The sequence below is a fragment of the Sulfurimonas sp. genome, from assembly GCF_041563035.1.
In the GTDB taxonomy this organism is placed as follows: Bacteria; Campylobacterota; Campylobacteria; order Campylobacterales; family Sulfurimonadaceae; genus Sulfurimonas.
The window spans coordinates 1-57,671 of sequence record NZ_JBFFNS010000014.1 but is presented as its reverse complement, the minus strand read 5'-3'; the positions used below and the strand labels follow the sequence as shown (position 1 = coordinate 57,671).

Genomic DNA, 57,671 nt, shown 5'->3' with positions numbered 1-57,671 from the left:
TGTTTGTTTCTGGTTACGCTGATAGTTTAGATGGCAGGTCAGATCTTCACAACTTCGTATATTATGAAAAATATAATGATGTTAATAATATGCTAAATAATGGTGTAGATACAGAAGTACAAAATGCAGCTGGATTGACTCCATTACATATTGCTATTAAAAAAAGAGATCTTAAAATGGCTGAGATTCTATTAAAAGGTGGAGCCAATATAAACGCTCAAGATAATCGTGGTAATACACCACTTCTTTTAGCAGTTAAAAAAAGAAGATTGTTTCTGGTTAGATTTTTAATAATGAATGGAGCAGATGTAGATTTTGAAAATTGTGAAGGTATCACACCTCTGCATCAAGCTGCATTTAGTGGAAATCCTATAATAGTTGAGTATTTACTTGACACGGGTGCAGACCATAAGTTAAAATCCAATTCTGGATACACAGCATACGAATTTGCAAGAGTAAAAAATAATTTATCTGTATTAGATGTATTAAAATTATATGAAAAAGAGAAAAAATGAATATTGTAATAAATGGTGAAACTAGAGAATTTGATAACGAGATTACATTAGATAAAGTGCTTAAAGAGTTGTCATTAGAAGGCAAAGTTATGGCAGCAGCCGTAAATATGGAAATTGTAAAACAAAATGATTGGAAATCTTACAGATTAAAAGATTCAGATAAGCTAGAACTACTTGATTTTGTAGGTGGTGGTTAATTCGTCTGGATTGCTACTACCGCTATAGCGTACTCACCATCATGAGTAATTGAAACTGATGAATCTACTATGTTAAAGTTTTCAATTAATTTCTTAGATAGCTCCAGCTTTGGAGCACCTTTGTCTGTCTTAGATATCTTTATATCTTCAAAGGCACACTCTTTACCTATTCCTACTCCAAGAGCTTTTGAAACAGCTTCTTTAGTCGCCCAAAAGCCGGAAGCAGTTTTATAATTTTTAACAAGTTTAATTTCGTCCGGAGATAAAAATCTAAAAAGTGCTTTTTCGCCAAATCGCTCTATTAAGCGATTCATGCGAGAAGTTTTTATAAGGTCTACACCAATCATTTACTGAACAACAAATTCCGTAAAGTATATACCTTTGATACGACCATCTGAAATCATAGCATTTAGAGTGTCCATGATTTGTTCACTGATTTTTTGCTTACCTTTTTTAGAAGAGATCTCTTCAAGTGATTTAGATGTTAAAATCCTAATAACTCTATCTCTTAGTACAGGGGACTTATTATCCAGCTCTAAACTCAGTTCATCACCTTCTAGCTCTAGAGACATAGTTACTTTTAAGTAACGACGACCTGAATCACTTTTTAAGTTTACAGTAAAAGTATCTAGCGGATACAAGATGCCTATATCATTTAGTTTTCTAGAATTATTGTAGTTACCAGAACTTTTTTTAGGTTGTGAATCACTTCTCTCATTAGCTTGAGGAGCAGACTGATTCATAGTAGCTTCTTCATCACCACCCATTAAAAGTAGAGCTACAACTGCACCACCAATAATTATAAGTATAAGAACAACTATGATGATGATCATCAACATATTGCTAGATTTTTTCTCTGCGGGTGCACCTTCTTCTGTGCTTTCTTCTTCTGCCATCTATTTTCCCTTAAATTATAATTGTGTTAGTATATCGGAATTTATAAAAAATTTATAAATTATCACTTGATTGTGCCAAATCTTTTAGTGGTAAAAACTCACAAGCATCAGCATTATAATAATCAATGTTACCAGTTTCTATATCGTAGTACCATCCATGAATAGATAGAGTACCAGCTTCAAAGCGTGTCTTGATAATCGGATATGTTAAAATATTATCTATCTGTTTCATGATAGATAATTTCTCTGTTAAACGCAAAAGTTCTTCTCTTGGAGCATTAGCACCAAGACTAAGAATAGCACTTGTTTTTGCACTTTTTCCAAGTTCAAGCCACTTTTTTGTGTGAATAAGTGAAGGATCATCTATCTCTTCATAGAGACTGCTACATGCTCCACAATGAGTATGACCACATATAATAACTTCTTGAACTTTTAAAACGCTGACTGCGTATTCTATTCCCGAAGCTGTTGCATGAAAGTCTTCATCAGGTTTATACGGTGGAACAAAATTCCCTACATTCCTAATAACAAATAGGTCACCAGGGTCAGATTGAACCATTAAGTCTGGTATTACTCTGGAGTCGGAACAGCCAATAAAAAGAGCTTTTGGACTTTGCCCACTTCTTACTAGTTTGAGAAGTGATTCTTTGTTCTTTTTAAAATAAGATTTAAAAAGTTTATTACCCTCTGCATATTCCTCTAGGTTCATTATGCTAGATACACTCTTTAATCTCTAAAGCTTTCATTATCGCTTCAAAGATTTCGCCTGCTTCGCGGCCATTGTCATCATGATATTCTACAACCAGAACTTCTCTTCCGTTAGATATACTTGTAGTGTGCATCTCAGGTTTCATATTGTGTTTGGCTATGATTTTTTCAACGCAAGAATGCACCTGCAATTTTTCACTTTCATCTTTATATGCTAATGATAATCTTGAAAATCTCTCTTCACTTCTGAACTCAGCATCTATCATTGATATCCTTTAATCGTATTTATTTTAAAATTATAGTCTATTATATAGTAAAATAGCTTCATAAACTGATTAATTTAATACCATTCTAGTAGTTTTGTTACTTCATCTACTATAAAAGTTTTGATTGTTGTTTTTTCAAGTGGTTTTTTTGCTAAAAGTGCTTTTGATATGTTTTGCATCTTAGCTTCTTTGAGTCTAACGTCCATACCATAGACTTCTCTTACATCACCTACGAGAGACACTTCACCAATAAATACGGTCTCTTTTGATATAACCCGATTTCTGAAACTGCTAATAATTGCAGCAAGAATTGCTAAGTCTGCACTTGTCTCAGTGATTTTTATTCCACCGGTAATATTTATGAATACGTCATATCCCGATAGTGGTATTTCTAGCTTTCTCTCAAGAAGTGCTAAAAGCATATTTAGTCTGTTATTATCAAAACCTGTCGCTTGTCTTTTTGAGTTTGGAGTGTGAGACTCAGATACTAATGCCTGAACTTCCAATATGATAGGACGAGAACCCTCCATAATAACTGTAAGAGCTGACCCTGCCTGTTCAGAGTTTCGGTTGAAAAATCTAGATGCTACATCTGTGGCAGATACTAATCCGTCACTTCGCATCTCAAAAACACCAATCTCACTTGTCGGACCAAAACGGTTTTTAAACCCTCTTAGTATTCTAAGCTCCTGAGAAGAATCACCCTCAAAATATAAAACTGTATCAACCATGTGTTCTAAAACTCTGGGTCCTGCAATAGAACCTTCTTTAGTAATATGACCTATGATAAATATTGCTATATCTTTCTCTTTTGCTATTCTCATAAGCTCGAATGTTATCTGTCTGACTTGCGTAACCGAACCGGGTGCTGATGTGATGTTATCAGTGTAAATAGTCTGAATAGAGTCAATGATTAGAAACTCATACTCTCTGTGCTCAAGCTCTATTAAAATCTGCTCCAATCTGATTTCACTAAGAAGGTATAGAGTGTCATTATTTGAGCTTAGACGATTAGCACGAAGTTTAATCTGCCCACTTGATTCTTCACCTGTCACATAGAGTACATTTTTATTTGTAGATGCAATGTTTGAAGCTACTTTTAAAAGCAAGGTAGATTTACCAACACCAGGACTTCCACCGATTAGTGTCAATGAACCTGGAACAATTCCACCACCTAAAACACCGTCAAGTTCTTTGTCCAGTGAACTATATCTATAAACTTCGCTCTCTTGTATATCATTTATACTCACGGCTTTAGATGTTGTACCAGATGAAGATTTAGTCTGTTTTACTACTTCTTGTTGATGTTCGGTTAGTTCTACAAAAGAGTCCCATGCTCCACAGTTTGTGCATTTCCCCATCCATTTAGGAGTAGTTAATCCACAGTGTTGACATTCAAATAAAATCTTTTTTTTAGCCATAATAGAAGCCCTTTGTTAAATTATTAGTGATTATACATATTTTTCTCAATTGAAGTTTATTATATGACAAAATGTCATATTAAGCATCAAATTTTTGTAATAACCTCGTAACTATTTATTTATAGACTTTCATTTTAAAACAAACATAAGGTGATAAATGAATAAGCTATCTATAAAATTTCAAGTGATTTTACTGACTACGGTATCTTTGATACTGTTAGCATCTATTACAACGTTTCTATCAAGTTCTAAGAGTAAAGAAGTGTTGATGCAGAACAGTTATAAGAACCTGACTACTCTAAGAGATATTAAAAAAAATCAAATAGAAGAGTTTTTTGCTAAATCTGTACGAGATATAGATGTGCTGGCTATGAGTAAAAATCTTCAAGATATATCATGGGATCTTTTAACAGTTTTAAATGATCTAGAAGTTGCAGATGATGCTCCATTTCCTGTAAATAATCCATCTGCAAAAGAAGAACGTCTTCCACATGAACCATTTTTTCAAAAGTACTTAAAAGAGTATGAATATTACGATATCTTTATAGTTGCTGCGAAAACTGGACAAGTGATGTATAGTGCAGCAAAAGAGTCTGATTATGGAGCTAATCTTTTAAGCGGTTCGTTAAAAAATAGCGGGTTAGCTGAAGCATATAGAAAAGCCTTGTTAAATAATCGTCCTACATTTGTTGATATGAAACCATACGCTCCGAGCAATGATGTCCCAGCAATGTTTTTAGCAACTCCAATAGTAGTAAATGCTAAGGTTCAGGCTGTTCTTGTATTTCAAATAAGTGATGCGGCTATCAATAAAATTATGAAATATAGACATGGTTACGGAGAGAGTCAAGAAGACTATATGGTTGGAGAAGACAAGTTAATGAGAAGCGATAGTTTTTTAGAACCAAAAGGGCATTCTTTAAAAGCTTCTTTTGCTAATCCATTAAGTGGTTCTGTTGATACGATGGCATCTCGTGAAGCCTTAGACGGAAAGACAGATACTAAAATAGTAATTGATTACAATAATAATCTCGTGCTTTCTTCTTTTTCTACTGTAAAAGTAGGTGAGGACTTTAAATGGGCGATACTCTCAGAGATTGATAAGGCTGAAGTTCTCCTTGTCCCAAATAGTATAAGAGATAGTATTATTATATGGTCCTTAATTGTTTTGTTAATAATAATTACAATATCTGTAATGTTAGTAAATGGAAGTATTGTTAAACCGCTAAATAGTTTCAAAGAGACACTGTTAGAAATTGGTGACAATAAAAACCTGACTTTAGCGGTAAATGAAAATGCACCGCTAGAGATTTCACAAATGGCCAGAAGTTTTAATAATCTTATTGTAGAGTTAAAAAACTTGATAGAGACTTCAAAGCAGAGTTCTTCTGAGAATGCTTCTATCTCCCATGAACTATCTACTACATCACTAGGGGTTGGTAATAATGTTGAAAAGTCTGTAAGTGTAGTGGACGAGGCTACTAAAAAAGCAAACTTCATTAAAAGTGAAATCGTATCTGCTATCTCAGATGCACAAGAGAGTAAGAAAGATATCATAAGAGCAAATGAAAATTTAGATGAAGCTCGTAATGAAGTCGTAATATTGAGTTCTAAAATTCAACATAGTGCTGAACTTGAAGTAGAACTAGCACATAGAATGAACACATTATCTTCAGATGCTAATGAAGTTAAACATGTTTTAGAAATTATTGCAGATATTGCAGACCAGACAAATCTTCTTGCACTAAACGCTGCCATTGAAGCCGCTCGTGCAGGTGAGCATGGTCGCGGTTTTGCAGTTGTAGCTGATGAAGTTAGAAAGTTAGCCGAGAGAACACAAAAATCACTTACAGATATAAATGCCACAATCAATGTAATAGTGCAGTCTATAGGAGATGTAAGTGGACAGATGAGTAGTAACTCAGAAGAGATGCAAGAGCTTACAAACAGAGCGACAAATGTTGAAAAGACTATCAATATGACTGTATCCATTGTTAATGAAGCAGTAGTCGCCAGCGATAAAACTGTTACAGATTTTGAAAAAACAGGAAGGGATGTTGAATCTATTGTTTCGCAGATCTCTGAGATAAATGAGATATCTTCAAAAAATGCACGTAATGTAGAGGAGATTGTTTCAGCTGCTGATCACCTAAACTCTTTAACAGATGCTCTTCATTCTAAACTAGAAGTCTTCCGTACTTAAGAGAAGAAGAGAATTATTTAGTCTCTTCTTCAACAAAGATAGCATCTAGCAGGCCATCTACAAACTCATATTTGTCAAAAGGTGTTAGATTTTCCGGTTGTTCACCAGTCCCTACAAAAAGAATAGGAAGTTCTAGAGCGTAAGCAATAGAAAAGATAGAACCACCTTTTGCAGTCCCGTCTAGTTTTGTTATGATGATACCGTCTATGCCTATCATCTCATTAAAAGCTTTTGCTTGAGCAATTGCTGAATTTCCTTGCGTTCCATCAACGATTAAAATTGTTCTATGAGGAGAACCAGGATGGGCTTTATCGCAGATGCGATTAATCTTCTTAAGTTCATTTGCAAGATTTGTCTGTGTGTGAAGACGACCTGCAGTGTCAATGATTACATTGTCAAAACCTTTTGCTTTTGCCGAGTCGATAGTATCAAACGCTACTGCTGAAGAGTCATGTCCTTGTTTAGATGAAACAATAGGAATGTCCAGTTTTTCTGACCAAAGTGTAAGTTGTTCTATTGCAGCTGCACGAAATGTATCTCCGGCACCTAGAATAACTTTCTTTCCTTCATTTTTGTATCTCTGAGCAAGTTTTGAGATAGTAGTAGTTTTTCCTGCACCGTTGACTCCAACTATTAGTTCCACAAAAGGAGACGTGAACTCAGGCTCTTTGTAAGAAGTGTAGGCTAGGGTAGCTAAAAGTTTTGATCGTAAAATATCTCTTGTAACTTTGTCTTGATAGATCTCATTTATTATGATCTCTACTAAATCATATTCTACATCTGCTTCTAGTAGAATATCTTCAAGCTCATCTTTTGTAAAGGTGATCTTTTTTTTAGGGGCAACAGTTCTTATCGCTTCTGCTGTTTTAGATAGAGATTTTTTTATAAAACCAAACATTTATTAATTACTTCCCAAGTGCTAGTTTGATTTCACTTTCAACAAGTTCTTCTTCAATAGAACCGATAAAGTGATTTATATATTTTCCGTCTTTATATAGTGCCATTACAGGAATTGGGTATCTCTCACCAAGTTTTAATTCACCGACAATAGTATCAGCTAAACGACGGTTTTGATCAGAGTTAACAAGTGTATAGTTTGCATTATATGTTTTTCTAAAATCTAAAAGTTTTGAATTTTCAATACTTTCTTCTATAGTAATACCGATAATTATTAAGTCGTCTTTGTATTTTTCCTGAAGTGAAGTAAGATGAGTTGCTGCTCCACGACATGGAGGACACCAAGTTGCAAAGATATCAAATACTACTACTTTACCTTTAGCGCCTTTAAGTACAAATCCTGAACCCTCTTTTTTTACTATGTATTGTTTGTTGTCAAGACCTGTTAATACATACTCGTTTGTTGAAATAATCTCGTTTACATCTTGAGGCTCTTCATTGGAGCATCCAACAAAGAATAGAACTGAACTTAACAAAAGTGTTGTAGTGATTTTTTTAAACATTAAAATACCTTTTTTTATTGTAAAATATGTGAAATTATAACTTAAAGAATTTATATGCCTCTTACAAAATCTATATTTCGAGAAAATTGTATCAAAAAAATAAAAAATGCTTCTCCTCATAGCAGATATTACAGAAATGCTATGATAAATAAGCACCTTTTACGTGAGTTAAAAAACATCAAAGGTGCTAAAGTGTTATTTTATTACCCGTTACCTTTTGAAGCAGATATAAGAAAAACACTCAATAAAATTCGTCAAAATTGTGATATTTTTGTGCCATTTATGCAAGATTCAAGTTTTAAGATAGTACCATTTAGGCTACCGCTAAAGAAGAAGAAATTTAATATTTACGAAGCGGGAAATACATTAAGAAATATAAATAAAATTGATATAGCCATAGTTCCTACGATTGGGGTCGATGGTAAATTACAGAGAATAGGTTTTGGAAAAGGGATGTATGATCGTTTCTTTGCAAAGTTAAAAAAGAAACCATACACAATTTTTATACAGCCAGAGATTTGTTTTACAAAAGAGTTCATTTGCGATGATTACGATGTTGCATGTGATTTACTATTGACACCAAGGTCTACAAAAAGACCACGAAAGTATTACGGCTAAAGAATAGGAAATAATAATGTTAAATGAGATACTACTAGGTGGCTCTATAGCCACAGTAAGTGGTCTTTTTGGATTTTTCATCTCTAAAAAAATTACTCATGCTAATTTTGATGTTCTTGTTGATAAAGCAAAAGCAAAAGCAAGTGCCATTGAGAATGAAGCTCAATTACTTCTGCATAAATCAAATGTAAAAGCGCAAGATATTGAGCGTGAAGCTATTAAATATTACGAGAGTTCAAAAGAGAGAGCAAAAGCAGACCTGCATCAGCGAGAAGATGATGTTATACGAAAAGAGCAAAGTTTTATTCGTTATAAACAACTCGAAGATAAAAGACTTCGTGATGATAGCAGAGTTTTAGAAGTTAAAAAAGTTGATTTAGAAAGAAATGAAAAATCCTTAGAGTCTTTAAAAAAGAAGTATGAAACCAAGATAGACGAAGCACTTCATACTATAGAACACAGTGCCGGAATGACTCAAGATGAAGCTAAAAAGGTTCTACTTGATAACATAGAAGAGAAGTCCAGAGCAGATGTTGCACATATAGTAAGACGTTATGAGAATGAAGCAAGAGAAGAAGGGAAGAAAAAAGCAAATTACATTTTAGCTCAAGCTACAAGTAGATTTGCAGGAAACTTTGCATCTGAGAGGCTTACAAATTTAGTTCATCTCGAAGATGATGAATTAAAAGGTCGAATTATTGGTAAAGAGGGCAGAAATATAAAAGCCCTAGAGACTCTAATGGGTGTAGATATTATCATAGATGATACACCCAACGCTATTCTTGTGAGTAGTTTCAACCTTTATCGTCGTGCTATAGCAACTAAAACTTTACAACTTTTAATTGCAGATGGCAGAATCCAGCCTGCAAGAATAGAAGAGATATTTAACAAGGTAAGTGAAGAGTTTGACGATGCCATATTAACTGAGGGCGAAGAACTTATCGCAGATATGGATATCGGAGTTATGCATCCGGAGCTTGTGAAGCTTATCGGTAAACTTAGATATCGTGCTAGTTACGGACAAAATGCTTTAGCACATACACTTGAAGTTGCTCACTTGGCGGGTATAATGGCAGCTGAAATGGGTGGAGATCCAAGGCTTGCAAAAAGAGCGGGACTACTTCACGATATTGGTAAAGCTTTAACTCACGATCATGATGGAAACCATGTAGATTTGGGCGCTGAAATTTGTAATCGCTACAACGAACACAGTATAGTTATAAATGCCATATATGCTCACCATGGACAAGAAGAGATAAACTCTATCGAATGTGGAGCTGTTTGTGCAGCAGATGCGCTATCAGCTGCTAGACCAGGGGCAAGAAGAGAAGTACTAGAGAGTTTCTTAAAAAGAGTTACCCAGATAGAAGAGATAGCATCTGAACACTCAGGTGTAAAGCAGGCTTATGCTATCAATGCTGGTCGTGAAGTTAGAGTTATAGTTAACGCTACTCTGATTAACGATGATGAGTCTATTTTGATGTCAAGAGAGATAGCAAAAGAGATTGAAGAAAAAGTTCAATACCCTGGTGAGATAAAAGTAAATGTTATCAGAGAGAGCAGAGCTATAGAATACGCTAAGTAGTCAATAGCTTGTAAGGTATATTTTTACCTTTAAGCTCTTTTATAAACTTATTAAAATGTCTTGTTACATCTTCATCATCATAACTACTAACCGACAGTTCCACTAAAGCTTTTCCATCTTTAAAAATTGGTAAAGATGATAGTTCAATATGTGAAGGCAAAAGTTTCATCTGATTGATTAGAGTCTCTTCACTTGTTTGAGCTAGAAGTGTATATCTAAACTTCTCTAATTTAGTAGAACATAGTTTGGAGATGACATCTCTTATCATTGGATGGGCCATCTCAGGAAAACCTGGAACAAAGAAAAATCTGTTTTCTAAAGAGAAGCCTGACATATTGTTTACCGGATTGAAAAGTAGTTGTGAGCCTTGGGGAATATCTGCCATATGAACTCTATGCGGATAGGCTTTTTCGGCAAATCTATCTATGATATCTTTTTCAAATACTTTGTGTCTTGCTACAGGCTTATTGGTAAATATCTCTGCTGATATCTCTCTGGTTAAATCATCCGGAGTCGAACCTATTCCTCCAAATGAAAAAAGAATAGCATCTTTGTCCTTTTTTATAAGTTCATAACAGCTCTTCATAAGATCGATATCATCTTTAACTATAAATGTTGCAAAAAGCTCGTAGCCATACTTCTGTAGTTCATCACGAACAAATTTAAAGTGCTTGTCTTCTCTTCTGGCATTTAAAATTTCTGTCCCGATGATTAAAGCATAAAAGTTCATATCTGTTTTTAGTACTCATCTTCCATTACATTTATATCTGAATCATCATATGGATCCATATGTACAAGTATATGGACATTTTTATCATCAAACAAGGCTTTGATTTTGGCTTCTATCTTATCAGCTATAAGATGAGCGTCGTACAGTGATATACTTACATTAAATACAGCATGGACAGATATAAATATATGTGAACCTGATTCTCTGGTTTGAAGATAGTGATAGTCACTAATGCCTGTATCACTTTCTAAAATATTTTTAATATTTTGTATGTCTTCATCAGGCAGTGCCGCATCTAAAAGCATTAAAACGCCCTCTTTGATGATAGGAAAAGCGGAGTAAATCATAAATATAGCGATTCCTACACCAAGTATAGGGTCTATTAATTGCTCTCCAGTCATAGAGATAAGTGCTAAAGCCATAAGAACCGCACCATTTGAGAATAGGTCAGTTTTATAGTGAAGCGCATCTGCTTTAATTACCATGTTTTTTGTCTTTTTGGCAACATAGTTCAAGAACATAACAAGGAGTAAAGTGATTATAAGCGATGCGGACATTACCCAGATGCTACTCGCCATAAACTCCATCTCCCTTGGGTGAGCTATCTTTACAAGCGCTTCATAGAGTATAAATATGGCAGAGAGTGAGATAACTGTTCCCTCAACAACAGCGGCAAGAGGTTCTATTTTGCTACGTCCATAGTTAAACTGTTCATCCGGATTCTTTTCAGCCGTATTAAGTGCAAAGTAGTTAAATAGTGATACTGTCAAATCGAGAAAGCTATCAATTGCAGATGCAAGAACAGCAATAGAACCGCTTAAAACCCCGACAGTCATCTTCATCAGCACAAGCAGACCTGCAACTGATGTAGATACAACGGTAGCTTTTTTCTCTAAACGCATAAAATATCCTATCAATTATATTTAGATACAATTATAATCAAATTTACTTAGATAAAGAATAAAATGAATTTAGAAGAAATAAGAAAAGATAGACAGAAGTGGATGACTTGGAAAAATATCAAGCCTCTTCGCGATGCATTAGAGACTTTAGAAGATGGTAGTTTCGAAGTTGAACTTGGTGATGTTGTTAAGATTATCGGTGAAACTACTCAAAATATAGAAGATGTTGCAAGAATTATGATGCCTTGGAGAAAGGGACCGTTTGAGATTTCTGAGTGCTATATAGATACAGAGTGGAAGAGTAACATAAAATACAATCTTCTGAGAAAGCATTTTAATTTAAAAGATAAGAGAGTTGCCGATATAGGGTGTAACAATGGTTACTATCTATTTCGTATGCAAGAAGATGAACCAAAATCTTTAGTAGGTTTTGATCCATCGCCTCTATATAAGACACAGTTTGATTTTGTAAATCATTTTGTAAAAAGTGATATAGTCTATGAGCTTTTAGGCGTTGAGCATCTGGAGTTTTATGAAGAGAAGTTTGATACTATCTTTTGTTTAGGTGTTTTGTACCACAGAAGTGATCCTGTTTCTATGTTAAAGTCTTTGTTTCGAGGACTTGAAAAGCAGGGTGAAGTTATACTTGATACTTTTTATATAGATGGTGATGATGAAATGGCACTTTGCCCTGAATCATCTTACTCAAAGATACCAAATATATACTTTGTACCGACAATACCTGCTCTTAAGAACTGGTGTTTAAGAGCAGGATTTAGTAGCTTTGAGGTTTTAGAGACTTCAACTACCGATTCAGACGAGCAGAGAAAGACTTCATGGATTGAGGGACAGTCATTAGAAGACTTTTTAGACCCAGAGGATAGTACAAAAACAGTTGAGGGTTATCCAGCCCCAAAAAGAGTCTATGTTAAACTTATAAAGGATAAATCTTGAACACAGATAAAGAAATACATGATGAAGAGTTAGAACTTGACGATTATAGAGAGGATGAAGAAAATGCAGTGATCTTATCAACTCATGAGAATATTAATCGTGATTTAAATGGTGAGATTTTAAAGTTAGAAAAAGGTTATGTTGAGTTAAGACTTACAACGATATCTGAAATGGTTGTTGATGATCAGGGGCTTATTCATGGTGGATTTATTTTTAGTGCTGCTGATTTTGCTGCTATGGCCGCTGTAAATGAAAGAAATGTAGTCCTGGTTGGAAGTGATTGCCAGTTTCTATCTCCAGTAAAGTTTGGTGATGAAGTTAACTTTGTTGCTAGAGTAAGACATAAAGAGGGTAGAAAAAGAAACGTTTACGTAGAAGGACATGTTTTAGATATTAAAGTTTTTCAAGGTGAGTTTAAAACAGTTATAACAGATAGACATGTATTAAAGCTAAAACTTCTAGAAGATGAAGATGAAGTAATAAAAAGAGTGGACTAAGTCCTCTCTTTTATTTCTTAGCAGTTAGCAAAAACACACCAAAATCTCTATGTGGTTTTTTTATAGTATTTATATTCTGAAAATCAACTTCACTAAATCCAGCTTCTGAAGCAACCTTACATAACGCATCTTTTTCAAATCCAAAGTGAAAAACACCTGTATTGTCTGAATGAAATGTTCCATCTTCACTCTCAAGATCTGCAACAGCGATAAAACCGCCTTCACTGATATCTCTGTATATAGTCTCAAAAAAAGCTTTTAAATCTTCAACATGATGAAGTGTCATAGAGCTAACTAAACCGTCAAAAGATCTATCAAGTGGCTTATCTATGATATCTTGACAGTAAGTCTCAATACTAAGCTCAGGAGTGTTTTTAGCTTTTAGTTTTTCTAACATACTAAGAGATGTATCAACTCCATAGACTTTCTTAACTCTATGGGCTATATCAAAACCAAGAAGACCAGTACCTACACCAAAGTCTAAGAGTTCCATTTCACTTGTTAGTTCTATTTTTTCATTTATTGCATCTGCAATTATCTTAGCACCTTGGACTTGAACATCGCCTTTGTCCCAATCTTTAGACTTTTCTTTAAAATGGTCTTGCATTATAGAGTTCCTATCCAGTAGTTTGCATGTTGTTGTTCTTGTCTTATAGTCGTAGTCCCACCATGCCCAGGGTAGAGTGTTTTATCAAAATCAAGTTTTTTAAATCTCTCCAGTGAGTCTCTCATATCTTGTGGAGATGAATATGGAAAATCTGTTCTACCTATTGAGCGTTCAAAGATAAAATCACCGCTGAACATTGCATTTCCGATCTCTATCATTGAACAGCCTGGACAATGACCTGGAAAATGGTGAAACTTTACTTTTACTCCGTCAAAATTAAACTCTTCATTTGGTTGGACCTCTACATCTGGTGTCGATGGTGGAAGCTCCGGCATCCAGCTACTCTGAGCAAGCAACATGACATCACCTTTTGGCGTATATAGTGGAATATTTAGTTTCTTTTGAAGCTCCGCATTTGACCAAACATGATCAAAGTGTCCGTGAGTATTTAAAATTGCTACAGGATTTGTAACATTTTGTTCTACCCAAGAAGTTGCATCTACACCTGGATCTATAATGAAGTCTTTACCATCTACAGTTGCGATGTAACAGTTTGTCTGGTAAACACCCATAGGTTGAACTTTTATCTGCATCATGTACTCTTTTTTATTGGATTGTAACAAAACTATATAAATATTAGAACTAAATTATTCTAAAAGTCATTTGTTACAAAACTTTGATATAATATTTTTTGTTAAAGATTTTTAAAGGTTCGCTAAAAAATATGAGTAAATACGCACAAATATCAGACTATCTACAACGGTTTTTGGACGATGAAGTTCGAAAAACTGGAATAAAAAAGGTTGTTGTTGGTTTGAGTGGCGGATTAGATTCTGCAGTTGTTGCTGTTTTAGCTCATAAAACCTTTAAAGATGATCTATTATGTGTGAAAATGCCTTCACAATACTCTTCACAGAGTTCACTCGATGATGCAGATGCACTTTGTAGAGATTTTTCAATGAGATCAATAACTGCATCTATCGAGCCAATGTTACGTGCATATGAAGAGTTGAACCCAGATATGGGCAACTTAAGAAAAGGCAACTTCTCTTCTCGCATGAGAATGTCAACTTTGTTTGATATTTCAGCAAGAGAAAATGCTTTAGTTTTAGGAACTAGTAATAAGAGTGAGCTTATGTTGGGTTATGGAACTCTTTATGGAGATCTCTCTAGTGCAGTAAACCCGATAGGCGACTTATATAAAAGTGAAGTATACGAGTTGGCAGATTATTTAGGTGTGACAAGAAGTATTATAGATAAAGCCCCGTCCGCTGATTTATGGGACGGACAGAGTGATGAAGATGATTTAGGTTATACATATGCGCAGCTTGACGAAGCTTTGAAACTGTATGTAGAAGATAGATTGAGTAAAAAAGAGATAGTTGAAAAAGGGATAGACTCTCAGATGCTGGATATGATAGTAGGAAGAATTTTTCGCAACCATTTTAAGCGAAAGATGCCGATTATTGCAAAGCTTACATCTAGAACTATAAACCATGATTTCAACTATCCTAGAGATATAACCTTATAAATCACACTAGTGAAATAATATTACCGACGAGGTAAACCAAGCGTTAGCGTAGGTATCGGAAACATCGTATCCCTTGTGGGTATATTTCTGATACCGTAATAAAGACAGATGAGGGTTTTCCTTCATTTTATGAAGTAAAATTAAGGACTAAATATGAAAATACCGTTTTGTAAATATGAAAGTGGACGAGAAGAACACAGTAATGTAGCAGATGTTTTAGATGCAGAAGATTTAAATCAAGTAGCTCAGTTAGAAGAGGAATTTGCTTCATATGTTGGAGCAGAATATGCCCTAGCAACTTCTCACGGTACTTCAGCGCTTCATCTTGCGATGCTAGCCCTTGACCTTAAACGTGGTGATAAAGTAGTATGTTCAGTGAATGCTTATCCTAACGTACCTGAAGTTGTTCGTCACTTTGATGCAGAACCTGTTTTTATAGATATTGAACCAAATACTTATAATATCAATCTAGACCTTTTAGAGGCTTACTTAGAAGATAATCAGTCAAAAAAATTAAAGGCTGTTATCGTTACTCACTTGGCTGGAATTACAGTTGACTTAGAAAGATTATACTCAATCGCTAAAATTTATGATGTTAAGATTGTTGAAGATGCTTGTGAAGCATTGGGTGCAACATATAAAGATCAAAAGATAGGTTCTACAGGTGGGGATATCACTTGTTTTAACTTCTCACCTCATTTAAAGAAAAATGTATGTAGCGGTGGTATGCTTGTTACAGATAATGCCGAGATTATTGAACGGGCAAGACTTTTAAGTAATCATGCTATAGAGCGTGATGAAGACTCATTAGAATATATTTATGATGTAGTAGATATTGGTAATGACTACTCTTTAGGTGAGTTAAATGCCGCTTATATTAGAGCACAAATTGTAAAGCAAGATGAAAATATCAAAAGACATCAAGAGATAGCAAAAATGTACAGCGACGCTTTAAATGGAACTGACCATATAACTATTCCGGATATGAGTAATGATGAGCATCCATTTTCTTTGTACATTGTTAAAGTAGATAAAAACCGTGACTCTTTTGCACTTGAACTTAAAAAAGTTGGAGTTGAGTGTGGATTACATTATATTCCACTACATCTTTTAACTTATTATAAATCAAAATATTCATTGAAAATCAATAACTATCCTAAAGCACTACAATGCTATCAGCAGGTTCTATCTCTTCCGATATATCCTGCTATGGATGATAAAGAAGTGAAATTTGTTTGTGAGAAAGTTAAACAAATAGCTAAAACAAGAGTTTAATAACATTGAAAAAGAGTTTAGTATTTTGGGTAGAGGAGTATTTCTATAACCCAAATTTTCTTCAAAAACTTCTCTCTTTTTTACTCCTTCCTGTTAGCTGGATATATTGCTCAGGCATGTTTGTCCGCTTTAAAAGTAAAACCCCAATTGATTTTGATATAGACATAGTATGTGTTGGAAACCTAAGTGTTGGTGGAAGCGGTAAGACACCATTGGTCACCGCTCTTGCATCCAGATATGAAGATGCTGCTGTAGTTCTACGCGGTTATGGGCGCAGTAGCAGCGGGCTTTATGTTGTAAAAGATAAAGAAAATATTTTATGTGATGTAACTATTAGTGGTGATGAAGCTATGATATACGCTCATAAACTCTCAAATGCCATAGTCATAGTTAGCGAAGATAGACCGACAGGAATTAAAAAAGCTAAAGAGATGGGCGCTAAAATTATCTTTTTAGATGATGCCTACTCCAAACATGATATCAAAAAACTAGACCTGCTTATAGATGTAAAAACTAAGAACAATAGATGTCTTCCTTCTGGAGCTTTTAGAGAGCGACTTTGGGCTCACAAAGAAGCAATAGTGCTTGAAGAAGAAAAAGATTTCAGCAGAGTGGTGGAACTTAAAAATAAAAGTGATAAAATGTCACTAGTAACAGCCATTGCAAGACCATCAAGATTGGAAGAGTTCTTGCCAGAAGTTGTAAGCAAAAATTATTTTGAAGATCATCACGCATTTACTAAAATAGAGTTAGAAGAGATTTTAAAAAAAGATAATTCAGATTCACTTTTACTTACTTACAAAGATTTTGTAAAAGTAGAATCTTTTAACCTACCAATATCGTTACTTGATTTGGATGTGCAGGTTGATGAAAAAGTATTTAGCAGAATTGATAATTATAGGGGCAAAGATTGAAAAAGAAGATTGAAACAGTAAAAACGCTGCTTGACGCATTACCGTTTATTAAAGAGTTTAGAAATGAGATTGTTGTTATTAAGTATGGCGGTTCGGCTCAGACTTCTGCTCAGTTAAAAGAGAAGTTTGCAGAAGACATCTTACTTATGTATCTTGTTGGTATTAAGCCTGTTATTGTTCATGGTGGAGGCTCAAAGATAACAGAGATGCTGGATGCTCTAAATATTGAGACAAAGTTCATAGATGGACAGAGAGTTACTACTAAAGAAGTTATGCGTATTGCAGAGATGATCCTTAGTGGTGAGATAAACAAAGAGATAGTTTCACTTCTTAATTCTCATGGTGCAAAAGCTATAGGTGTCAGCGGTAAAGATGCACACTTCATAACAGCAAAAGCAAAAGATTTTGCAAAGTGGGGATTAACTGGGAATATTGATTCAGTAAAACCTGATGTAGTGGCCAAGCTTATTGCTGATAAATTTGTACCGGTTATTGCTCCGATAGCAGCCGGTGAAGAGATGGGTCATCCAGGCTTTAATATTAATGCAGATCTTTGTGCATCATATGTTGCAAAGGCTATAGGTGCAAATAAAATTATTTTCTTAACGGATACTCCAGGTGTTCTAAACAATGAAAAAGAACTTTTAGCTACTCTTACAAGAGATGAAGTTGACGCACTAAAAGCTGATGGAACCATTCATGGTGGTATGGTACCGAAGGTAGACGCATGTTTAGAAGCTATTGATGGCGGAGTAAATAAGGCTCATATTATTGACGGTAGATTGGAACACTCCATGTTGCTTGAACTTTTCACATCAGAAGGTGTAGGTACTCAGATAATCAAGTGATTATCTAGACTACCTCTCCCAGAGAGTGAATCTGTGTAGGTCTATTTTTCTCATCTTTTACTATACTATTGACCCATTTGATAGTCTTTGTGGAACCATCTTTACACCTGATATCATTTGTAAACTCCCAATGAGAACTTTGACCATGGAAGAGGTCGCTAAACACTTCTAAAACTTCTACTAAATTACTATCCGGAATAAATATTTCAAACCAATTTTTGCCTAGAACTTCTTTTTTTGTATATCCGCTTACATCTGAAGCTGTATGATTAAAATCTAATATAATCGCTCCTGCATCTAATGATACTGCGAAGACATTTTTATTTGACATTATTTGCCTGTCCTTTTGGGATTTTATAATTAAAATTATAGCTAAAATCTGTATATTCCTTAAAACAAGATAGCCTCTTGAACTATCTCAAGTAATAATTAATAAATGAAGTGTATAATCACGAAATATATAAATAAAACTAAGGAATAATTAAATGTCAAAATATAGTGCACTATTTGAAGATGAAGATGATGTGTTTTTAGGTTCACCAACTAGTAAATTGATGGATATAATTTTTAATGCCAACAATGATGTTGTTAGATTTGATTTAGAAAATTTCATGAAAAGAAGAGCCGCTTTAGAACTGGTTTTAGAAGAAAAACTTGGTGAAGACTATGGTAGAGAGATCGATATCTTTATGATAGAGAATCGTGAAATAGTTGAGAGTAAGACTAAGAGTTTAAGCATCGAACTGATGGGTGAAATAGTTTCAAAAAGTGAATAAATAAATGAAGCTGTTTTTACAAGTTTTTGTCATTTTAGCACTTAGTTACGGTGTAGTTTTAGGAGATGAATACAGAGATGTAACAACAATCTCTCTAAAAAAGGATGAACAAAAGAAAATTCTTGTAAAATACGGCGACATCACAAAACTCTTTAAATTTAGCTGGACACTCTATCAAAACGGTGGATTGGTTATCCATCGTTCATACGATAGAATAGTTGCGCAAAATATACTTTATTTAAGAGAAAAAAACCGTACTTTCAGGCTAGAACTTAGACCTAGAGGTGCTGGTCATTTTAATCCGGCTTATATGCTAGTTAAATTTAAAGAGTTTAAATATGAAACAGGAGAAGCAGTCTTTGAGCTGTTCTTGTTTGATAAAGATACAGAAGTCAGTGTAAAACATTTGAAGAATAGTTAGAGAGGTCTGGATGCAAAGAGTTGAGCGTGAAATAGCAAGATTGATAGAAGAAGTTGATTATGACGAGGTAACTCGTCTCTTTAATATGCTCTCTGGTGGTAAAAGACTTAGAGCAAAACTGATTTTAAAGATTGCTCCCCAACATGAAAAAGCTCCACTATTAGCGGCTATAGTTGAGCTGATACATGGAGCAAGTCTACTTCATGATGATGTAATCGATGAGGCAGTGACAAGAAGAGGTGTAGCTTCTGTTAATGCAACAGATGGCAGTAAAACAGCTGTAATGTTAGGAGACATTCTTTATTCAAAAGCTTTTACAGAGCTTGTTGAGTTTGACAAAGATATTGCAAAAGTGATAGCAGCCTCTGTAACAGCACTCTCTAAGGGTGAGATGCAAGATGTGAAGATGGCAGACGAGTTTAACGAAGATGAAGATAAATATCTTGATATGCTTTATTTAAAAACTGCTACTCTTATCGAAGCAGCGGCCTACGCATCTGCACTACTAGCCGGTAAAGACGCAAACATGTATGGTGTTTATGGAAGAAATCTAGGTCTATCGTTTCAAATTATTGATGATATACTAGACATTACTGCTGACTCAGATACACTTGGTAAACCTGCTATGAATGACTTTGTAGAAGGTAAATGTACGCTTCCTTATATCTATCTCTACAAAGTTTTAAATGATGAAGATAAAGAAAGACTAAAAAGTTCACACGCGAAGCATATAGATGAAGATGAAGCTCTTTGGATAAAGCAAAAAATGCAAGAACATAAAAGTGTCGAAAACTCATTTGAACTCGCCAAAAAGCTATCTCATGAAGCAATGCTTGCTGTAAAAGATGACCAAGAACTCATTGATATATTACAAACTATGATTAAAAGAAGTTACTAATGCACTATCTAAATATAAGTTTTTCACATAAAAATTCTACTATGGAAATTAGAGAAAAGTTGTCATATCCTGATGATGAACATATTAATGGATGTCTAACAAAACTAAATGAAAGTGAAGCTATAAACGAGACTATTCTTATATCTACTTGTAACAGAATGGAGATATTTTGTAGTTGTAGTGATATTGTCGCAGCAACTCAACATATTTTTGATAAGTTAACAGCTCGTGCCGGAATTTCTATAGAAGAACTTGAAGGTCGTGCTGACATATTTGATGATAGCAGTGCTATTCATCACCTATTTACTGTTGCATCTTCACTTGACTCTATGGTCATAGGTGAGACTCAGATTGCAGGACAACTTAAAGATGCGTTTAGGTTTTCATATGATAACGGTCACTGTGGTCAAAAACTGGCACGTGCTATGCACAATGCTTTTAAGTGTGCTGCGAAAGTTAGAAATGCAACTGATATCTCTTCTAAACCTGTTTCAATCGCAAGTGTAGCGGTAGCAAAATTAAAGTCTGTTTTAGATAGTGTTGAAGGTAAAAAAGCACTTATCATCGGAGTTGGTGAGATGTCTGAGATTACAGCAAAGCATATGGTCTCAAACGGTGCAGATGTTTATATAATGAACAGAACAAAAGATAAAGCATTTACTTTGGCAGATGAGTGTGGAGCAAAAGTTTTAGACTTTGATCAACTTCCTCATATTATAAATGAGTTTGAGATTTTATTTACTGCTACATCGTCCCCTGTTCCTATTATTACTGATGATATTATTAAGTCGTGTGATTTTGATCGATACTGGTTTGATTTAGCAATTCCAAGAGATATAATATATCATAAGGGTGAGCGTATAAACCTTTACCAAATAGATGACTTAAAGACAATCGTTGATGAAAATAAAGGTCTTAGAGAAGATGAGGCCAGAAAAGCTCATACAATTATTGGTAGAAGTACTGTAGCATTTTTTGAATGGTTAGATACTTTAAATATAGAACCTATGATCAAAGATATTTATGCAAAAGCTTTTGAAGCTGCAAAAATAGAGAGTGAAAGAGTTATTAAAAACGGATATATTCCAAAAGAGTATGAAGCAGAAGTTCATAAAATGGGTGAGCAGGTAATGAAACGCTTTTTACATGATATGACTACGAAAATGAGAAGTGTATCTGAAGAGTCAAAGTCGGATATGATAACAGGAGCATTGCAATTTTTAATTAAAAATGATAATAAAAATGTTGAAATGCCAGATAAATATAAATGTGAACATGCTCTAAACATAGCACAAAAAGGAAGTAAATGAGAAGAAGTCGCGCCTTTATACCAACAACAAAAGAAGTGCCATCAGATGCAACCCTGCCATCTCACCAGTTTTTAGTAAGAGGTGGATTTATAAACCAACAAGGTGCTGGTCTTTATAACTTTATGCCATTGGGAAAAATTGTACTAGAAAAAATCAGAACAATAGTAAAAGAAGAGTTAGATAAAGCAGGTTGTAACGAAGTACAACTTAGCTTTGTGACACCTATAAGTCTATGGGACAGAAGTGGTCGTGCTGAAACAATGGGAAAAGAGATGCTTCGCATCCAAGATAGACATCAAAATGATTTTGTACTCAGCCCAACAAATGAAGAAGCAATAGTTGAGTTAGTGAAAAATAGAGTCACTTCTTACAAAGACTTACCTTTGAATTTATATCAGATAAATACTAAATTCCGTGATGAAGCAAGACCTAGATATGGACTTTTACGTGGTCGTGAATTTTTGATGAAAGACGGATATTCTTTTCATGCATCTGAGGAAGACATGGTTAGAGAGTTTGATCTTATGGAGGAGACTTACAAAAAGATCTTTACTAGACTTGGACTTGATTTTAGAGTAGTTGAAGCAGACAGTGGGGCAATTGGCGGAACAGGAAGTAAAGAGTTTCATGTTTTAGCAAACAGCGGTGAAGATACTCTTGTTGTCTGTGAATCGTGTGACTATGGTGCTAATATTGAAACTATCTTTGAAAGTGAAGAAGAAGTAGACGCTTATAATGAGAAATCTTATGAAGAGTTGAGAGAGTTAGAGTTAGAGCAAAAGTGTTCTTGTGGAGCTACTCTTTCTTTTAAAAAAGGTATCGAAGTTGGACATATCTTTCAACTCGGAACTAAATACTCTGCGGCACTTGAAGCAAACTTTAGTGATGAAAATGGTAAGCCAAGGCCATTTGAGATGGCAACATTCGGGATAGGTGTAAGTAGACTTGTAGCATCTGTAATCGAGCAAAATCATGATGAAAATGGTTGTATCTGGACAAAAGAGACAGCTCCGTACACTGTAAATATTATGATTTCAAACATCAAAGATGAAGAGCAAATGACACTTGGCGAAGAACTTTATCTAAAACTTTTAGGTGAAAACATTGAAGTTATGTTTGATGATAGAAAAGAAAGATTTGGCTTTAAGATGAAAGATGCAGAACTTATAGGTTTTCCATATACTGTTATAATCGGAAAAGAACTCTCAAATGGTTTTGTTCAAGTGTATGATAGAAAAACAACAGAGAAAATATCAGTAAAAACAGGTGATATATATTCAAAAATAATGGAGTTGATATAGTATGATTTACTTTGTAATATATCTTTTTTTAGAAGTTCTTATCTCTGTTAATATCTCATCAGCTATTGGTGGTCTAGGAACATTTTTTGAGATAGTTTTAACTGCTTTTATAGGTATATCAATATTAGTGAATTTTAGAACAACACTATTACATAACATTACGGCAGTATCTTATCATGCTATTGATCTAACGGAGTTTCAAAGACTGAATCTTTTTACGATCATTGGTGCAATCTTACTTATAATACCAGGTTTTTTGACTGACATAATAGGTGCATTGATGCAGTTTAGTGTTTTTACAAGTATACTTGTTAATCGTTATAATATAAAATCAGGTAATTATAAACCAGATCACAATCAAGAAAACATAAATAATATAGAAAAAAATATACAAAAGGATTCAAATGTCATTGATGTTGAAATTATTAGCGACAGCTCTACTACTAAGTAATTTTTTACAAGCTTCTACTTCAAATGAAGATGTAGAAAAATTTTTAAAAAAATCATTTGAGGGTAACCCAAATATAATTAAACTAAGTGTTAAAGTTGAACAGACCATTGTTTTAGAAAAAGTAAAAGGCTGGAGTGCATATATAGTTGGTGTGGATGCTACAGTAAAAGCTAAGCAAGGTAGTCGCGATGTCAAGCAAAAGATGATATGGTTCTCAAATGGAGATACTATCTCTCCTGACCTTATCGATGTTAAAACAGGCATTTCTCTAAAAGAATCTGTTTCTCCATCATTTGAATTAAAATATTATAAAAAAGAGAATCTTATTTATGGAAATGCAGATGCTGAGCATAGAGTGGCAATATTTTCAGACCCATTATGCCCATTTTGTAGAAACTTTGTCCCAAAAGCAATAAACACTATGAAAAAAGATCCAAAGAAATTTGCTATATATTACTATCACTTTCCTCTTCCTTCACTCCATCCTGCAGCAGTAGAGTTAGTTAAAGCAGCGGTTGCAGCTGAACTACAAGGTGAAAAAGACGTTGTACTTAAACTCTATACTGTAGAAGTAGACTCTAGAGAAAAAGATATAAATAAAATACTAGCAGCATTTAACAAAACAATGAAGACTAATATTACACCTGAAGACTTAAAATCAAAAGCTGTTATGGAACATATTAACAGTGATCTAAATATTGCAAACAATTTAATGGTCAATGGAACACCGACTATGTTTTTTGATGATAAATTAGATAAAACAAAAAGAAAATTCGAAAAGGTTAAGTAGAGAATGAAAAAATTAGTAATAGCGACTAGAGTCTCTGATTTGGCATTGTGGCAAGCATATCATATTAAAGACAGAGTTGAAGCAGCCTACCCAGATATTACAGTTGAGTTAAATAAGATCGTAAGTAATGGGGACAAAGTTTTAGATAAACCATTAGCACTTATCGGTGGTAAAGGTCACTTTACTAAAGAACTTGAAGATGAGATGCTAGCTGGAAATGCTGACATTGCTGTACATAGCTTAAAAGATGTGCCAACATATATTCCTGAGGGTTTAGAACTTGTAGCGGTTACTGAGCGTCAAGACCAAAGTGATGTTTTCTTATCTCACAAATATGCGACTCTTGAAGATTTACCACAAGGGGCAGTTGTAGGGACTACAAGTCTTAGAAGAAGAATGCAGCTTTTGCAACAAAGACCAGACTTACAGGTAAAAGACTTGAGAGGTAATGTAAATACAAGACTTAGAAAATTATCTGAAGGTCAATACGACGCAATTATTTTAGCATACATCGGTCTTCATAGATTAGACTTATTAAAAGACATTCCTTATACTCAAAAATTATCGCTTGATATGATGATACCACCAATGGGACAGGCTGCTCTGGGTATAGAAATAGTTCTTGGAAATGATAAAGTAAGGGAGATAGCTGAAAGTTTAAAAGATGAAAAAACATTTATCTGTACACAAATTGAGAGAGATTTTATATCTAAAATAGGGGCAGGTTGCTCTGCTCCTGTAGCTTGTAATGCGGTAATTGACGGTAGTACAGTTGTATTTAGAACAATGATCGGTTTTCCTGACGGTACAAATGTGATGCATGAAAAAATCACTAAAAATCTTGATAAATGTGAAGGTCTTGGATCTGAAATGGCTAAGCTTATGATAGATAATGGTGCTATGGAGTTACTAAAAAATGCAGAAGCTAATGCATTTAAAGATGAAATGCCACAAAGACTGTAAATGAAAAAACTCATAATTGCGACAAGAGGCTCAAAACTTGCACTATGGCAGTCAAACCACATTAAAGATATTTTAAAAGAACAAAATCCTGGTTTAGAAATTGAGCTGAATGTTATCGCTACAAAAGAGTTAGAAGAATCAATTCTTAACGGTGAAGCTCATATAGCAGTTAACTCACTAAAAGACGTTCCTATAAAAATTCCTAAAGGCTTACTTTTAGCCGCAATAACTGAGAGAGAAGATGTTAGAGACACTCTTTTATCTCAAAAATATGCAGATATTGACTCTTTACCAAAGGGTGCAGTAGTCGGCACTTCTTCACCTCTCCGCCGCATGCAAATGGGAAAAATCAGACCAGATATTAAGATAAAAGAGTTGAGTGGAAATATTGATACAAGAATTGAAAAACTCAAAAATAGTGAGTTTGATGCCATTATATTAGCAGCTGCTGGAATCAACCGTTTAGGCCTTTTAGACGAAGTTGAACATATTTATCCAATTTCACTTTATGAGATGATTCCATCTATGGGTCAAGGCGCCTTAGGTATAGAAGCTATTGATAATGATGAAGTTTTAAAGATAGTCAAAGGACTTGAAGATGATTACAGCAGAGTTGAGACAACAATAGAGAGAGATTTTATAGATGCACTAGATTGTGGTTGTCATGCACCGGTAGGTGTAAATGCTACAGTTTTAGAAAATAATGATGTAATTATAAAAGCAGTATTAGGTATGCTTGACGGTACAAGTATACTTAGTGATTCTAAACTTACGTCAAGAGAAAATTACGAGAGTGTTGGCCGTGAAATGGCACAACAATTTATAGACAGAGGTGCTAAGGATATACTAGCACATGCTTAAGAAATAATGGAAGATAAATAAATATGAAAAAAACTATAGAATTATTAAGAAAAAACGGTGAACTTAAAGTTATTGAAGATGAACTTGATATTTATCTTGAAATTCCTCACTTAGCATATGCAGAAGTAAAGAAAAAAGATGGCGGTAAAGCTATTTTATTTACTAATGTTGTAGATAAAAAAAGTGGTACAAAGTTTGATGAGCCTGTTTTCATGAATGTATTTGGTTCATATAAACGCTGTGAACTTCTTTTTGGACGTACAATCGAATCTGTCGCAGATGAGATAACTAAACTGCTTCATATGAAACCACCTGCAGGCTTCATGGATAAAATATCAATGGCAAGTGAGCTTTTTGCACTTAAAAATATCTTTCCAAAGCGTTTAAAAGGAAAGGGTGCTTGTCAAGAAGTTGTATATTTAAATGAAGACATTGATCTTGCAAAACTACCTGTTTTAACTACTTGGGAACAAGATGGTGGACCATTTATTACTATGGGTCAGGTATATACACAAAGTTTAGATGGAGAGATGGTAAACCTTGGAATGTATAGACTTCAAGTTTATGACAAAGATCATCTAGGTATGCATTGGCAGATTCATAAAGACTCGTCTCATTTTTTCGACCAATATCAAAAAGCCGGCAAGAAGATGCCTGTTTCTGTTGCTATAGGTGGAGATCCACTTTATACTTGGTGTGCAACTGCTCCACTTCCATACGGTGTAAACGAACTTTTAATGTATGGTCTTATTAAAAAAGAACCGGCTAAATTGGTTAAATCTTTAACAACACCACTACATATTCCTGCTGATGTTGACTATGTTATAGAAGGTTGGGTTGATACGCAAGAGATGAGAATAGAAGGTCCTTTTGGTGATCATACTGGTTATTATACTTTAGAAGAGCCATATCCGGTAATGCATGTTAGCGCAATAACTACTAGAAAAAAACCAACATTTTTAGCTACTGTTGTTGGTAAGCCACCGTTAGAAGATAAGTATATGGGTTGGGCAACCGGTAAGATATTCTTTCCACTTTTAAAGACTACTGTGCCTGATCTTATAGACTACCATATGCCTGAAAATGCAGGTTTTCACAACTTAATACTTGCCAAGATGCAACCGCATTATAAAGGGCATGCTAAACAGTTTATGCATGCTTTTTGGGGCGCTGGTCAGATGAGTTTTGTTAAACATGCAATATTCTTGGATGAAAACTCTCCAAAATTGGATAACTATGAAGCGCTGACTTCTTATATACTTGATCGATTTACTCCAAAATCTCTTTTTATATCTGAGGGAATTTTAGATGCACTTGATCACTCTTCACCTGAAACATTAGTTGGTGGGAAACTTGGTATAGATGCTACTGCAGCTTACAAAGTAGAAGCTCCTCAGCTTTTAGGTGATGAAGAGCTTTTAGAAAAAATTCAAGAGTTAATACCAGATGCTACAGGTGTACATCAGTATATGAGACGTACTAAAAATCCTGTCACTGTAATCAGTCTGAATAAGACTAAAAATGCAAAAGAGTATTTTGATGCACTTATAGATTTAAGTACAAATATCAGAATTGTTATTTTTGTGGATGAACAAAAGAATGATATATTCAATCCATATATGTTGATTTGGCGTGTTACGAATAATATGGATGCCTTAAGAGATGTTTTTATTACAGGATTGATGGTTGGAGTTGATGGAACAAATAAGAGTTCTTTAGATGGATTTACACGTGAATGGCCAGATGATGTTGATTGTACCCAAAATGTGGTAGATGAATTAAAGAAAAAAGGTTTGTGGGACTTGGATGAGAAGCTGAATAAAGAGTTTCAATTATAGTTGATTTCATTACAAAATTGTGATTTTTATTTTTTATAAGGTTAATATAATATTTTCTAATGTAATATGAGAAATAACAATTTTGAGGTCCCATGAATGAATAAAGTCTTTCTATTATTTATAACTTTTTTTATACTTTCTTTGTCTCCATTGAGTGCTGCTGTCTACAAAGGTCAAAAGGTCTTTGTTAAAAAATGTGTTAAATGTCATGAAGCTGGACAAGCATTCATAGCAAAGAAAAAGATTAAAATCTGGAAAAATCTTATGAAGAAAAAGGGAAAACCTTTGGCTGATCTTCATATGAAAAGTAACAAGGCTGAAAAGTCATGGAATTACTTTGAAAGTAAAAAATATTACAAAGATTCAAAACATCTTAAACAGTTTTTAGTAGAATATGCTAAAGATAGCGGTAATGTACCCGCCTGCGATTAATCTGTAAACTCCTCTTTAAACAACTTTAGATAAAATACCAAACTTTTTAATATTAAGAGGCGCAAGTGCCGATGGCACTCTGCCGAAGAGAACCTAGTGTTAATGTAGGTAGTGGAAACATCGTACCCATTGTTGGGTATACTTCCGATACTGTAATTATCAGATAAGATGGTTCCCTTCATTTTATGAAATAAAATTAAGGAAATACCCAATGGATAAAATGTGGTCAGGTCGCTTTTCTGCGAGTGCTTCAAGTTTATTAGATGAATTTAACGCTTCAATCATGTATGACAGAAAGTTATATAAAGAAGATATTGAAGGTTCACTAGCTCACGCTGCGATGCTTACAAAACAAGAAATTTTAACTACTGAAGAACTTCGTCAAATTACTGACGGTTTAAACCAGGTATTAAGTGAAATAGAATCAGGCGAATTTGAATGGAAAATAGGTGATGAAGATCTTCACATGGGGATTGAGAAGCGCTTAACTGCTATTATAGGGGATGCAGGTAAAAAGCTTCATACTGCTAGAAGTAGAAATGATCAAGTTGCTGTTGACTTTCGTCGCTGGGTTTTAAAAAGAAACCTTGACTTAGTAGAAGCTCTTAAACTTTTAATGAAAGAGATTTTAGTTGTTGCAGAAAAACATACTGAAACACTAATCCCTGGTATGACACATCTCCAACATGCTCAACCAACTAACTTTGGTTTTCACCTTGGTGCTTATCTTTCTATGTTTAAACGTGACATTGCTAGATTTGAAGACTCATACAAGAGAAACAATGTATCTCCTCTTGGTTGTGCTGCATTAGCAGGCACTCCACATAATGTAGATAGAGATATGACAGCACAGCTTCTAGGTTTTGACAGCGTTAGTGTTAACTGTTTAGATACGGTAAGCGATAGAGATTTTGCTTTAGAGATTCTATTTAATATTTCAACAATGATGATGCATATTTCAAGACTTTCAGAAGAGCTTGTTATGTGGTCGAGTTATGAGTTTGGATTTGTAGAGCTAAGTGATGAATACTCCACAGGTTCATCTATTATGCCACAAAAGAAAAATCCTGATGTACCGGAACTACTTCGTGGTAAAACTGGTCGCGTTTATGGATCACTAATGGGACTCTTAACTGTAATGAAAGGTCTTCCTTTAGCATACAACAAAGATACTCAAGAAGATAAAGAGGGTGTTTTTGACGCGGTTGAGACTGCACAGATATCTCTAGAAATCTTAAAAGAAGCTATAAAGACCATGGAAGTAAAAGCTCATAATATGAAATCAGCCTGTTCTGTTGGACATTTAGCCGCTACTGATTTAGCTGATTATTTAGTTGAGAAATGCGGTATTCCCTTTAGAGAAGCACACTTTATTACTGGACATGCTGTTGCTAAGAGTGAAGAATTGAAAATTGATTTAAGTGATATAGAGTTCAAACACCTTAACGAGATCGATTCAAGAATAAGCGAAGATGTATTAGAGTTTTTAGTTCTTAAAAATTCTATGAATGCAAGAACTTCTGCCGGTGGTACTGCAACTGTTAGAACTATAGAGCAGTTAAATGATTTTAAAAACTTTTTAGAGGAGTAGGCTTATGAAGGTAAGTGTTTCACATAAAGATGGAATGAAGTTTGAAGCTAAGACTTCTAAAAGCAGTTTTGTTATTGATTGTCCTGTTATCTCTCCTATTGAATATTTTTTAGCAGGAATTATTACATGTAGTGCTACAGATATAGTCTTGATTCCAAAGAATCAAGATAAAACTGTTACAGACTTGGTCGTAGATGGAGAAGTTGTAAGAAATGAATCACATCCATGTAAGTTTAATACGCTGCATCTGACATATAGTTTTAACTCAGACGGTGATGATACAATGGCAGCTCGCTGGGTTATGGCATCTTTAGAGACCTACTGCTCAACTATTAATACTATTCGTGATACTACAGCTATAACTTACTCAATCACACATAACGGTAAACTTATCCGTGAAAACGAACAGATGATTTCTGGTGGTGGCTCAAACATAGATATGGGTGAAATAGAAAGCTGCCCATCTTAAGCTGCTAAACTTCTTTATTCCCAAGTTCTCTTGGGAAGACTTTTTATTACTTCTTTTTATATATTTTAATTTTTAGAAATTGATACAAAAAATAATCCGTTTATTTATAATCACTGTTATAAAATATTTTAAATATTTTATATGATATAATGTTTGTATATAAGCTGTCTGTTTTAAACTAATCTACGATTATAAAAGGATTTGTTTTGGAATTTGTAATAGAAAAAGCTAAACCTGAAAATAGGTCTGAGATAATAGATGTCTTAGCACCGTGGAATCTTCATAAAATACCTTCTCCAGAAGCATTGGAAATTGATTTTGACTTTTTCTTTGTAGCAAAAGTTATGGGAAAGATCATTGGAGTTTCTGGATATCAATTACTTTCAAAGGATACGGCAGAGACAAGATCCCTTGCAGTTTATCCGGAGTTCCAAGGTTCCGGTATTGGTAAAGAACTTCAAGATATCAGACTTGAAGCCATGTCTAAAGCCGGAATCAAAAAAGTCATAACATATACCGATAGGCAAGAGACTATTACTTGGTATAAAAAACATTATGGATATGTACAAACCGGAACAACTAAAAAAAAGTCTGACCATGGACTTAAAGATGTTGGTATCTGGACAAGACTGGAACTTGATTTAAAAGAGTACATAAATAATAAAGCTATTATAGTTAGAGATAAACTTAAATATATAGAGTTAAATGAACCAGCTCCACTATCAGCTTATAAACCACTTATAATAAATGTGGCACTTACCGGAATGGTACCTACAAAAAGACTTACTCCTCATGTTCCAATCTCAGTAAATGAAATTATAGAAGATGCAATAAAAGTTTATGACGCAGGAGCTAGTATCGTCCATCTTCATGCAAGAGATAAAGATGGTGTTCCAGTGTCAGATGCTAAGTATTTTGAAATAATAATCTCTACATTAAGAAGAGAGAGACCAGAGCTTATATGTTGTGCTACTACTTCTGGTCGTGGAGGGATTAGTTTTGAAGCGCGATCTGAAGTTTTGCATCTGAGTGGAGATGCTAAACCTGATATGGCTAGCCTGACACTTGGGTCACTTAACTTTATATCTGGTGCTAGTGTTAACTCTATTGATACTGTTCAACGCTTGAGCATACTGATGAAAGAGAAAAATATCATGCCTGAACTTGAGGTTTTTGATACCGGCATGATAAATATGGCAAAATACCTTGAACGTCATAATATTATAAGCGGGATTAAGTATTTTAATATACTTATGGGAAATCTAAATACGGCACCTGCTACTTTAGGTGATCTTTATCATATATACTCATCACTTCCTGATAACTCTATTTGGGCTGCTGCTGGGATTGGAGATTTTCAATTACCGATGAATATGGCCGCAATAATTGCAGGTGGAAATGTTCGTGTTGGTCTTGAAGATAATATTTATTATGACAGTGCTAGAACAAAGTTAACAACAAATCTAGAGTTGGTAGAGCGTGTTGTAAGAGTGTCAAATGAGCTTGGACGTGAAATCTCTACTCCAGCACAAACACGAAAAATATTAGGACTTTGATATGTATATGCAACATACCCGTAACTTTACTTTTAATCTAAACAGTCCTAAAAAGTTTAACTTTGACTTACTGGATGATTGGTTGGTCTCAGCACTTAAAATAGAGATAAAAGATCAGAAGGGCTCTAATATACCAATGGAGTCATTGATAAAGAGAGAGTTACTGTTTATACGCTCACTGATGCAGGCTATCTTACTGCCATATTTTGATACAGGTACTCTTTTAAAAGTAAAACAAGATAAGAAAATACCTTTACAATGGAGTGCGAGTGTTGCTCTTGTGTATATAGAAAATATTCCTGATATATGCTACGAGATGATAATTAACTTTGCAATAAAAAATATTTACTGGATGATGAATACTCAACTAACAGATGAAAATAGAGAAAAATTATATGAGAGAATTGAAAAAGAGATTATACATAAACTAAAAGGAGTTAGTGGCTCTGGCAAGTCTACTATCCCAATACTAACTGCGGTATATGATAAAAAGATACCATTTTTTCATTTGGGTGGCGGCACATACCAGCTTGGGTATGGTTCAAAATCAAGACTAATAAATCGTAGTACCAGTGATTTGGATTCAAGTATCGGTGCAAAGCTTTCTAATGATAAGATGATGACATCAAATATTGTACGTATGGCTGGTCTGCCTGCTCCTGTTAACGCAGTAGCAAACAGTGTTAAAAATGCGATAATAATAGCTAGGAAGATAGGGTGGCCAGTTGTTGTAAAGCCTGTAGATGCTGATCGTGGTGAAGGTGTCACTGTTGGAGTTAGAAATGATAAACAATTAAAAATTGCATTTGAGAAAGCAAAACGATTTTCAAGATCAAAAAGAATAATTATAGAGAGAGAAGTTAATGGAGTGGCACATAGAATTTTTATAGCAAAAGATAAGTTAATATATGCAGTAAAACGTTTACCGATTTCTATAGAAGGTGATGGAGTAAAAGAGATCTCTGACCTTATTAAAGAAGAAAATGAGACTATAAGAAATAATCCACCATGGTTACGCAAAAAAATATTTCCTGATGATAAAGAAGCAATTGAAGTTATAAAAAAGTTAAATTATTCACTAGCATCTATACCTAAAAAAAAAGAACTTGTTCCGCTAAGAGTTATTGAGTCTACAGCATCTGGCGGTACACCTCAAAATGTTACAGATATCATTCATCCTGATAATACCGATGTAGCAATAAGAGCGGCTAGACTATTCGGACTTGAAGTTTCAGGTATAGACATTATCAGTGAAGATATCACAAAACCATGGCATGTAAATGGAGCTGTAATAAATGAAGTAAATTTTGCACCGGCATTTGGTGTAAGTGAAATAGCTAAAAATTATATCTCTTCTTATCTTGATCTTATATTGGATGATGATGGCAATATACCAATCATTGTTGCAGTTGGTGGAAGCCTGGCAATGGAAATAGCTTTAAAAGAACAATCTGAATTGATGCAAAAAGGAATATCTTGTTTTGTAAGTAGTCACAATGTAACAATAAATGGATTAAGAAAGGGAATGATACTTCCATTTAAAAGCTTATACAAAAGATGTAGAGCACTTTTAATGAACCGCCAAGTAGAAGCAATTATTTTAGTAGTTCAAACAGATGAATTTTTATATAGTGGTCTTCCTTGTAGTAATATTAAGAAAGTAATAAATGCAGATGACAAACTTATCTCATCAAAAAATTTACAAAATAAAGTATCACAGGATAGAGTAGAGGCTCTAATAAAGTTAATTAACGGGGAATAGATGCATTCAAAAGAGATAAAACAGCTTTTAAGATTACAGAATGAGCCTTGTATATCTGTTAGTGATTTAGAAGCTCATGATATACTTATAGCCAACTCAATAGAGTTTATGGATGAGTTAAAGCAGTCATATATTGATTGGGGAGATGGAGAAAAATGGGTATATGTTCCTAAAAAAAAGATAATTTATACACCTGATATTAAAGGTGACTTTCGTGTTATGCCTTGTATAACAGATTTTAAAGATGGCATAAAAGCTGTTAAAGTTATAGGTACAAATGAAGAAAATAGGACTATAAAAGATAAAATAAGTGTTGGTAAAATGCTTCTTATCGATTGGTATGATAATTATGTCTATGCAACAATAGATGCTTGTGTGCTTTCTTCTTTTAGAACTGCTGCAATAAGCCTTTTAGCATATTCGCTTATATATAAAGAAAATAATTCTGTTGGATTACTTGGGCTTGGAAGAATAGGTTTTTATACAGCAATTCTTTTGCATAGATGGTTAGGAGTGACTCAGGTTAACTGTTATGATCCAAATTCAGTAATAAGTGAGAAGTTTGAAAAGCTAGTATCATTTTATGCTCCTGATTTGAGTATAAGTCTATTAGATTCTGAAGATACAATTTCACAGTCAAGCTCACTTTTTTTAGCAACGGATTCAGAAACTTCTATACTAAACTCAAACAATAGCTCACATCTGAAGTTTGTAAGTAGTGTGGGTGCAGATGCTAATAATCTCTCAGAACTAGATGAGACTCTTATTGATAAATTTGAGATTATTACTGACTCTATTCAATCAATGCTTCTTGGTGATATGAAGATATGGAAAGAGAAGGAATTATTATCAGAAGAGAATGTGACGGAGTTAAAAGATATAATGAACTCAATGGTCAGTATAGAAAAAAATACTCTATTTATATCAACTGGAATCGCTGTTCAAGATGCGCTTATTGGCCAGTTTATCATAAATAAGTTTTCACACAAAATATAAATTCCATGACAAAATGCCATTTTTTTTACATTTATTGATTTTATACTCTAAAATATAAAAAATTAAGATGTAAGGAATATACTATGTTAGAAATGGCAACAGTTTTAATAGCAACGGGAGTATTGATGATAATAGCATATGAGTTCTCACATGCTATGCAAAAAAGAGAGTGGGGAGAAAACTCTAAAAGTATTTTTTAGAGTTTTACTATAAATAAATCAACTACCATAGAGCCTGTAATAAGCACTCATTCTTTGAGAAACTCTTTTTAAATAGTGCTTTGGCTCTTCATATCTTAAATCCCTCAAAAGCTTGTTATAAACTTCTTTAGGTGACTTTGTATTTATCATCGGTGCCGCTTTTCTCATATCATACTTCTTTGTAAAAGCCCATGCTATGTTTCCAGCACCAGTGTTGTAAGCAGCTATTGTACAAAATAGTTTACTATCTGGATTCTTTATATCTTTTAAATATTTGTAGTAAAGTATATGTAGATAGGCAGTACCCATTTTAATATTGTTTGAACTATTGTACAGATAGCTTCCAGAGACAAGTTTTTTCTTTTTATATAAAAAATTATATGTATCTATACCTGCTGTTCTTGGTACTATTTGCATAAGTCCGTACGCAGGTATATGAGATCTGGCTCTTGGGTTGAAACTACTTTCCGTATGCATGACAGCAAAAACCAACGCCATTGGAAGTCTTTGCAGTTTTGCATTCTTTTTTACTTCTTCGTAGTAGATCTTTGATCTTTTAATCATTGTATCTTCAGGAAGAGCCACATTTAGTGAATAAATTTTTGCATGTTTTACTTTTGTTGACTCTTTAGCTTTTATACTATCATACTTAACATATTTTTCTACATATGCTTTAACACTTTCTTGAGTTGGCTGCTTTTTAAATATTATAGTAGATAATATTGGCTCTGCTTTAACTTCTCCAGTAACAACCCCAAAAGGCTTCTTGATTTTTGATAGCCTTTTTTCCAAAGGGTCGGTTTCTTGAACAGTTTTTGTATCTACAGTTACTACTTTTGCAAGAGCTATCAGAAGTTTTTGTTTTGCTTCCTCTGGTGAGGAAGCAATCGTCTCTAGCGTTATTGTCTCTTTAGAAAAATCTACATCAGTTCTCGTTTGTTTATCTTCTGTGTAAGAGACCCATTTTTTCTTTGTAGATATTTTTGGTTCATCCCAGAAAACCGCAAGCTCTTTTTTGTAAGCTTTGTAAGCTTTGTTCTGTTCTTCTTGGTATGTTTCAAACTCTTCTTCTTGACTTTTTTTATAAATGCCAAACTGCTTTTTTTCTTGATTGAAACCTTGCATCTGCTGGTTCTTGAAATCTTGTGCACTCTGCGCGACAAGCGTAGAAGTAACACATGCAACTAGTAGTAGTTTTTTAAACATTTTTAGAAGTGACCCTGTGGATCTGCATCACTGAAATGACCCCATTTTAGTCTAGCACCACCAAGAACATGGAAGTGTAAGTGCTTAACTTCTTGTCCACCATTATCTCCAATATTTGTAATAACTCTGTATCCGCTTTCTTCTATCTTTACTTCTTGTGCAATCTTTTGAATAAACTTTGTCATATTTGACATCATCTCACCACTGACATCATTAAAACTATCAACATGCACTTTTGGTATCGCCAATATGTGCAATGGAGCTTTTGGATTGATATCATGAAATGCGATGAAATTATCATCTTCTAGAATAATATTTGAGGGTATCTCTTTATTTACGATTTTACAAAATAAACACATTTTTTTTCCTTTTATATTGAGGCTAATAAGTAAATTATAGCACATAAAATGATAAATGAAGCTATATATAAATTATATTTGACTATAATCTATTTTAAAATTTAAGAGGGTTTAGCCCTGCAATTATGGAGACTCTATTGAAAGAGTGGTATGACAAAATAAAAGAAGCCCAGAGTGTTGAGAATCTTGAAGAGATTCGTATTTCTGTGTTTGGGAAAAAAGGTGTTCTTGCAGCAGAATTTGCTAAGATGAAGACAGCACCAAATGAAGAAAAATCAAAAATAGCTAAAGATCTAAATACGCACAAAAGCTCACTTATGAATGAGATGACTGCAAGAAAAATAACTCTTCAAACACAAGAGTTAAAAGAAGCTATGAAAGCAGAATCAATAGATGTTTCTATGTTTAGTGTTTCCTCAGAAGCAGGTGCATTGCATCCTGTAATGGAGACAATGGATAGAATCGTAGAATATTTTAGCGCTATGAATTTTGCTGTTAAAACAGGAAATATGGTAGAAGATGATTTTAACAATTTTGAAGCTTTAAATCTACCAAAATATCATCCGGCAAGAGATATGCAGGATACATTTTATTTTAAAGATGAGATGCTGCTTCGTACTCACACTTCTCCTGTTCAAATTCGAACTATGATGAGTCATAAACCACCAATTCGTATGATAGCTCCAGGTGCAGTATTCCGTCGTGATTATGACATCACTCATACTCCAATGTTTCACCAAGTTGAGGGACTTTTAGTTGATGAAGAAGGAAAAGTTTCTTTTGCTAACTTGAAGTATATTTTAGAAGATTTTTTAAAGTTTATGTTTGGTGATGTAGATGTACGTTTCCGTCCATCTTTTTTCCCGTTTACAGAACCGTCTGCAGAGGTAGATATCTCTTGTGTATTTTGTAAAGGTAAGGGCTGTAGAGTATGTTCTAAAACAGGCTGGTTAGAAGTTTTAGGATGTGGAATAGTTGATCCAAATGTTTTTGAAGCAGTAAACTATAAAGATGTTAGCGGATACGCTTTTGGTTTAGGTGTTGAGAGATTTGCGATGTTGATACATCATATTGGAGACCTTCGTTCACTATTTGAGGGAGATATTAAATTGTTGGAGCAGTTTCAATGATAGTTACTAGAAGTTGGTTAAATGAGTGGGTTGATTTAAGTGGAATCACTACAGAAGATTTAGCAAAAACATTCAATGCAATTGGTTTAGAAGTAGATCGTATTCATAGTTATGAAATCCCTAAAAAAATAATTGTAGGTAAAGTTTTAGAGTGTGAAAAACATCCTGATGCAGATAAGTTAAACGTTTGTAAAGTAGATATCGGAACAAGCATTCGTCAGATTGTTTGTGGCGCTTCAAATGTTAGAGAAGGACTTGATGTTGTAGTCGCAACTATCGGTGCTGTTATGCCAAATGGTACAGTTATTAAACCTGTAAAACTTCGTGATGTTGAGTCTGAAGGAATGATCTGTAGTGCGAGCGAAATCGGTCTTGAAGATTGCCAAAGCGGAATCATAGAGTTAGACAGTAGCATCGGTAAGTATGAACTTGGTCAAGAAGTTTCTACTCTTCCTACATTCGCTGATGATCTAATAGAGATAGAGTTAACCGCAAATCGTGGTGATTGTCTAAGTATTAGAGGCGTAGCAAGAGATCTAAGTGCAGCATATGATAGACCTATAAAAGAGACTAATATAAATGAAGATGAGGACAGAAGAGTTGGTATAGGGCGTATTTTAAGCCTTTCTCACGAAAATGGACTAGACGTTAATCTTCGCTATAGAGCAGTAGATTTAAAAGATTTAACACTTCCTTTTATTGTAAGACTTAGACTTGCTCAAATAGAAGATTCTAGAGAAGCCGACATAGAAGCATTAATGCTTTATGTTACTCATAGTAGCGGTGTAATTTTAAGAGCATATAACTATGGTTTCTTTTGCGGTGAAAATGAGACTATGGCAAAAGTTGAACTTAAAAAAGATGAAAATGGATATGCGGCTATTATGTCAGATGAAAAAGCTTCAACTGTCGGAATTATTCAAGAGGACGCTTCTAAAGTGACTTATAATGAGGGAACTGTTCTAATAGAAGCAAGCTATATCCCACCTGATATTATCTCTAAAAAGATGCAAGAGACTAAGATAGATTCTGGTCCAATGTATTACAGAACATCAAGAGGAAGTGAGCCTGAGTTAAATCAAGGTCTTAATTTCTGTTTAAATCTTATAGAATCAAATTCTAATTCATCTGTTTTTGGTGGTACTATAGAACTTTGCGACTCTTATGAAAATAAGATTGTAAGTGTTACAAAAAAAGAGATCGATGAAATAGTCGGTGCTGAGATAGACAAAGTTAAAATTACTAAGATTCTTAGAAACTTAGGTTTTGGTACAACTAAATCATCATCAGAAAACTTTGTAATTTCTGTACCTAGATTTCGTCATGATATTTCTCATAGGCAAGATATTGTTGAAGAGATTGTTCGTCTTGTTGGAATTGATAATATCCCGTCAAAACCTTTTATTTTTTCTGAGTCTTCTAAACTTGAAGATGATTATTTTGAGTACAAAAAGCGCAGCATCTATAGACATAAAGCAGCACAAAGCGGCTTTTTTGAAAACGTAGCCTTTGTATTTGATGAGAAAAAGGTTCTTAATGAATATGGATTTAATACTACAGATGAAAATTTAGAACTTTTAAATCCTATTGTAAATACATTTGATACTTTAAGACCAACTCTTATGACAGGTCTACTAAAGGCAGCATCTCAAAATGTTAAAAATGGGATTGAGTCAGTTAAGCTTTTTGAAGTTGGTTCAATATTTAGTCCTTCAAGAGCAGAATCTTTAAAGATGGCTTTTCTTTTTAGTGGAGACACACAAAAAGAAAATTTGGCAAATGCCGGAAAACCGCAAAAAATAGATTTTGCTCTTTTTACGCAAAAGATTTCTGATATTATAGGTGCGTTTGAACTTCGTCAATATGAAACTTCGCATTTGCTTTCTCATATTTACCAATGTGCAGAGCTATTACAAAATGGTGAAGTGATTGGTGAATTGTTCCGTGTTCATCCGACTGTAGAAGATAGTTATGGACTTGAAGCAACATATATGTGTGAACTAGATTTTGTGAAACTTTCATATGGACTTAAAATTGCAAAAAAATCATCTAAATATCAAGCTTCTTTTAGAGATTTAAGTATTATTATGCCAGAAGCTATGAGTTATGAGAAAGTTAAAAGTGTTATAGAAGCATCTGCAACTCAAGAGCTTATAAGATTTTATCCTGTTGATAAGTACAGCGATGAGTCTTTAGGTGAGAATATGAGTCTTTCTATTCGTTTTGTACTTCAGTCATTTGATAAAACATTAGAAGAAGATGATATTACTTCATCAATGGATGCTATTTTAGAAGCTCTTAACAGTGAATTAGGAATTGGTCTGAGATGAGTAGAGTAGAAGTAAGTAAGGCAGATAGATTTTCATTAAAACTAAATAATATTGCTCCAGATAAATCTATTTCACATCGTAGTGCTATGTTTGCAATGCTTGCATCTGGCACTAGTGAAGTTACAAACTTTTTAAGAGCAGAAGATACACTAAACTCTTTAGAGATTGTAAAAAATCTTGGAGCAACAGTTGAAGATGATGGAAAGACCATCAAAATCTCTTCAGATGGTATAAAAGAGCCATTTGAGATTCTTGATTGTGGTAATTCTGGAACAGGCATAAGACTCTTTTGTGGCTTACTTAGTTCAGCTAACGGACACTTTGTTTTAACAGGCGATAAGTATTTACGTAAGCGCCCAATGAAACGTGTGACAAATCCTCTTCGTGAAATAGGCGCTGTTATAGATGGAAGAGAAGATTCTAACTTAGCACCGCTTAGCATCCGTGGCGCTTCACTTAAAGCATTTGATTATGAAAGTAAGATAGCATCTGCTCAAGTTAAGTCTTGTATGATACTAGCAGCTCTTCGTGCTGATGGAACTTGTTCATATACTGAACCTGAACTATCTCGTGATCATACGGAGAGAATGTTAAAAGGTATGGGTGCTGATATAGTTGTAGATGGTCTTAAAACTACAATTAACCCTATGAAAGAGCTTCTATCTCCTCTTACTATAAGAGTTCCAGCTGACCCGTCAAGTGCATTTTTCTTTGCAGTAGCAGCTGCTATTACACCAGATTCTGATATTATTTTAGAAGGTGTGACTCTTAATCCTACTCGTATAGAAGCTTTCAAAGCATTAGAAAGAATGGGTGCTAATATCAGTTATGAGTTAACAGATAATAGATATGAGCCTATTGGAGATATACATGTAAAGTATGCTCCACTCCATGCTATTACAGTTGAAGATAATATTTCATGGCTTATAGATGAACTCCCTGTATTATCTATTGCGTTTGCATGTGCTACTGGTGAGTCTGTTGTCAAAAATGCCCAAGAACTTCGTGTAAAAGAGTCTGACAGAATCTCTACTGTTGTAGAGGGTCTACGTGCTGCAGGCATAGAAGTTCATGAATATAAAGATGGTTATAGAGTTGTTGGCGGTGAACTTAAATGTGCTACTGTGGATAGTGATGGTGATCATAGAATAGCTATGAGTTTTATTATCGCTGGTCTTAGAAGCGGCATGAATGTAACTGATTTAGACTGTATAAATACATCATTTCCAAACTTTTTTGAATTACTGCAAAAAATTACAAAAATAGAGTTTAAGTAAGGTGTTTACCTGGCAAATTGTAAAAATAAATAAAACAACCTCTCGCCAATAGGCGTAGCTTTAGTGAGAGGAATTTATCAAAGAATTCACTTCTTTGGTAAAGGAGACAAATAATAATGAAAATTGAATTAGCTGAGAATTATGGATTTTGTTTTGGAGTTAAGAGAGCTATTAAGATAGCAGAAGAAAATAAAGAGTCTTCGACTTACGGTCCTCTTATTCATAACTCCAAAGAAATTGCCAGACTTGAAAAAGATTTTAAAGTTGGTCTTACAGATGATCATAAAAGCTTTAGTCCTGGTGATAAAGCGGTTATCCGTACTCATGGAATTCCTAAAAATGAGTTACAAGAGTTAAAGGATAACAAGGTTGATGTGGTAGATGCAACATGTCCATATGTAACAAAACCACAACAAATTTGCCAAGAGATGAGTGAAGCAGGTTACGATATCATTATTTTTGGTGATGAAGCTCACCCAGAGATAAAGGGTGTTAAGAGTTATGCTACTTATGGGGCTACTGTCGTTACATGCCCTAAAGATTTAGAAGATTTAAAATTAAAAGATAGAATAGCTTTAGTTGCTCAAACAACAAGAAAAGTTGAAGACTATATGGAAGTAGCTAATTATCTAATACCAAGACATAAAGAAGTTAGAGTATTTAATACTATTTGTAATGCAACCTTTGAAAATCAAGAAGCTGTTAGAAAAATTTCTAAAAAAGCTGATGTTATGATTATTATAGGTGGGAAAAACTCATCAAATACAAAACAACTATTTAGCATCTCAGATGATTATTGTCAAAATAGCTATCATATTGAAGATGAAAATGATTTAGACTATGATTGGTTTAAAGGCAAAACATTTTGCGGCATAAGCGCAGGTGCATCTACTCCTGACTGGATTATTCAAAATGTAGTCGACTCTATCCAAAAGAATGTTAATAAATAGCTTTTTTATTAGTATTCACCACTTCTCTTTATAAATTAATACTAAAATCAACATTATTTAGATATAATCACGCAATTTTTATGTAACAAGAGGATAGGTAATGGCGTTCGATAACGAATCATTTGAAGAAGAAGAAAATTTTGCAGAGATGTTTGCTGCAACAGAAAAGCAGCAAGAATCAAGTCGCATCGTAGAGGGTGAGATTGTTGAGATTCAAGCAGACGAGAATAGAGCATTAGTTGGTGTTGGCGATAAGCTAGAAGGTATTGTTAGCCTTGATGAGATCCGTGGTGAAGACGGTGAGCTAATGTTTAGTGCTGGCGATAAGATTAAAGTAATGGTTATGGGATACTACAATGAGCGTCCTAAGATCTCTTATAGAAAAGTTTTAGAGCAACAAAAGACTATTGACTTTATAGAACTACACAAAGAAGACTTTGAAGAAGTGATTATTGAAGGTGTTATAACTAAGAAAAATCGTGGTGGATACGTTGTAGAAGCTGATGATGTTTCTTTCTTTATGCCTCGTTCTTTAGCTGCTTTCAAAGATGGTGACGATGTTGTTGGTCGTAAAATTAAAGCTCAGGTTGTTAAAGTAGATGCTGCTGAGAACTCTATTGTAGTTTCTCGTCGTAAATTATTTAACGAAGAACGCAAGAAGAAAAAAGAGATCATTGACAAATTAATGGAAGATGATGTAATTGTAGAAGGTACAATCAAAAAAATCACTAGCTACGGTATGTTCGTAGATGTTGGTGGTGTTGATGGTTTAGTTCACTATAATGAAATCAGCTACAAAGGTCCAGTTAATCCATCAAAACTTTATAAAGAAGGTGATGTTGTAACTGTTAAAGCTATCTCTTATGACAAAGATAAAAGACATCTTTCTCTATCAATAAAAGCTGTTCAGCCAGATCCATGGGCAGAAGTTGAAAGTGAATTAGATGAAGGTGATACTATTACTGTAACTGTTTCAAATATTGAAGCATACGGTGTATTTGTTGATCTTGGAAATGATATTGAAGGTTTCTTACATATCTCAGAAATCACTTGGGATAAAAATGTTAAAAATCCTAATGATTATTTAACTGTAGGTCAAGAGATTGATGTTGAAGTTATCGAAATAAATCCTAAGACTCATAAACTTCGTGTTTCTCTAAAAAGACTTTTACCAAAACCATTTGATGAGTTTGTTAGAAACTATAAGGAAGGAGATGTAGTAACTGGTACTGTTACATCTCTTACTGACTTCGGTGCGTTTGTTCGTGTTGGTTCAGTTGAAGGTCTATTACATAATCAAGATATCTCTTGGGATAAAAATGTTAAATGTAAAGATGTTTTAAAATCAGGCGAAGAAGTTGAAGTTAAAATTGCGAAAATCAACGCTGAAGATCAAAAAATATCTTTAAACCGTAAAACTCTTTTAGAGAGCCCAATAGATAAATTTGCTACAAATAACAAAGTTAACAGTGTAGTAACTGGAACTATCCGTGATATTAAGGATTTCGGTGTATTTGTTTCTTTAGAAGATGGTGTTGACGCACTTATTCGTGATGAAGATTTAGCTCCATTAGTAAAAGAAGAGTTAGAAGCTGGTCAAGAAATTGAAGCTGCTATCGCTGTTATCGATACTCGTAGAGACCGTATCCGTTTATCTGTTAAAAAATTAGACTACATTAAAAATCAAGCACTTTTAGAAGAGATAAATGATAATTCATCTAACTCTTTAGGTGACCTGATAAAAGATAAATTCCAATAAGATGCAAAAAGTATTAAAGTGGTTTACTCCAGTCCTAGCACTTGGAGTTGCCATTTTTATTATCTTTTTTTTAATCTCAATAAACCCTTCACAAGAACTTGATTATGTTGAACCACTTGAACATAAGAGTGAAGTTGTTCAGCAAAAATCTAAAGAAGTCTGGTTAAATCATTTTTCTAAAACTGAAAGACTAGGGTATTTTTATCCTGTAAATGAAGCTTATATAGAAATTGATTTAGTTGAGAAAATAATTAGTAATACTATTTATAAACTATCCGCCTCTCTTTTAGATCCATATCAACTTTTCTGTTTAAAAGAAGAGTTAAAACAACATAAATTAAGATATTATCTCAAAAGAGATAAAAGCAGTGTAGAATTGCTTATCTATTCAAAAAATATTGAAAAATTAAACTCTTTAGTTAGAGTCTTGAAAAATTATCAAATTTCAGCCAAAGTAGAGCTGTATAAAGAGGATGTATAATGAAAAAACATACAATCGTAGTTTGTGACCATATTCACGAAGCTGGTTTAGAGATGCTTCGTAATGATGAAAATATTAATTTTATAATGGCAGCTGATGAAGATAAGGTAAAACTTCTTGACATCATTGCAGAATCAGACGTAGCTATAACTAGAAGCTCTACTGATGTAGACGATAAGTTTATACAAGCTGCAAAAAATATGAAAGCAATCGTTCGTGCCGGTGTTGGTGTGGATAATGTTGATATTGAAGGTTGTTCTAAAGAAGGAATCATTGTTATGAATGTTCCTACTGCAAACACTATTGCTGCAGTTGAACTTACAATGGCTCACATGCTTTCATGCATGAGAATGTTTCCATATTCTCATGATCATCTTAAAAACCAAAGAATCTGGAAAAGAGAGAAGTGGTATGGATATGAGATGAAAGGCAAAAAGTTAGGTGTTATCGGTTTTGGTAATATCGGTTCTCGCGTAGCAAAACGTGCTAAATCATTTGAGATGGATATTATTGCTTACGATCCTTATATACACCCATCAAAAGTTACTGATCTTGATATGACTTATACTAAAAGTTTTGCAGATATTTTAGCTTGTGATATTATTACTATTCATACACCTAAAAATAAAGAAACTCTTAACATGATTGATGAAACTGAGATTGCTCAGATGAAGGACGGTGTAGTACTAATTAACTGTGCTAGAGGCGGTCTTTATAATGAAGAAGCACTTTATAACGGTCTGAAATCTGAAAAAATTCGTTTTGCAGGTATCGATGTATTTAACAAAGAACCGGCTACTGATCACCCATTGTTAGATTTAGAAAATATTGTTGTATCTCCTCACTTGGGTGCTAACACTTATGAATCTCAATACAATATCGGTACACAAGCAGCCCAAAATGCTATTGAAGCAGCTAAAGGTATCTCTTTTTCACACGCAATGAACCTGCCAATAGATGAGAGTAAAATACCATCATTTGTAAAACCATTTTTAGAGATGGGACAAAAAATTGGTTTCTTAGCATCTCAGATCAATAAGTCTCAAATCATAGCTATAAAAGTTAGTGGTCAAGGTGAGATTGCTGAGTATGTTGATTCTTTATCTACTTTTGTAGCTGTCGGTTCTATGAGTCAAAATTCTAGTGACACTATTAACTATGTTAACGCAGAATTTGTGGCAAAAGAAAAAGGTATTAAAATTGAATCAGAAGCTCTTAATGATTCTGCTGTATTTAAAAACCTAATTACTGTAAAACTTACAACTGCAGAAGGTACAACTTCTATCAGTGCAACAATTTTTGACGACGGTGTTAAGCGTATTGTAGCTATTGATGGTTTTGATATAGAAGTGGCTCTTAAAGGAGATATGATTCTATTTAAAAACAGTGATGTGCCTGGTGTAATTGGAAGTATAGGTTCTACACTTGCAAGAAACAATGTTAATATTGCCGACTTCTCATTAGCTAGAAACAAAGATGCAGAAGCTTTAGCTGTAATCTTAGTTGATAATGCAGTTAATGAAAAAACTCTTGGCGAATTAGCTTCATTAGAAGCTTGTTTGAGTGTAAATTACGCAAGAGTTTAACCTTTTATTTAAACCTCTTCTTGAGGTTTAAAACTTCTATAACATTTGTGATATAATAATTAAAATTATGTCAGGAATATTAATGCCCATACCACAAGTACTAGCCCCTTCTCTTTTAAGCATAATTGACTCACTTGAAGAAAACCGTGTAAAGATAGGATCTGAGTGGATTGAAATACCTGCCGTTAAAACTGTTTTTACAAATTATAAAATCGGTGGTAAAAAATTTAGAGATGGCTATGGGATACCTATTATAGAATACTTTATTGCTGTTGTTCGCCAAGAAAAAGAAGCAGGTGATTGCCCTATAATGAGCAAGTTGGTCAACTTCTTGCTAGAAAAGAATATTACCCCAAAAGATGTTTTTGATATCTGTATGGGACTTCGTAGAACATTAGTCTCTTTTGTGTTTAGAGAAAAACTTGTGCAAAATGACGCAAGTAAGTATATGGACGAGATTGCAACTCTCTTTGATGCAAACCTTTCCGGTGTACTTGCTATTTTCACAACTTATTATGAGAAAAAACAACAAGCTGAACAGAGATCAAAAATCCAGCAAAAAAAGTTTTCTCAGATTTTAAAAATTATAAATTTTATCAACACAAAAATTATTATAGTTCAAAATGGACATATTATTTTAGCAAACCAACCATTTTTAGAAGCCATAGGTGTACTAGATATTAGAGAGTTTAACAAGAACTTTTCTAGCACATTTAGTTTCATGAAAAATGTAGAAAGTTCATCAAATATAAAATTTGATATAAATAATGTAGATGAATGGTTAAATAGTGTACATCAGTCAAATAAGCCTTTTACTACAAATATTTTTAATAATAAAATGGCAGATGTCTTTACTTATAGCGGTCGTATTACAACTCTACCTGATAGTGAACCTACAAAGTATATAGTCAGTTTTAACAGCATCTCTTCTCATGTCGCGGATGAAGCACGTATCAAAGAGAAACTTGAACATGATACTCTTACAGGACTTTACAACTATGTTAAGTTTGTGCATTTACTAGGTGAAGCTCAAAGAAAAGCATTAGTAGATAAAACTCAACTTGCATTGGTGATTGTTGACATTCCATGTCTTAAGGAGATTAATCAAAAGCAGGGCATGGAAATGGGTGACAAGACAATAGTAAGTGTTGCTAATGATATAAGTTCAAAAGCTGATAATACTATGACAGTGGCTCGCCTTGAGGGAAGCAGGTTCGGGATAATAATGCCGTATGAAAGTGAGCAAGAGAGTTACAACTGGTGTAGCGCACTTCATATTGAGATGAGTAAAAAGCCCGAGAGAAAAACTATTGCTATTACGGCTTTTGACCTTAGTGAAACTGTAAATAGTGTTCAGATTAGAGCCGGCAGTATTGTAGATGAGATAAACTCGTCTCAAAACGGTATCGTTGGAACTGATTTTGAAGATATTGAACTATATGAAGCTCTTCCTGACCAAGAACGATTTACCAAGAGATTGAAAAATCTAAAGAAGGTAAAGACAACTATCTATCATAAAGGTTTAGCAATCACTTCTGAGAATAAGATAGTTTTTTTAAATAAGGATACCGTTTCTGTACAATTGTCTAATAAAGAGTTTTGTGCAACCGGACAAAATGAAATTATCTATTTACAGTTTCCTCTTTTTGGAATTGTAAAAACTTCTGTATATAGTGTTAATGATAAAAACAACACGGTAACTCTTCACAGATTTAGGATGAATAAACATACACCTCTAAAGCGCGAGATGTTCCGTGTAGATGCAGAAGAAAATATAAAAGTGCTAGTCTTGTCTGACGGTCCCGACTCAGAAGGCGTTATAATTGATATGAATGAGCAGTTTATTGCTCTAAAGCTCAAGCGAAAAAAAAATATAGATGAAGGAAACTTCGTCTCTATAGAAGCTGAAATTCCAATAAATGAGATTGTAACAACATTTTCAACTGAAGCAACAGTCAAGAAGATTGAAAAAATAAAAGATGGTTTTAAAGTTGTTCTTTTATGTCATCTAGATTCTATAAACAAAGCTATATTACAGCAGTACATAGCTAAGCGTCAGATGGAAATAATCAGTGAGTTAAAAAGAGATTCTTAAGGGTTACTAGAGATGCCATTAACTACAAACGATTTGTAATAAACCTAACTATTAAAAATACCAACATACTGAAACCTATGATTACTGCTGCTAATGGAGCACTATAGCTTAGCCCATAACTATTAAATCTATCAAAAATAAGAACAGGTGTAGTCATAGGGTGATAAACTAAAATTACGATTGCACCAAACTCACCAAGACCTCTGCTCCACATCATTAAAGCACCGTTTATTATGTCTTTTTTTGCATTTGGGATTGTAATCCTGAAAAATACATTAATAGGTGAAGCCCCCAATGTTCTTGCTGTTTTTTCTAACTTTACATCCACTTTTCTAAAGCCGTCTTTTGCACTGTTTATTAAAAATGGAGCTGATAAGAACATCATAGCTATCATGATTCCGTATTCTGTACCTATAAACTCTATGCCGAAAAATTTAAAAAACTCGCCTATATTTGTGTCTCCAAAAGTTGTAAGAAGAGCGATACCTGCGGCAGTGTGAGGTATCATTACCGGAATATCAATTAGTGACTCGACTAAGCTTTTACCATAAAAATCATATCTGGCTATTACATAAGCAAGTGGCAATCCTGTAAAAAGTACAAAAACCATTGCCCATGCAGATACTTTCATGGTAAGGATTATAGAGTCAATAGCTTCACCGTCTTTTATAGTTTCAAGAAGCTTTTCACTTCCTACTCCAATGAATATTTTTATTATAGGCACACTAAGAAAAAACACAATAATTAGTGCTAAGACTACTAAGGTTATGTTAAATAAATTGCTTTTGTTTATTGCTTTCATTGTATCGCCTTCTTACTTTTTTTTACTCTCTATATTAAAACAGGTAGTTAAGTTCAAAACGTCCGTCTAAACTATCTGCATCTACCTTCTGGGTATCGTTATATCCTAGTCTTAGACGCCATTGCAGATCAACTAAAGCAGGAATATTTTGTACAAACCCTACATAGTAGTAGTTTTCATCAAAATAACCTTTAGACTCATCTGCATCTGTATGAAGGATTGACATCTGTATAAACATATCAGTGTATACACCTTTTTTATTTGCATTACGTACTAGCTCAACGCGGTAACTTTTAGTGTTTGCCATCCAGTTATAACGAGCCATTGAACGAGTGTAACCCGCTGTCGGAAATCCACGCCATGGAGTGATTAAGTCAGCTTCATCAAAGACTTGTGAATACCCAAGATTTAGTTTATAGACATCAAACTTTGCTACCAAACGTGCTGCGAGCATCTGAGAGTCAAGAGAATCAGCATTTTTATATCCACCGCTTTCTCCACTTAGTCCGGCTAGTGTTCCTTTATATGCTGCTCCACCAATCTTACCTGCACCATTGTCAAATTGTTTTATATAGCGTACACCAGGTGATAAAGAAAAACTACCCATATTTATTTGGTAGTTTGCCTCTGCCATTATCTCCGATACAAGTTCAGGTACCACGTAAAATGAAGCGTCTAGTTTTAAATTCTTAATTGACTTATTGTGTAGATCACCTACTATTAGCGGTGCTTCTGTGCTCACACCGGCAGCTTTAAGATTAGTATACGTAAGCCCTTTATGCATCGCTGTATCATCATTTTCACTCCATTCTGGATTATTAGATGAAGATGAATTACTGTCTCCGTACATAAGATTAGAGTGTGACTGCGTATGATCACGAAGTTTTTGCTCTGTTAAGTATCCTAGTTTGATAGCAGTATTTGGAACTGCTTTTGTTGCAATTACTACACCGTCAAATGTATTTGGAATCATCTTTGTATCATTTGATTTTGTATAGAAAGTCTCAACTATTTGACGACCTACAAGTAACTCAGTTTTAGGTATACCTTTGTAGCTGATATAAGCTTGACCAAGAACTGCCATAGACTTATTTCCAGTGTTTGTATAGTCAAATCTGCTAAGAATATCTTTACCCGGTTTTAAACGGTTTACAGGGTCGCTGTTATCATCAAAGAATGCTTGTGAATAGTATAAACCTGCAGTAAAGTCAAAGTTAGACAGAGTAGCACTTTTATATACTACTGATCCACCAAGAGCACTCGCTATGTGAGTACTTTGATCTGCATTTTCTTTCTCCCATGCATAGTAAAAAGTATTAGAACGAAGACGTCCATAAAACTTACCCTCTGTAAACATTTCTGTAAAGCTATCAACAGACCCAGGCTTTTCATTGTAAACTTCCTGATAGTTTGTTTTCAATGTATGCTTTGAGAGTTTATCATCTGCATATAAACTTGTAGATATTATTAAAGCACTCGCTAAGAGGCTGATTTTAGTTAACTTTTTATTCATATTATTTCCCTTTAATTATTTTTATTTTTCTTAAGCATTTATGCTTAACAACTCATATAAAACTGATGTCTTTTTTATCGAACCCTATTTGGATTATCTTTTTTCTGTCTGCATAACAGCCTTCATAGTCTCTTTTTAAGATTTTGATAAAGAACTGGTGCTGTTTAACTTTTACAAAAAGTTTGTAGTGATCAACTATTCCCATACACTCATCAACAACTCCCTCAAAGACATAATCAGTTTTAAGCTCGCCATTTTTAGCCACTTTGATAACATTTGGATCTACTGAGTAGACTTTTGAAGAGGATTCATATCCAAGCATCGTTGCCGGAAAGATATTCTTAAAACCCAAGAACTTTGCCACTTCTATATTTGCAGGCTGGTTTAAAACATCTTTAGCATTTCCTACCTGCTTAATCTCACCATCCATTATAATCGCGATTTTATCGGCTAGGTAAGAGGCCTCTCTAAAGTTATGCGTTACATGAATAGTTATAACGTTATATCTTCTGTGAATGTCTTTTAAACTCTTCATAATCGCATTTCTAAAAGTTGGGTCGATTGCACTTAACGGCTCATCCAAAAGTAGAATCTTAGGTCTTGAAAATATAGCTCTGGCTATAGCTACACGTTGTTTTTCGCCACCGCTTAAATCCTGAGTCTCACGTTCAAGAAGATTTTCCAACTTTAAAAAATCTACGATATCTTTAAACAGCTCATCTGCATCTTCTATCTCTTTATATTTAGATGAAAATCTTATATTCTCTTCTACATTCAGATTTGGAAACAGGGCAAAGTCCTGATATACAAAACCTATATCTCTCTTCTCAGTTGGCACTAAAGAGATGTCATCACCTTTATAGATTATATTTCCACTGCATGGATTTAGTCCGGCAATAGTCTCAAGTAACATAGTCTTTCCACTTCCACTTTGACCAAGAAGAACAAAATACTCATTGTTTTGTATATCTAGGTTTATGTTGTGAAGCAAAAAGTCACCTGTGTTACTTGATAGGTTCTGTATTTTTAAGTAGTCCATTTTATTTTACTTTCCTATTATGGAAGCATCTCCAGAAATATTTGCTGGAGAGATGACTCCCTGACCATTTTTAATCATGATCTCTTGACCTTCGTCTGAAAGCACAAAGTTTACAAACTTGATGGCACCTTCTTTGTTTGCGGGTGATTTTTTATTTTGTGCAACCGTGATACCATAAACCATAGCTCCACCTTTTTTAGTTATGAATTGACCTGGTTTTTTCCCGCTAATTTGAAATGAGGCAGTTTTGTAGAACTCTTTAAACTCATTATCTTTTAGAGATACTTCTTTAGGCAGAGTGATATAGTTTAGTCCATGCTGCTCGGCAACTGATTTATAGATATAGAGATAATCATATGCATTAGCTTCAATAAGTCCGAGTAAGTCTGTCTCTTTTGGTCTGACTATTACTTTATTTCTATCTTCTTCACCAACGCTATATGACTCACCATATCCAAATAGCTTGTCATAAAAACCTGGAGTCTTGTAGTGCTCTTCTGCCAGTTTTGTTACCAAAATAGATCTATATCCACAAGGGTCCATATTTGGATTTGAGTGACCGACTTTAACACCATCTCTTAAAAAGATTTCAGTCCAGTTTTGTGAATTTATCTCATTCGCATACTTTGCTTTTGATGTATAGGCAATTGCCATCTCATTGGTTGCAAATTGTGCATTGAATTTTGCATGATTTGGAATAAGCAGGTTATTAATTACATTATAATCAGCACTAGCCATTACATCGGCAGCCTTACCAATCTCAGAGATCTTTCGAGCCGCCGCTCTGCTTCCGCTAGCTTCTCTTTGTACATCGTACTGAGGATATTTAGCTTCAAATGCCTTTTCTATATCTGCAAATGGAACAGCTAAACTACCAGCATGAAATACAGTAATCTTCTCTTTTGCCAAGATGCTAGATGCCAATATGACACTTAATCCCAGACTTAGCAATATTTTTTTATTCATCTTCTTTTCCTTAGTTAAACAGATCGACTTGATCTTGCGTATAAAGACAATTAAATTTAATTACCTTAACGCTTTCTTGCTCGTTTATTGAAGCTGTCGCTTCATCTGTTACAAGAATACAATTACTGTCATGTAAGACCGTAATCATCCCTGAGCCATATTTATTATTTTGAGTCACTTTGTATTCTCCATTTTTGTAAAACCCAAGCACAACGTTTACACGACCTGCTTTTGTTTTAAAACTTTGGATATTTTTAGCAATATCTATATCATGGTAAATACTTAAAGAACCTTGCATCTTATGCAAAACTGGAAGTGCAAAGAGATTCATGTTTACCATTGCCGTTAAAGGATTTCCAGGCAGACACATAACAAAGGTCTTTTCCATCTTTCCCATCATAATAGGACGACCGGGCTTTATATTCACACCGTGAAAGGCAATCTCTAAACCATTACTTTGAAAGGCTTCTGCCATAAAGTCTGCATCTCCCATAGAAATACCACCCGTTGTAATGATTAAGTCATAATTTTTTAGCTCACCAACGTACGCTATGGATTTCTCTAAAGAGTCAGGTACAACACCTGTATAAGTGGCTTCAAAACCTTTCTCTTTTAAAAGTGAGATGATTGCATAAGAGTTACAGTTGTAAATCTCATCTTCACTTGCACTCTCCCATGGCTCTTTTAGCTCGTTTCCAGTAGATACAACAGCGATGTTAAGCTTCTTGTATAGTGAGAGCATAGTTATGCCTTGAGAAGCTAATATCGCAGCCATAGCAGATGTAACAACCGTACCTTTGTTAAACAATATATCTTCCAAGGCTTTTTCTTCACCTTTAAATCTTAGACAAGAGTTTTTCTTTACATCTTCTTTGATAGTAACTTCATCATTTTCATAGTTCAAAACATCTTCTATTGGGATGATAGTATCTGCATCTAGAGGAACTTTAGCTCCTGTCATTATCTTATAGCACTCGTTATCTCCCAAACATTCATCAGAATTCTCACCAGCCAGAATCGTTTTTACAACTCTAAGTCTCTTTCCTGCATCTGCGGCTTTTATAGCAAAGCCATCCATAGCAGAGTTGTTAAAAGAGGGCAGGTTCTTAAGACAGAAGATATTCTGTGCTAAAACTCTCCCGATAGAATCTTCTATATGAACTATTTCTTGTATGCCTGGAGTCTCTGCCATATCAAGTGACAAAGAAACTGCATCTTTAAAATCTAAATATTTATTCATGATAAAGCCTTTATCTGTCTGTATGATTTTCCTATTTTTGATACCACATAGAGAATCTCATCACTGCTTAAATTTTTACAAAAAGACAAAGACAAGGCTTGTCTGCTTTGCAACTCTGAGTAACCCATAGTTTGGATTATTCTAGAGGGGCGTGAAAGGCCCAAAGAACATCCTTCTCCATTTGTTACATAGATATTTTCCAGACTTAAGTTTCTGATAACTTCTCTTGCTTTTATCCCTTTTAATCCAAAGTGAACAACGTTATCGAGTGTTGCATCTGGATCTACAAAGAAGATGAGGTCATCTTTTATAGTCTCTGCTAAAACCTTGATGAACTCATCTTTACAAGAAATAAGTTCTATATCTTTATTCACAGCATCTGAGATAAGTTTTAAACCAACCGTATCTATACTCGATATATTTTGCTCATCAAAGAGCTCATTATGAAGCAGTACTGAGTGCGTAAAATAACCGCTGAGTTTGTAAACATCAAAGTAAGCAACATCGCAATCAGTAGCGTCCAGTGTTGCTGATATATTTGAGATAAGAGTTCCGCTAAAAAGTTCTTTAATCTTTTTCAAATCAACTTTTACAAAAGTGTCAATGATGTATGGTGATACAAATAGGTACTCATGTTTAAGAGAGTTAATTGTCTTGTAGTCGATTGTTCCATCAGGCATAAGGTTTACATATCTCACACCAAAACCTAATGACTCATAAAGCTGGGCCGCTTGAACTACTGCCTCACTCTCACCAAGACTTACCGCGATGTCAGTTCTTAACTCAAGCATCAAACCTAAAAAACCTTCTTTTGAAAAAGAGAAACTGTGCAGACAAGAAAAGTTAAATCTTGAAGCTAAACTTTTACTTAAACTTTCAAACTCTGTATTGCTGTTTAAAGCTTCGATGCTCAAAGTATTTGATACTGAGACATCATTCGCCTCAGGATAATTCAAGTAGTTTAATTTATACATCTTGGCTCTCCTTCGTACAATGAATAATATCTCCGTCTGCCATGAAAATCTCTTCAAATTTTTTAGTTGAGAAATCTCTTACTTCTTTTTCTAAGAGCTTATATTTGTCTATAAGTTCTTTAGCTTTAGGAGTTAGAGAAGTACCGCCGGAATCTCTTCCTTTTTTTACTATTACTAAATCATCTTCAATATACTCTTGTAGTATTTTGATATGAGTCCAGGCTTTTTTGTAGTTCATTCCAACTCTTTTAGAAGCTTCGGAGATAGAACCTGTTTCATCTATGAGTTCTAAGATTTGAGTTTTTCCACCGCCAAAGATTAGATGCTCATTGTCATCTTCAATCCAAGTCTTAACTTTTACTACCATGATGAATCCTTGTTCTAAAACATCCAAGTTGACAATATATAACTTCGATATCACTTTTTTTTGTAGTTGAACCAACTTTGTTCAAAGAAAACTCTTTTGCTATTTCCCATGATATGCTGCATTCTACTTGTTTTTTATCATTTGCTTTTAAAGATAACTTTTCATATATATCATCTCTTTTTTCGCCAAAATCTTTGTTTCCAAAAACACCAAGTTCACAGTTGTCGATTTTAAGACTGTATTTTTTGGTAAGCTCAGCTATTTCTTTTGGTTCTATATTCAACTCTCTAGCCAATTTAAAAGCATCTAAACAATTAATCTTTCCATCATCATTTAGATAGTGCTTTAAAATTTGGGCTGTGTTATCCATGAACTCTTCCACTATGAGTATATATGTTCATTTTTCTACCTCTAGCAAAGCCTATAAGAGTTATTCCGTGTTTATTGGCTGTTTGTACTCCAAGGTATGTCGGAGCAGTTCTAGATACCACTATAGGGATTCTATGCATAACAGCTTTTACAACCATCTCAGAGCTTAGCCTTCCACTTACAAATAAAACTGCTTTTGTAGTGTCAAGTCCATCTATTTTACACTTGCCTACAGCTTTATCTATTGCATTGTGTCTACCGATATCTTCGGCGGTTACAACACTTTTATCTTCTAGAAACAGCATTGCTTTATGAACACAACCTGTCAGTTTATATAGTTCGCTGTCAGCGTAGAATTTTTTAACTTCATCACTGATAACTTCCGGGCTAATCACAAAACTGGTCTGGTTAAAGGGAATTTCCAGACTTCCGGCAACATTTCCGGTAATTCCGCCACCACAACCGCTTACCAGTGTTTTTTCTTTATATAGGTTTTGTAGTGAGTCTGTATCAACTGCTGCTTTGATATCAACTCTTAAACCGTCTTCGCTTACTTCAATAGACTCAACATCACTTATATCAGTGATTACATTTTCGCTCATTAAAAAGCCAATGGCGTGAGCTTCTTGATCTTTAGGTATACACATCATAGATATGATCTTTTCACCATTGAGGTAGACATTTAGTCTTGCTTCTTCAATGGTTACATCTTCTACTTCTATAATCTCATCACCGTTTACTCTGTCGATGATGATAGTCTTTAAATATTTACTATTTGGCATTTTGAACCTCTTTAACTATGCTGATTTTGCATATTTTAACTTATTAATATAAGTGTCAACATAATTTAATACATTAATATGAAAAATCAGCATATTAATATTACTTATAAAAGAACACTCCACCAAAATGGAGGAATGAACTAATAACCTGTTAGACTTCGCCTTTTTCTTTTAGCTCTCTATAATAAGAACTATGAAGAATCTCGACTTCCTCTTCTTCTTTGTGACCATCAATCATACTGTGGATAGCACCTTTAATCGCAAATACTGCCATGTATATATGAACAAAGAATAGAGCTACAACAGCTAATCCTAAGGCATTATGAACAATAGCACTTGCTCTTAAAAAGTCAATTTGAGAGATCTGGTATGTGTCTAGCATATCAAGTCTAAAGTCTTGAAAATACATAGCCCCACCAGTTCCTATCATTATAAATCCACCAAGAGTAGCTAACCAATACCAAGTTTTTTGCCCGGCATTAAATCTGCCTGCAGGGACCGGTTTCTTGTTTTTATTGAGATAACCGCCTACAATCATTAACCATTTGATGTCATCCCAATGAAGGAACATCCATCTGAGCCACATAAAAAACATAGGTATAATACTTACTATAAAAAGAAGTGTTGAGATCGCATGAATCTCTTTACATACTCTTACAAATTCTCCACCGCCAAAAGTACTAGCAAACATCATAATTAGACCAGTTGGAATAAGTAAGATAAATGATATACCTGCAATGGCATGAACGATTCTGTGAAACAAAGTAAATACATAGATCTTCTTTCTGTCATGAGAGAAAATCATTGGACCTATTACCATGTAGTGTAGTAGAAACACTGCCGGTACTCCAAATAAAACACCTAAAAACAGTGGTTTAAAATATGTACTTTGTAAAATAGTAAAATATTGTCCTAAATGTAATGAACCTTTTTTATCGTAACCAAGGATATTATCAACTAGGTTGTCGCTCCATACAACACTTTCACTAGCACCAAAGGCTAGTGAAGAGAGTGCGATAAGTGCGATTATTATATATTTACTTTTCATAATAATGTCCTATATTTTAGAACCATATGCTGTTGACCATCCATAAGGTTGTGTTTTAACACCATGGCCAACTGACAATACTCTTTCTCTATATATAGAAGAAATTTCTTGTGAATCACCAACAAGTAATGCTTTAGTAGAACACATAGCAGCACACACCGGTACTTTACCTTCTGCGATTCTATTTTGCCCGTATAGTTCTCTTTCTGTATGTGAATTAGTCTCTTCTGGTCCACCGGCACACATAGTACATTTATCCATAACACCTTTTACTCCAAAAGCACCATCTAGTGGAAACTGAGGAGCACCAAAAGGACAAGCGTATAGACAATAAGCACAACCAATACATTTTTCTTTGTCGTGTAAAACGATACCGTCCTCTCTGATATAGAAACAATCAGTAGGACAAACTTGCTCACAAGGAGCATCTGTACAGTGCATACAAGCAATAGATAGAGAGTATTCTAAACCTTGAATACCTTCATTCATAGTAATTACTTTTCTTCTGTTGATGTTAGCCGGTAACTCATGCGCTTCCGCACAAGCTACTGAACAACCATCACATGAAATACATCTATGCTCATCACAATAAAATTTTAATCTTGCATTTTCACTCATAACCAACTCCTTACGCGTATTCTATGCGGCATAATCCG

Annotated in this window: 60 protein-coding genes (1 of these 60 running past the window's edge); 35 read left to right on the top strand and 25 right to left on the bottom strand. The window is 34.2% G+C overall.

What is annotated here, in order from left to right:
* Both ABZC13_RS09865 and thiS read left to right on the top strand, forming a co-directional pair.
* Window positions 1–515, top strand: partial view of an ankyrin repeat domain-containing protein gene (locus tag ABZC13_RS09865; protein WP_373002939.1) — the 3' portion only. Its footprint begins 28 nt before the window's first position; 515 of the gene's 543 nt are visible here — the last part of the coding sequence; the start codon falls outside the window, past its left edge; it ends in the stop codon at window positions 513–515.
* The gene (gene thiS, locus ABZC13_RS09860; protein ID WP_373002937.1) at window positions 512–712 is read left to right on the top strand and encodes a sulfur carrier protein ThiS; all 201 of its coding nucleotides are present in this window, start codon (window positions 512–514) and stop codon (window positions 710–712) included. The genes ABZC13_RS09865 and thiS overlap by 4 nt, the downstream gene beginning before the upstream one ends.
* On the opposite strand, the gene acpS is transcribed toward thiS, so the two are convergent.
* From acpS to radA, 5 genes are all read right to left on the bottom strand, one after another.
* Window positions 709–1,059, bottom strand: a complete 351-nt coding sequence (gene acpS, locus ABZC13_RS09855; RefSeq protein ID WP_373002935.1) for a holo-ACP synthase — start codon at window positions 1,057–1,059, stop codon at window positions 709–711. The two genes, thiS and acpS, sit on opposite strands and share 4 nt — an antisense overlap.
* The gene (gene fliL, locus ABZC13_RS09850; protein WP_373002933.1) at window positions 1,060–1,608 is read right to left on the bottom strand and encodes a flagellar basal body-associated protein FliL; all 549 of its coding nucleotides are present in this window, start codon (window positions 1,606–1,608) and stop codon (window positions 1,060–1,062) included.
* Between the two features lie 52 nt (window positions 1,609–1,660).
* Complete coding sequence (locus ABZC13_RS09845; RefSeq protein ID WP_373002931.1) at window positions 1,661–2,317, bottom strand: carbonic anhydrase; 657 nt, start codon at window positions 2,315–2,317, stop codon at window positions 1,661–1,663.
* Window positions 2,318–2,321: 4 nt separating this feature from the next.
* Entirely contained in the window at window positions 2,322–2,582 is a 261-nt protein-coding gene (locus ABZC13_RS09840; protein WP_373002929.1) for a hypothetical protein, read from the bottom strand.
* Between the two features lie 74 nt (window positions 2,583–2,656).
* The gene (gene radA / locus ABZC13_RS09835; RefSeq protein ID WP_373002927.1) at window positions 2,657–4,003 is read right to left on the bottom strand and encodes a DNA repair protein RadA; all 1,347 of its coding nucleotides are present in this window, start codon (window positions 4,001–4,003) and stop codon (window positions 2,657–2,659) included.
* Between the two features lie 157 nt (window positions 4,004–4,160).
* Here radA and ABZC13_RS09830 point away from each other — a divergent pair, with 157 nt between their 5' ends.
* Complete coding sequence (locus ABZC13_RS09830; protein ID WP_373002925.1) at window positions 4,161–6,206, top strand: methyl-accepting chemotaxis protein; 2,046 nt, start codon at window positions 4,161–4,163, stop codon at window positions 6,204–6,206.
* A gap of 13 nt (window positions 6,207–6,219) precedes the next feature.
* On the opposite strand, the gene ftsY is transcribed toward ABZC13_RS09830, so the two are convergent.
* Together ftsY and ABZC13_RS09820 are read right to left on the bottom strand one after the other, a co-directional pair.
* Window positions 6,220–7,104, bottom strand: coding sequence for a signal recognition particle-docking protein FtsY (gene ftsY / locus ABZC13_RS09825; RefSeq protein WP_373002923.1), 885 nt, complete (start codon window positions 7,102–7,104; stop codon window positions 6,220–6,222).
* A 7-nt stretch (window positions 7,105–7,111) separates the two neighbouring features.
* A complete protein-coding gene (locus tag ABZC13_RS09820) occupies window positions 7,112–7,666 on the bottom strand; it encodes a TlpA family protein disulfide reductase (protein ID WP_373002921.1) in 555 nt (184 codons plus the stop codon).
* Between the two features lie 54 nt (window positions 7,667–7,720).
* Here ABZC13_RS09820 and ABZC13_RS09815 point away from each other — a divergent pair, with 54 nt between their 5' ends.
* Together ABZC13_RS09815 and rny are read left to right on the top strand one after the other, a co-directional pair.
* Window positions 7,721–8,284: a 5-formyltetrahydrofolate cyclo-ligase gene (locus tag ABZC13_RS09815; protein ID WP_373002919.1), complete on the top strand. Its 564-nt coding sequence runs from the start codon at window positions 7,721–7,723 to the stop codon at window positions 8,282–8,284.
* 16 nt (window positions 8,285–8,300) lie between these two features.
* The gene (gene rny, locus ABZC13_RS09810; protein WP_373002917.1) at window positions 8,301–9,869 is read left to right on the top strand and encodes a ribonuclease Y; all 1,569 of its coding nucleotides are present in this window, start codon (window positions 8,301–8,303) and stop codon (window positions 9,867–9,869) included.
* Here rny and ABZC13_RS09805 read toward each other — a convergent pair.
* The gene (locus tag ABZC13_RS09805; protein WP_373002915.1) at window positions 9,862–10,599 is read right to left on the bottom strand and encodes a competence/damage-inducible protein A; all 738 of its coding nucleotides are present in this window, start codon (window positions 10,597–10,599) and stop codon (window positions 9,862–9,864) included. The two genes, rny and ABZC13_RS09805, sit on opposite strands and share 8 nt — an antisense overlap.
* A gap of 8 nt (window positions 10,600–10,607) precedes the next feature.
* Window positions 10,608–11,501 (bottom strand): cation diffusion facilitator family transporter, encoded by an 894-nt coding sequence (locus ABZC13_RS09800; RefSeq protein ID WP_373002913.1) that lies wholly within the window; start codon window positions 11,499–11,501, stop codon window positions 10,608–10,610.
* 63 nt (window positions 11,502–11,564) lie between these two features.
* On the opposite strand from ABZC13_RS09800, the gene cmoB reads away from it, so the two are divergent.
* Together cmoB and ABZC13_RS09790 are read left to right on the top strand one after the other, a co-directional pair.
* Entirely contained in the window at window positions 11,565–12,455 is an 891-nt protein-coding gene (cmoB, locus tag ABZC13_RS09795) for a tRNA 5-methoxyuridine(34)/uridine 5-oxyacetic acid(34) synthase CmoB (RefSeq protein WP_373002911.1), read from the top strand.
* Entirely contained in the window at window positions 12,452–12,952 is a 501-nt protein-coding gene (locus ABZC13_RS09790; protein WP_373002909.1) for a PaaI family thioesterase, read from the top strand. Before cmoB ends, ABZC13_RS09790 begins: the two co-directional genes overlap by 4 nt.
* 10 nt (window positions 12,953–12,962) lie before the next feature.
* Here ABZC13_RS09790 and ABZC13_RS09785 read toward each other — a convergent pair whose 3' ends face one another.
* Window positions 12,963–13,559: a class I SAM-dependent methyltransferase gene (locus ABZC13_RS09785; RefSeq protein ID WP_373002907.1), complete on the bottom strand. Its 597-nt coding sequence runs from the start codon at window positions 13,557–13,559 to the stop codon at window positions 12,963–12,965.
* A complete protein-coding gene (locus tag ABZC13_RS09780) occupies window positions 13,559–14,152 on the bottom strand; it encodes an MBL fold metallo-hydrolase (protein WP_373002905.1) in 594 nt (197 codons plus the stop codon). Before ABZC13_RS09780 ends, ABZC13_RS09785 begins: the two co-directional genes overlap by 1 nt.
* A 131-nt stretch (window positions 14,153–14,283) precedes the next feature.
* On the opposite strand from ABZC13_RS09780, the gene ABZC13_RS09775 reads away from it, so the two are divergent.
* The 4 genes from ABZC13_RS09775 (at window position 14,284) to argB (ending at window position 18,127) form a co-directional block, all read left to right on the top strand.
* Window positions 14,284–15,090, top strand: coding sequence for an NAD+ synthase (locus ABZC13_RS09775; protein ID WP_373002903.1), 807 nt, complete (start codon window positions 14,284–14,286; stop codon window positions 15,088–15,090).
* 153 nt (window positions 15,091–15,243) lie between these two features.
* Entirely contained in the window at window positions 15,244–16,365 is a 1,122-nt protein-coding gene (locus tag ABZC13_RS09770; RefSeq protein WP_373002901.1) for a DegT/DnrJ/EryC1/StrS family aminotransferase, read from the top strand.
* Window positions 16,366–16,370: 5 nt separating this feature from the next.
* Window positions 16,371–17,279, top strand: a complete 909-nt coding sequence (locus ABZC13_RS09765) for a tetraacyldisaccharide 4'-kinase (RefSeq protein WP_373002899.1) — start codon at window positions 16,371–16,373, stop codon at window positions 17,277–17,279.
* Window positions 17,276–18,127: an acetylglutamate kinase gene (gene argB, locus ABZC13_RS09760; RefSeq protein WP_373002898.1), complete on the top strand. Its 852-nt coding sequence runs from the start codon at window positions 17,276–17,278 to the stop codon at window positions 18,125–18,127. The genes ABZC13_RS09765 and argB overlap by 4 nt, the downstream gene beginning before the upstream one ends.
* 4 nt (window positions 18,128–18,131) lie before the next feature.
* Here argB and ABZC13_RS09755 read toward each other — a convergent pair whose 3' ends face one another.
* The gene (locus ABZC13_RS09755) at window positions 18,132–18,458 is read right to left on the bottom strand and encodes a PAS domain S-box protein (RefSeq protein ID WP_373002896.1); all 327 of its coding nucleotides are present in this window, start codon (window positions 18,456–18,458) and stop codon (window positions 18,132–18,134) included.
* Between the two features lie 154 nt (window positions 18,459–18,612).
* Between ABZC13_RS09755 and ABZC13_RS09750 the strand changes: the two genes are divergently transcribed.
* The 16 genes from ABZC13_RS09750 (at window position 18,613) to ABZC13_RS09675 (ending at window position 34,542) form a co-directional block, all read left to right on the top strand.
* The gene (locus tag ABZC13_RS09750; protein WP_373002894.1) at window positions 18,613–18,903 is read left to right on the top strand and encodes a DUF2018 family protein; all 291 of its coding nucleotides are present in this window, start codon (window positions 18,613–18,615) and stop codon (window positions 18,901–18,903) included.
* Between the two features lie 4 nt (window positions 18,904–18,907).
* The gene (locus ABZC13_RS09745; RefSeq protein ID WP_373002892.1) at window positions 18,908–19,324 is read left to right on the top strand and encodes a hypothetical protein; all 417 of its coding nucleotides are present in this window, start codon (window positions 18,908–18,910) and stop codon (window positions 19,322–19,324) included.
* Between the two features lie 10 nt (window positions 19,325–19,334).
* On the top strand, window positions 19,335–20,222 hold the full coding sequence (locus tag ABZC13_RS09740) for a polyprenyl synthetase family protein (RefSeq protein WP_373002890.1): 888 nt from the start codon (window positions 19,335–19,337) through the stop codon (window positions 20,220–20,222).
* Window positions 20,222–21,532, top strand: coding sequence for a glutamyl-tRNA reductase (gene hemA, locus ABZC13_RS09735; RefSeq protein ID WP_373002888.1), 1,311 nt, complete (start codon window positions 20,222–20,224; stop codon window positions 21,530–21,532). Before ABZC13_RS09740 ends, hemA begins: the two co-directional genes overlap by 1 nt.
* A complete protein-coding gene (gene proS / locus ABZC13_RS09730; RefSeq protein WP_373002886.1) occupies window positions 21,529–22,833 on the top strand; it encodes a proline--tRNA ligase in 1,305 nt (434 codons plus the stop codon). The genes hemA and proS overlap by 4 nt, the downstream gene beginning before the upstream one ends.
* 1 nt (window position 22,834) lies before the next feature.
* Window positions 22,835–23,284: an FxsA family protein gene (locus tag ABZC13_RS09725; protein ID WP_373002884.1), complete on the top strand. Its 450-nt coding sequence runs from the start codon at window positions 22,835–22,837 to the stop codon at window positions 23,282–23,284.
* The gene (locus tag ABZC13_RS09720; protein ID WP_373002882.1) at window positions 23,238–24,074 is read left to right on the top strand and encodes a DsbA family protein; all 837 of its coding nucleotides are present in this window, start codon (window positions 23,238–23,240) and stop codon (window positions 24,072–24,074) included. The genes ABZC13_RS09725 and ABZC13_RS09720 overlap by 47 nt, the downstream gene beginning before the upstream one ends.
* 3 nt (window positions 24,075–24,077) lie before the next feature.
* A complete protein-coding gene (gene hemC, locus ABZC13_RS09715; protein WP_373002880.1) occupies window positions 24,078–25,037 on the top strand; it encodes a hydroxymethylbilane synthase in 960 nt (319 codons plus the stop codon).
* A complete protein-coding gene (gene hemC / locus ABZC13_RS09710; RefSeq protein ID WP_373002878.1) occupies window positions 25,038–25,898 on the top strand; it encodes a hydroxymethylbilane synthase in 861 nt (286 codons plus the stop codon). It begins immediately after the preceding gene.
* A gap of 23 nt (window positions 25,899–25,921) precedes the next feature.
* Window positions 25,922–27,736, top strand: coding sequence for a menaquinone biosynthesis decarboxylase (locus tag ABZC13_RS09705; protein WP_373002876.1), 1,815 nt, complete (start codon window positions 25,922–25,924; stop codon window positions 27,734–27,736).
* 96 nt (window positions 27,737–27,832) lie between these two features.
* The gene (locus ABZC13_RS09700) at window positions 27,833–28,168 is read left to right on the top strand and encodes a cytochrome C (RefSeq protein ID WP_373002874.1); all 336 of its coding nucleotides are present in this window, start codon (window positions 27,833–27,835) and stop codon (window positions 28,166–28,168) included.
* A 211-nt stretch (window positions 28,169–28,379) separates the two neighbouring features.
* On the top strand, window positions 28,380–29,759 hold the full coding sequence (gene argH / locus ABZC13_RS09695) for an argininosuccinate lyase (RefSeq protein WP_373002872.1): 1,380 nt from the start codon (window positions 28,380–28,382) through the stop codon (window positions 29,757–29,759).
* A gap of 4 nt (window positions 29,760–29,763) precedes the next feature.
* A complete protein-coding gene (locus ABZC13_RS09690; RefSeq protein ID WP_373002870.1) occupies window positions 29,764–30,228 on the top strand; it encodes an OsmC family protein in 465 nt (154 codons plus the stop codon).
* 206 nt (window positions 30,229–30,434) lie between these two features.
* Window positions 30,435–31,784: a GNAT family N-acetyltransferase gene (locus ABZC13_RS09685; protein ID WP_373002868.1), complete on the top strand. Its 1,350-nt coding sequence runs from the start codon at window positions 30,435–30,437 to the stop codon at window positions 31,782–31,784.
* Window position 31,785: 1 nt separating this feature from the next.
* Window positions 31,786–33,546 carry a carboxylate--amine ligase gene (locus ABZC13_RS09680; RefSeq protein ID WP_373002866.1) on the top strand — a complete coding sequence of 587 codons (1,761 nt, stop codon included), beginning with the start codon at window positions 31,786–31,788 and terminating at the stop codon, window positions 33,544–33,546.
* Entirely contained in the window at window positions 33,547–34,542 is a 996-nt protein-coding gene (locus ABZC13_RS09675) for a hypothetical protein (protein WP_373002864.1), read from the top strand.
* Window positions 34,543–34,760: 218 nt separating this feature from the next.
* Here ABZC13_RS09675 and ABZC13_RS09670 read toward each other — a convergent pair whose 3' ends face one another.
* The gene (locus tag ABZC13_RS09670) at window positions 34,761–35,948 is read right to left on the bottom strand and encodes a transglycosylase SLT domain-containing protein (RefSeq protein ID WP_373002862.1); all 1,188 of its coding nucleotides are present in this window, start codon (window positions 35,946–35,948) and stop codon (window positions 34,761–34,763) included.
* Window positions 35,949–35,950: 2 nt separating this feature from the next.
* Window positions 35,951–36,307, bottom strand: coding sequence for a histidine triad nucleotide-binding protein (locus ABZC13_RS09665; protein ID WP_373002860.1), 357 nt, complete (start codon window positions 36,305–36,307; stop codon window positions 35,951–35,953).
* A gap of 125 nt (window positions 36,308–36,432) precedes the next feature.
* Here ABZC13_RS09665 and pheS point away from each other — a divergent pair, with 125 nt between their 5' ends.
* From pheS to ABZC13_RS09625, 8 genes are all read left to right on the top strand, one after another.
* On the top strand, window positions 36,433–37,437 hold the full coding sequence (gene pheS, locus ABZC13_RS09660) for a phenylalanine--tRNA ligase subunit alpha (protein ID WP_373002858.1): 1,005 nt from the start codon (window positions 36,433–36,435) through the stop codon (window positions 37,435–37,437).
* Complete coding sequence (pheT, locus tag ABZC13_RS09655) at window positions 37,434–39,767, top strand: phenylalanine--tRNA ligase subunit beta (RefSeq protein WP_373002856.1); 2,334 nt, start codon at window positions 37,434–37,436, stop codon at window positions 39,765–39,767. The genes pheS and pheT overlap by 4 nt, the downstream gene beginning before the upstream one ends.
* Window positions 39,764–41,044, top strand: coding sequence for a 3-phosphoshikimate 1-carboxyvinyltransferase (aroA, locus tag ABZC13_RS09650; RefSeq protein ID WP_373002854.1), 1,281 nt, complete (start codon window positions 39,764–39,766; stop codon window positions 41,042–41,044). The genes pheT and aroA overlap by 4 nt, the downstream gene beginning before the upstream one ends.
* Before the next feature lie 116 nt (window positions 41,045–41,160).
* Complete coding sequence (locus tag ABZC13_RS09645; protein ID WP_373002852.1) at window positions 41,161–41,994, top strand: 4-hydroxy-3-methylbut-2-enyl diphosphate reductase; 834 nt, start codon at window positions 41,161–41,163, stop codon at window positions 41,992–41,994.
* A 100-nt stretch (window positions 41,995–42,094) separates the two neighbouring features.
* Entirely contained in the window at window positions 42,095–43,753 is a 1,659-nt protein-coding gene (locus ABZC13_RS09640; protein WP_373002850.1) for a 30S ribosomal protein S1, read from the top strand.
* 1 nt (window position 43,754) lies between these two features.
* Window positions 43,755–44,234 carry a hypothetical protein gene (locus ABZC13_RS09635; RefSeq protein ID WP_373002848.1) on the top strand — a complete coding sequence of 160 codons (480 nt, stop codon included), beginning with the start codon at window positions 43,755–43,757 and terminating at the stop codon, window positions 44,232–44,234.
* Window positions 44,234–45,820, top strand: a complete 1,587-nt coding sequence (gene serA / locus ABZC13_RS09630) for a phosphoglycerate dehydrogenase (protein WP_373002846.1) — start codon at window positions 44,234–44,236, stop codon at window positions 45,818–45,820. Before ABZC13_RS09635 ends, serA begins: the two co-directional genes overlap by 1 nt.
* A gap of 82 nt (window positions 45,821–45,902) precedes the next feature.
* A complete protein-coding gene (locus tag ABZC13_RS09625; protein ID WP_373002844.1) occupies window positions 45,903–47,915 on the top strand; it encodes a diguanylate cyclase domain-containing protein in 2,013 nt (670 codons plus the stop codon).
* Between the two features lie 22 nt (window positions 47,916–47,937).
* Here the strand turns inward: ABZC13_RS09625 and ABZC13_RS09620 are convergent, their stop codons facing one another.
* The 11 genes from ABZC13_RS09620 to fdh3B all read right to left on the bottom strand — a co-directional run bounded on the left by ABZC13_RS09620 (window position 47,938) and on the right by fdh3B (window position 57,633).
* The gene (locus ABZC13_RS09620; RefSeq protein ID WP_373002842.1) at window positions 47,938–48,717 is read right to left on the bottom strand and encodes an ABC transporter permease; all 780 of its coding nucleotides are present in this window, start codon (window positions 48,715–48,717) and stop codon (window positions 47,938–47,940) included.
* A 34-nt stretch (window positions 48,718–48,751) separates the two neighbouring features.
* Window positions 48,752–50,230, bottom strand: a complete 1,479-nt coding sequence (locus tag ABZC13_RS09615) for an OprD family outer membrane porin (RefSeq protein ID WP_373002840.1) — start codon at window positions 50,228–50,230, stop codon at window positions 48,752–48,754.
* Between the two features lie 52 nt (window positions 50,231–50,282).
* Entirely contained in the window at window positions 50,283–51,269 is a 987-nt protein-coding gene (locus tag ABZC13_RS09610; RefSeq protein ID WP_373002838.1) for an ABC transporter ATP-binding protein, read from the bottom strand.
* A 6-nt stretch (window positions 51,270–51,275) separates the two neighbouring features.
* Window positions 51,276–52,235 carry a tungstate ABC transporter substrate-binding protein WtpA gene (wtpA, locus tag ABZC13_RS09605; protein WP_373002836.1) on the bottom strand — a complete coding sequence of 320 codons (960 nt, stop codon included), beginning with the start codon at window positions 52,233–52,235 and terminating at the stop codon, window positions 51,276–51,278.
* Window positions 52,236–52,245: 10 nt separating this feature from the next.
* A complete protein-coding gene (locus tag ABZC13_RS09600; RefSeq protein ID WP_373002834.1) occupies window positions 52,246–53,475 on the bottom strand; it encodes a molybdopterin molybdotransferase MoeA in 1,230 nt (409 codons plus the stop codon).
* Complete coding sequence (locus ABZC13_RS09595; protein ID WP_373002832.1) at window positions 53,472–54,449, bottom strand: cysteine desulfurase; 978 nt, start codon at window positions 54,447–54,449, stop codon at window positions 53,472–53,474. The genes ABZC13_RS09600 and ABZC13_RS09595 overlap by 4 nt, the downstream gene beginning before the upstream one ends.
* Window positions 54,442–54,816, bottom strand: coding sequence for a winged helix-turn-helix domain-containing protein (locus ABZC13_RS09590; RefSeq protein WP_373002830.1), 375 nt, complete (start codon window positions 54,814–54,816; stop codon window positions 54,442–54,444). The genes ABZC13_RS09595 and ABZC13_RS09590 overlap by 8 nt, the downstream gene beginning before the upstream one ends.
* Window positions 54,800–55,186 carry a ModE family transcriptional regulator gene (locus tag ABZC13_RS09585; protein ID WP_373002828.1) on the bottom strand — a complete coding sequence of 129 codons (387 nt, stop codon included), beginning with the start codon at window positions 55,184–55,186 and terminating at the stop codon, window positions 54,800–54,802. Before ABZC13_RS09585 ends, ABZC13_RS09590 begins: the two co-directional genes overlap by 17 nt.
* On the bottom strand, window positions 55,179–55,967 hold the full coding sequence (gene fdhD / locus ABZC13_RS09580) for a formate dehydrogenase accessory sulfurtransferase FdhD (RefSeq protein ID WP_373002826.1): 789 nt from the start codon (window positions 55,965–55,967) through the stop codon (window positions 55,179–55,181). The genes ABZC13_RS09585 and fdhD overlap by 8 nt, the downstream gene beginning before the upstream one ends.
* Window positions 55,968–56,118: 151 nt before the next feature.
* Window positions 56,119–57,015, bottom strand: coding sequence for a formate dehydrogenase subunit gamma (locus tag ABZC13_RS09575; RefSeq protein ID WP_373002824.1), 897 nt, complete (start codon window positions 57,013–57,015; stop codon window positions 56,119–56,121).
* Between the two features lie 9 nt (window positions 57,016–57,024).
* Entirely contained in the window at window positions 57,025–57,633 is a 609-nt protein-coding gene (fdh3B, locus tag ABZC13_RS09570; RefSeq protein ID WP_373002822.1) for a formate dehydrogenase FDH3 subunit beta, read from the bottom strand.
* Window positions 57,634–57,671: the final 38 nt, after the last annotated feature.

Excerpts from the sequence above, each read along its gene's own strand:
- ABZC13_RS09745 (WP_373002892.1), top strand. The coding sequence starts at position 18,908 with ATGAAGCTGTTTTTACAAGTTTTTGTCATTTTAGCACTTAGTTACGGT.
- hemC (WP_373002880.1), top strand. The coding sequence starts at position 24,078 with ATGAAAAAATTAGTAATAGCGACTAGAGTCTCTGATTTGGCATTGTGG.
- ABZC13_RS09820 (WP_373002921.1), bottom strand. The coding sequence starts at position 7,666 with ATGTTTAAAAAAATCACTACAACACTTTTGTTAAGTTCAGTTCTATTC.
- ABZC13_RS09700 (WP_373002874.1), top strand. The coding sequence starts at position 27,833 with ATGAATAAAGTCTTTCTATTATTTATAACTTTTTTTATACTTTCTTTG.
- pheS (WP_373002858.1), top strand. The coding sequence starts at position 36,433 with ATGGAGACTCTATTGAAAGAGTGGTATGACAAAATAAAAGAAGCCCAG.
- ABZC13_RS09640 (WP_373002850.1), top strand. The coding sequence starts at position 42,095 with ATGGCGTTCGATAACGAATCATTTGAAGAAGAAGAAAATTTTGCAGAG.
- ABZC13_RS09840 (WP_373002929.1), bottom strand. The coding sequence starts at position 2,582 with ATGATAGATGCTGAGTTCAGAAGTGAAGAGAGATTTTCAAGATTATCA.
- ABZC13_RS09680 (WP_373002866.1), top strand. The coding sequence starts at position 31,786 with ATGTATATGCAACATACCCGTAACTTTACTTTTAATCTAAACAGTCCT.
- ABZC13_RS09815 (WP_373002919.1), top strand. The coding sequence starts at position 7,721 with ATGCCTCTTACAAAATCTATATTTCGAGAAAATTGTATCAAAAAAATA.
- wtpA (WP_373002836.1), bottom strand. The coding sequence starts at position 52,235 with ATGAATAAAAAAATATTGCTAAGTCTGGGATTAAGTGTCATATTGGCA.
- ABZC13_RS09830 (WP_373002925.1), top strand. The coding sequence starts at position 4,161 with ATGAATAAGCTATCTATAAAATTTCAAGTGATTTTACTGACTACGGTA.
- ABZC13_RS09725 (WP_373002884.1), top strand. The coding sequence starts at position 22,835 with ATGATTTACTTTGTAATATATCTTTTTTTAGAAGTTCTTATCTCTGTT.
- radA (WP_373002927.1), bottom strand. The coding sequence starts at position 4,003 with ATGGCTAAAAAAAAGATTTTATTTGAATGTCAACACTGTGGATTAACT.
- ABZC13_RS09705 (WP_373002876.1), top strand. The coding sequence starts at position 25,922 with ATGAAAAAAACTATAGAATTATTAAGAAAAAACGGTGAACTTAAAGTT.
- fdhD (WP_373002826.1), bottom strand. The coding sequence starts at position 55,967 with ATGCCAAATAGTAAATATTTAAAGACTATCATCATCGACAGAGTAAAC.
- ABZC13_RS09665 (WP_373002860.1), bottom strand. The coding sequence starts at position 36,307 with ATGTGTTTATTTTGTAAAATCGTAAATAAAGAGATACCCTCAAATATT.
- ABZC13_RS09750 (WP_373002894.1), top strand. The coding sequence starts at position 18,613 with ATGTCAAAATATAGTGCACTATTTGAAGATGAAGATGATGTGTTTTTA.
- ABZC13_RS09845 (WP_373002931.1), bottom strand. The coding sequence starts at position 2,317 with ATGAACCTAGAGGAATATGCAGAGGGTAATAAACTTTTTAAATCTTAT.
- acpS (WP_373002935.1), bottom strand. The coding sequence starts at position 1,059 with ATGATTGGTGTAGACCTTATAAAAACTTCTCGCATGAATCGCTTAATA.
- hemA (WP_373002888.1), top strand. The coding sequence starts at position 20,222 with ATGCACTATCTAAATATAAGTTTTTCACATAAAAATTCTACTATGGAA.
- ABZC13_RS09615 (WP_373002840.1), bottom strand. The coding sequence starts at position 50,230 with ATGAATAAAAAGTTAACTAAAATCAGCCTCTTAGCGAGTGCTTTAATA.
- ABZC13_RS09800 (WP_373002913.1), bottom strand. The coding sequence starts at position 11,501 with ATGCGTTTAGAGAAAAAAGCTACCGTTGTATCTACATCAGTTGCAGGT.
- cmoB (WP_373002911.1), top strand. The coding sequence starts at position 11,565 with ATGAATTTAGAAGAAATAAGAAAAGATAGACAGAAGTGGATGACTTGG.
- hemC (WP_373002878.1), top strand. The coding sequence starts at position 25,038 with ATGAAAAAACTCATAATTGCGACAAGAGGCTCAAAACTTGCACTATGG.
- ABZC13_RS09675 (WP_373002864.1), top strand. The coding sequence starts at position 33,547 with ATGCATTCAAAAGAGATAAAACAGCTTTTAAGATTACAGAATGAGCCT.
- ABZC13_RS09780 (WP_373002905.1), bottom strand. The coding sequence starts at position 14,152 with ATGCAGATAAAAGTTCAACCTATGGGTGTTTACCAGACAAACTGTTAC.
- ABZC13_RS09595 (WP_373002832.1), bottom strand. The coding sequence starts at position 54,449 with ATGTATAAATTAAACTACTTGAATTATCCTGAGGCGAATGATGTCTCA.
- ABZC13_RS09600 (WP_373002834.1), bottom strand. The coding sequence starts at position 53,475 with ATGAATAAATATTTAGATTTTAAAGATGCAGTTTCTTTGTCACTTGAT.
- ABZC13_RS09620 (WP_373002842.1), bottom strand. The coding sequence starts at position 48,717 with ATGAAAGCAATAAACAAAAGCAATTTATTTAACATAACCTTAGTAGTC.
- ABZC13_RS09805 (WP_373002915.1), bottom strand. The coding sequence starts at position 10,599 with ATGAACTTTTATGCTTTAATCATCGGGACAGAAATTTTAAATGCCAGA.
- fliL (WP_373002933.1), bottom strand. The coding sequence starts at position 1,608 with ATGGCAGAAGAAGAAAGCACAGAAGAAGGTGCACCCGCAGAGAAAAAA.
- serA (WP_373002846.1), top strand. The coding sequence starts at position 44,234 with ATGAAAAAACATACAATCGTAGTTTGTGACCATATTCACGAAGCTGGT.
- ABZC13_RS09770 (WP_373002901.1), top strand. The coding sequence starts at position 15,244 with ATGAAAATACCGTTTTGTAAATATGAAAGTGGACGAGAAGAACACAGT.
- ABZC13_RS09575 (WP_373002824.1), bottom strand. The coding sequence starts at position 57,015 with ATGAAAAGTAAATATATAATAATCGCACTTATCGCACTCTCTTCACTA.
- aroA (WP_373002854.1), top strand. The coding sequence starts at position 39,764 with ATGAGTAGAGTAGAAGTAAGTAAGGCAGATAGATTTTCATTAAAACTA.
- fdh3B (WP_373002822.1), bottom strand. The coding sequence starts at position 57,633 with ATGAGTGAAAATGCAAGATTAAAATTTTATTGTGATGAGCATAGATGT.
- ABZC13_RS09775 (WP_373002903.1), top strand. The coding sequence starts at position 14,284 with ATGAGTAAATACGCACAAATATCAGACTATCTACAACGGTTTTTGGAC.
- ftsY (WP_373002923.1), bottom strand. The coding sequence starts at position 7,104 with ATGTTTGGTTTTATAAAAAAATCTCTATCTAAAACAGCAGAAGCGATA.
- thiS (WP_373002937.1), top strand. The coding sequence starts at position 512 with ATGAATATTGTAATAAATGGTGAAACTAGAGAATTTGATAACGAGATT.
- ABZC13_RS09690 (WP_373002870.1), top strand. The coding sequence starts at position 29,764 with ATGAAGGTAAGTGTTTCACATAAAGATGGAATGAAGTTTGAAGCTAAG.
- ABZC13_RS09585 (WP_373002828.1), bottom strand. The coding sequence starts at position 55,186 with ATGGATAACACAGCCCAAATTTTAAAGCACTATCTAAATGATGATGGA.
- argH (WP_373002872.1), top strand. The coding sequence starts at position 28,380 with ATGGATAAAATGTGGTCAGGTCGCTTTTCTGCGAGTGCTTCAAGTTTA.
- ABZC13_RS09645 (WP_373002852.1), top strand. The coding sequence starts at position 41,161 with ATGAAAATTGAATTAGCTGAGAATTATGGATTTTGTTTTGGAGTTAAG.
- ABZC13_RS09740 (WP_373002890.1), top strand. The coding sequence starts at position 19,335 with ATGCAAAGAGTTGAGCGTGAAATAGCAAGATTGATAGAAGAAGTTGAT.
- ABZC13_RS09785 (WP_373002907.1), bottom strand. The coding sequence starts at position 13,559 with ATGCAAGACCATTTTAAAGAAAAGTCTAAAGATTGGGACAAAGGCGAT.
- ABZC13_RS09755 (WP_373002896.1), bottom strand. The coding sequence starts at position 18,458 with ATGTCAAATAAAAATGTCTTCGCAGTATCATTAGATGCAGGAGCGATT.
- ABZC13_RS09670 (WP_373002862.1), bottom strand. The coding sequence starts at position 35,948 with ATGTTTAAAAAACTACTACTAGTTGCATGTGTTACTTCTACGCTTGTC.
- proS (WP_373002886.1), top strand. The coding sequence starts at position 21,529 with ATGAGAAGAAGTCGCGCCTTTATACCAACAACAAAAGAAGTGCCATCA.
- ABZC13_RS09635 (WP_373002848.1), top strand. The coding sequence starts at position 43,755 with ATGCAAAAAGTATTAAAGTGGTTTACTCCAGTCCTAGCACTTGGAGTT.
- ABZC13_RS09610 (WP_373002838.1), bottom strand. The coding sequence starts at position 51,269 with ATGGACTACTTAAAAATACAGAACCTATCAAGTAACACAGGTGACTTT.
- ABZC13_RS09625 (WP_373002844.1), top strand. The coding sequence starts at position 45,903 with ATGCCCATACCACAAGTACTAGCCCCTTCTCTTTTAAGCATAATTGAC.
- pheT (WP_373002856.1), top strand. The coding sequence starts at position 37,434 with ATGATAGTTACTAGAAGTTGGTTAAATGAGTGGGTTGATTTAAGTGGA.
- ABZC13_RS09590 (WP_373002830.1), bottom strand. The coding sequence starts at position 54,816 with ATGGTAGTAAAAGTTAAGACTTGGATTGAAGATGACAATGAGCATCTA.
- rny (WP_373002917.1), top strand. The coding sequence starts at position 8,301 with ATGTTAAATGAGATACTACTAGGTGGCTCTATAGCCACAGTAAGTGGT.
- ABZC13_RS09720 (WP_373002882.1), top strand. The coding sequence starts at position 23,238 with ATGTCATTGATGTTGAAATTATTAGCGACAGCTCTACTACTAAGTAAT.